Genomic DNA, 57,671 nt, shown 5'->3' with positions numbered 1-57,671 from the left:
GGTGTACCATACATCACTCACCGGATTGCCGAATGAAGGAACTAAATCTTTCTTTCTTATTGCAGGTGCTGGAGTATAAACATCTTTATAATCGTAATTTGCATCCCCAATTAACAATAGATATAAAGGTTTGATATCTGTCCAATTGTAGTTTGCGTTCATTAAAAATTCTTTGATTGACTCGGCGCTTTTAGTACCATAAGAGAATTCATCATAAATATCATCCATAAGAAATAAACCCGTTTTTATGTTATATGACGAACTAATAAATTTTTGATATTCCTGGGCAGATTGAATTAATGATCTATGCGTAATAACCACATATTGAGCACTGTTCTGTTTAGATGAGATATTTTTAAATAATTTATTTTCTATAAATTTTGGAATTTCATAGTTGCTTTTCCTTCCTAAGAAATATTTATCTCCCGCTTGGACCGTATCGATAAAAACAATTTCTCCTTTCGAAAGGTTGTAATTGTAATTCTCGAACATTTTAAAATTTGACTTTATTTTATATAGGACAATATTCGATTGAGTAAGCTTAACGTTACTGATTTTAATAGCACGTATATTTGTTTTTACTGGGTCCGGGATCGTAATCTGAATACTGTCATTTACCGCGATATTACTTTGGAAGTAGTCGATATCGATCCAATCGAGCAAGGATTGCTGAAATGATGCTTTGGTTGGAAGGCCAAATACTCGGAATATATTATTTCCTTCTTTCAGAACAGAAGAAGAATACTTGCTTTCAATATTTACAGTTGACCGGTAATCATAACTAAGAGTGTCTTGAAAAACTGTCGAGTTAATCGACACACCGTTTTTATGAGCTTTAATTTGAATATCAGATGCATTACTTATTAAGCGGGTATAACTTTTCACGATAGAATTTGGCAAAATATTTTTTGCGGAAAAATTAATCGATTGGCTCCCTGAACTTCCAAGCACCAACCAGGTCCAGACTTTATTTTCTTGCCAGTTCGGAAGTTGAACCCGCGGATCAACAGGATCATAAAACCACAATCTTTGATCACTCTCCAAATGTAGTTTTACTAATGAACTTTTAATTGTATCGAGTACTGCCGAAGTATTCAAGGAGCTTTTCGAAATCCTTAGTCCCTCTTCTTTGCCCCAATTTATCCACACGACTGCAGTATCAGAGTATCTGTTCATAAAATTTTTATAATCGTTTCCTTTGCTAACTATCATCCTATAATCTTTATCGCCATAATTCTTCTCCCCCCAGAATTCAATATAATCCCCTTTATCAAATGTAAGATCATCTTCCCCATTTACATAAATTGGGATTTGATTCCCTTTCAAGAAAAGTTTGAATGTTTTAGGATTTATGGCAGAAGGATTAACACCATAATTGGTAAAATCATCATAAGTGATTCTATATATTCCGTCCTTAGGAATAGCAAACTTTAAATATTCAGTTGAATAATCGATCCAGTCATTGGAGCTATTCTTCACAGGGGCAACTGCAGAAGGACGGGCTTCAGAGACCATATTATAATTAACTACCAACTTCGACAATATTTCGTTAGAACCTGATGGTGAAGTGGTGTTTACTTTTGACATTACTTTTTGGTCAAAATAAGTTTTTATCTCTAATGATTTTAAAACTCTGATTTCTCTATTCTTCCAACCGAATCTATGAGTATTAATTTTTAGAACAGCACAATAACGATTATTGACCCATGTATAGCCAAGTATCTCCAATTCTTCCGCGGGATAGTATTCTGTTAGAAAGAGCTTTTCTAAAAGTCGGGTGCTTTTATATATATAAGTTGAATCTGATGATTTTATAACTTCAGGATTTGATTCCGGTATAACATCGGCAATAATATCAATATCGGAGTTAATTATTTCTGCGTTCAATTTACTATTTGGAGGTATAGCTATGTAAACAACACTGGAGGGAAGTTTTGGATAACCTGGTTTTGAGGGATCGGTAGATTCGAAGTAATCTATAATCCTTTTAGCATCTGTTAATTTGATTTCATTCTTAGATTCAACAAAACTTATCGAAATATCTAAACCGGTAGGAGTATTTTTTACGGATTTAATCGTGTACTGTGCGACAGAAAAATTCAACGATAACGAGAGTATGGAAAAAATAAGAAAGAACCTTCTTAAAATACTCATAAACCGTTCTTTTATTTATCTGATATAATAGGAAATCTATTTTTAGTAAAATATGGTATTATCAAATCAAATGATAAAATTATTAATCCAAAATCAATTGGCGCGCGAAATCTGGAAGTACTAAAAAAAGCTAAATGAGGTATCATCCATAAAAACATGAAAAGGATTAATATTCCTTTTTCCCTTTTAATTTTATATTCCTTTTTCCAAAAGAATTTCAGGACTGAAAGAAATGAAAGAAAAAGTAAAGGGGTAAAGTAAATCATCATCACTATGGTTTTTACCGTGGATTCACTCCAGTGATCAGTTCGAACTCTCAATGGAGACCAAAATCCGATCATTTTCCAAAAGGAATTTTCTAATGTCTCAAGCGGATGTGATTTAATGAAATTCCAAGCCTGTTGTTTAAAGAATTCATCTTTTTGATATTCTGAATAGTTTTTGAGAAATGACCACTTCGTGTCAAAATAGGGAATAATTTTATCTTCGATCGTTGAACAATCGCCCAGATGGTTTTTTAAAAAATTATTTGTATAGAAATTATTTCCAAGCCACAAATTATAACCAACGCTGGAATTTGTAAAATCAAATTGATGGAATAATAAATAATTTCGATAACCCCAAGTTAGAATTCCGAATAATACTATTATCAAGGGTAAATGTATTTTGAATATTCTATACTCTTTCCAAGCATAAATAATATACACAACAACTAATGGGAATATTCCAATCGGACGTAAAAGAAAAAGCATAACAACAGCTAGACCGAAGGCAATATTTATTTTCAAACGTTTTTTAATTGTGCATAACAACAAATAAAAACATAAAAGAGTAATTAGTGTAATCATCCATGTATCGGTTATCCAGATTGAAGCAATTGAATAATATGGATTTAATAGAAACAATAGAGACGGGAAAGCTGCTCTAGAATAATTGTTTTGAAAATAAAAACTATTACTCAACAAAAAAATGAGCGGCGGAATAAATGAGTATAATAAAAGTTGAAGAATCATTAAAATTTTGGAATAATTGCTATCAATCAACATTGCAGAATATATAACAAGGGCATATCCAATTGGAAACCAGTTTTGATATATTCCTCTTTGTATTTGAAAAGGATTGATCATTATGCGATCAGGGTTTTTGTCGGTTCCCCACTTTATTTCGAAGGAATGATCTGTATTAAGATTATACGCTAATTGTTGAAAACGAGGGTCATAGATTCTCTTCTCATTTGGGAATGAATTGACTAAAACTATTGAACCAAGAAGTTGGACTATAACCGAGAGAATGAATAAAAGAGAAAAAACCTTTGTTAAAGTAAGGAATTTCATTTTTCAAATTTATTTATCAAAATATTTAGCAAAGTAATAAATATGAATCGGCATAATAGGTATTATATATCTTTCACCCCCTACGTAAAAAATGATTAATGATATAAAAACAAGAAAGCTGTAAATAATAATTCGTTTTTTAATAAAGATTAAGTCTCCAAATCCTTTATGATAAAAACCAGCGATACTAAGTGATATAATAGCATAAAAAATAAAATTTGTCATAAAGAATATGGAGCTAGTGAAAATTGGGGAAATAGTATTGCTGGTTTTCTTTAGCGACCATGTAATTGAACTATCTCCTCGCCAATAAGAATAGAATATTTTTTTAGGTAACCGCAAAATTGATTGTAATGGATTCTCTATAACATCATGAAAACTCGTTTGATATGCTTTTAATTCTTCTTGCGGTTCATTTGAATTCTCAACACTGTAATTAAAATCAAAATTTACACCGCCGTTAGAATTTTTATGATTCCCCATTAAAAAATTGAACCCACCATTTGTTGCGACAATAACCGGTGTTCCAAAAACCAGATAGTTTCTATAGATCCATGGAGATAAAAGGATAAATAATGTCAGAACAATTACAGAAGTCATTTTAACTGCATACCGCAGCTTGTTATTATTGAATAGAAGGATAAAAATTACAAAAGGCATAACTAATCCAAGAGGTCTGAGATATGTCATTGAGGCAGTCAATATTCCAATTAGAATAAAGTGAAATATTTTTAATTTCTTTTTCGAGATTAGATTAAGAATGATCCATAATAATGCCGCAAATGGAAAATCAGTTAGAATAACATTTACGCTAAAAAGGTGATTGGGATAAAGAACGAATAAAAGCAAAAATATAATTCTTTGTTTCTTAGATAAAGATTGCCTAAAAAATGAATCAACTGTATAAATATAAATTGAGCTCACAATGATATTGGAAAATCTGACTAACAAAATTGGATCTGAATTGATATGCTGGAACAATGAGATAAGAGCCGGTAACCCTATAGGCCAAAAAGCAGTAGGATGATTATACTCATTTAGATAGTAACCGGTAGTAAATAACCGATTCGCATGATCTAGATAAAATTTACTATCCGCTATCGGTTCAGTTTTTACATACAATGCAATAATAATTTGCAGTATAACACTGATCAGAATAAAAAACCATGCTAAGTATTCATCGGATATTTGATTTAGTGAATTAATTACTTCTTTCTTGAAAATAATTATAACCGTGATAAGTACGATTGTAATTGATATACTGAAATGCATATTAGTAAAAATGTTATTGTAATATATAACATCGAGTGGATCATTATTAAATGAAATATACTCAATGATTCTTTCTTTGATAAGAGTTATATAAGTAAGCAAGAACAAAACAAGGATCGATATAGCGAACAATCCATAAAAAGTTAATTTGTCTTCTCGCTTTTTGATCATAATTATTTCATATAATCTGTTAAGAATTATTTTTCTCACTCCTCTTTTTTATTAATTCACGGATTACTAACATGAAAAATTTTGGTATGCCAAGTAAATATCTTCGCCACAGTCTTTTCGGTTCATTGATCAGTCTGAAAACCCACTCCAATCCAAGTTTTTGAAATAATTTTGGACCTCGAATTTTTTGATTTGTAAAAAGAGCAAATAAATCTCCAACAGCCTGAATTATTCTGACATTAAGTTTGTCCTTATTCTCACTTATCCAATATTCTTGTTTTAAAGAACCTAAACCAACCCATAAAATATCAGGATTTACGTTATTTATTGATTGCAATAATTCTGAATTTTCTAGATCATTAAAACCATTTAATGAACCGACCAAGTTTATATTAGGATACTTTTTGTAGATGTTAGCTTTACCTCGTGCAAGAATTTCATCGGTTGAACCTAAAAAAAATATTTTCCAATTATTTTGTTCAACAATAGATAAAAAACTCCAAGCATAATCTGTCCAATTAAATTTAGTATTTTTTTTCCTCCCGAATAATCTAGATGCTAACCAAATACCAATCCCATCTGGGAAAACAATTTCGGCAGAATTTAAAATTTGAGAAATATTTATATTTTTCTTTGCCAGATTGATTAGTTGAATATTAGCATAAAGAATTACTAATCTGCTCCGATTCTCCAAAGCGCTCTTTATTCTATCACATATCAGATTGAAATCAGCATCATCTACTCTGATGCGATTCAAAACAAGTAATTTATCGATGGGTTTCATGAATTAAGCCAGAATATAGTTTTGTTATCTTATCCGAATATGATTCTGCATTTGTAAGATTATTGACCTTTGACGATAAATTTCGAGATAGTTTTTCAGATAAATCTGTATCGTTGAGTATTCGTTTAATAGATATAACCAAGTCATCAATGCATCCGGTTTTCACTAAAAGACCATCAATTCCATCCTCAATAAACTCTGCTGTCCCCCCAGTTCTTCCTCCAATAAAAGGCTTTTCAGTGAGACCAGCTTCGAGCATTACGTATGGAAAAGAATCGATAATTGAAGGAATCACAACAACATTGCAAATCGAATAATAATTCACAATGTCAGGCGTCGGATCGAGGTATATTATAGCTTTATTCCTTAGAACTGATTGCATCAATTCTTCAGATTCAAAACTGCCAATCATTATAAGCTTCAGGGATGGAAATTCATTTAATAAATTTTCAAAAGCGGATATCAGAACATCACACCCTTTCGTATAACTAATTCTACCAACAAATAATAAAACTCTGTCTGTTACTTTTATTCCTAATTCCTCTTTTAAGCGATCTTCTTCTTTGGCTTTATGATAATTAAACGGTTTTACAAAGTTATAGATTTGTGAAATCTTCCTACTATTTACTCTATACTTCTCGATTAATAAGTGCATTACTGCTTTACTAACTGCAATGATTCTATCAGATCTAAAACTTAGATATTTCCATCCGCTCACTAAACTGTGGACAGTCGTAATTGTTTTAATTCCTAAACGCTTACCTACCAGATATGAAACTAGTTCGGGATAACGGTGATGTGTATGAATAAGATCTATTTTGTTAGCTTTGCAATAATTTAGAAGATAAAAATAATTGACTAGAAATTTATATGGATTCCGGTTTCCTCTTTCGAAATTTAGAAAATCAACCTTCACATTTAGTCCGTCAAGTCTTTCAAGTGAATCTCCTTTATTGGTAATAAAGAATAAACGAAGGCTCTCTTTTTTACTTAATTCTTCCAATAAAAGAAAAACATATTTACTGACACCGCATGAGTAATTGAAGTCGGGAGAAATATGGAGCACATTCATTTTATACATAGTCAATTTCTATTGAATCATTAACTGATTATATAAATTTTCAAAAAATGTTTTAAATGCATGAAGATTATATTTGGATTGAGTTGCAAGTTTTCCATTTTCACCTAATTCTCTCCTAAACGTTTCATTTTTGATAACTAATTCAATGGCTTTTACTCCTCCTTCGATATCTCCTCTAGGATATACTATTCCGCAATTATTATCAATTAATATTTCTCTAGCTCCTCCAACATCTGTGGAGATAACCGGGACAGAATTAGCCATTGCCTCCCAATAAGTTAACGGTAAACCCTCCCAGTCCGAAGTAAACAGAATAGTATCCAAATATTTAAAATAATTTTTTGCGTTTTTAATAAATCCATAAAATTTACAATTATTATCTACATCTAAAGCTTTTGCATAAAGTTTTATGTCTTCTTCCAACGGACCGTCACCAAAATAAATGAAGAATACTGAGTTACCTTTTTGGACTAATTCTTTTAACATTAATAACGATAAATCTATTCTCTTTTGTACCTCAAGTCTGGCAATTATCCCGATCAGAAAAAATTTGGCTTTCATAGTTATTAGATCTTTAATGATTCCAGGATCGGGACTAACTTGTTTTTGGCAATCATAACCATTGTAGTAAACTTCAACCTTAGGAAATAATCTTGTTTCATCCTCCAATAATTGCATGCTTTTTCTTGATGGGACAACAACTATATCAACCGCTCTAAAAAGACAGATTAAGCGGTGCAATACTTTTAGGATCAATTTATCAAGCCTATTATGATAAACTGAATTGATAAATAAGCCATGATAATTAAATATAAATTTTTTCTTAAGAAAGATATTTATCAATCCTGCAAGTATGTAAGGCTTTATTAGGTGAGCATGAATTATATCAACATTTTCAGACCGAAGTATTTTATATATTTTGACTAAGGCATCAATAGATAATCTATTTCTTAACCCAGAAACAACAAATACTTTAATCCCCATTTTATTTAATTCTTGTTCAACAACCTCTCCCCCTTGGTAAATTACTATTTGCTCATATTTATTTTTATCAATATTATTTAGCAACATTAGAAGGTGACTGAACACTCCATCAGCTTTACCTGTTATTCGGTCGCAAATATGGCAGACTTTTATTTTTTCTTGTAAATCAGTCATGAGTTATATAGTTCCAAATACCGACTACTAATTGCATCCCAGTTTAATATATTATAGACAAATGTGGCTTGCTTTGAAATTGAATTTAAGTCATAATAATTAGCGAATAATTTTTTAAGCACTTTGTATAACGCTTCAGGAGAATCTTTATCATAAATAAATCCATTAATTCCATGTTGGATATAATCTTTGGCGCCCACATTGGAAGAAATTATTACAATCATGCCGGATGCCATGGCCTCAACCACCATGAAAGAAAATGAATCGAATTCGGTTGATTTGATGAAAATACTTGTTTCTTTCATAAGAATAAAAAGTTCGTTTGTAGACAGTTGTTCCAAAAAAGTAATTCCAAACAGCGGTTTAATTTTATTTTTTGCATTGTCCTCTCCTAGAACAATAAGTTCGAAAGGATAATAACTGCTAAGTTGATTCAACGTATCAATTACAAAGTTCAATCCCCGTGAGAAAACATTGTTGAATCCATTATAAAATAAAATTCTGAGTTTTTTTTCTACATCAATCGTCTTTCCTGCGAATGAGAATATTCCATCAACACCATTTGGAATAATAACCACTTTCTTTTTATCGAAAGAATAATGTTTAATGCTACTTTCTAGTAATAGTTCAGATACAAATACATGTCTATCAGCATATTTAAATGACAGTCTTTCGAAGAGAACATCCTTAAATCGTCCGTACTTTTTTAATTTTAGAATAGTATTATTTAGCTCTACTTTCACCACCGAATGGTGAGTTACTATAATTTTCCCTTTCAAAAATGATTTATAAATGAAAAGGGAGATAATAAATCTCTCATGAGTAACAATATGGATTATATCGGGTTGTTCTTTCATAAGAAATAAAAAAATTCTCAATATCCCAAGTTGAAATATATGCTGCTCGGTGTTCAATTCTTTTTTCCCTATCAATCTTTTCATGAAAGAACTTTGGCTTCCCTTAAAAAAATATCCAATAAAAAAACTATCCGCATTTTTTGCAGCAATTTCTCCGAATAAACGTTTGGCAAATTTCTCCGGGCCGTTTAGTTTTTCGGATTCGTTGTATCTACCGAGGAATACTATTTTCACTTAATACTCTTTTATAAAGTTTTTTGAAAGTGAATACCATAACACTACAGATAAAAATATATACTTGGATTCTATCGGGAATCATGAAAGTTTTATTTGATGATAGATTCATTATGGGAATTGTGACAGCTGTGAGTATAAACCAGTAAACCGAGATATTGTATTTTGTCGAGATATATTTTATTCCATTAACTCCCATTAATAAAACGGGCCAGAAACCAATTGTAAGCAAACGAGGTATATTAATTGCATAAAACAGCTGGAGTAGCGAGAAAATAATCAAAGGAAAATACATTAAAACTATTTTTTTATTTTTTTTTATACCAAGAACCGAAAATAACACCGGTATAAATCCATAAGCTGAGATTACAATAGCTATGATCTCGAAAAAAGAATATTGTATGTGGAATGATAAAACAAGTTTTACGAAATCGTAGTTGCTTGAGTTATAAGTAACATTTTGTAAACCGGGCGGTAGTGAAGCAATATAGGTTAAATCACCGTTTAATCCTGGGATTAGTAACCTGACTATAAGCAGAAGTGATAAAGACGGTAAAACCAGCAATATATTTTTTGAGAGCAACTTTAGATGGATGATTCTTTCTGAATTGAATGTGTAATAGAGAGGTGCAACAAATAATATCGTCTCTTTAACAAGAATACCAGCTGCTAAAAGTAATGCAAATGCGATTTCCTTTTTTCGCACTAATGAGACAAGTACCAATAGAACGAAAACATTCAACAGTGAATCCGTGAGCCAAAAATCGTAAACATTATATTTAATGATCCATCCCATACCTAAAAAAAAGATCAGTCCAGTCAGAGCATATTTTTTTTCATATTGTAGAATTCTCAGTAAATGATATACAAGTATGGATGAAACTAATAATGTCATCAAAGTTTGAATAAAAAAATTAATAGTTGTTCCGAAAGGTAATATATAAGCTATGAATGGGTTCAATATTCTCCAGCAAAAAGGTGCTAAATGGTATTGGAAGGGATGTTCAGCCATATACATGTATTTATGATGATCCCAGAAGAATTGAAATTCGTAGTGTCCCGGAAACATTATTTTTGAACATAAAACAGAAAAAAAAAGATAGAATGAAGAAATCAATAGAACAAGAATGTATTCATTGAGGGATAGGATGTTTTTAAAAACCTTGTTCAATTTTTTAGTATCCATTAATTCTTGGTTTATTTTTTGAACTCTTAATGAGAAATATCAATTGAAAAAGAAAAACGGAATATTCGGTAATAATGGTCGCAGTTACAGCTCCGTATATTCCAATAAGAGGAATCAGAATAAAGTTGCATGTTATCCCAATCAATACACCAGCTCCTGTAGTAATTAGCGGTATTTTTTCTTTTCGCGAAGAATTCGATATGACACCTGTTAAATTATTCATGAATGCTCCGGGCAAAGCAAAAGTTAGAATAAATAAAATCATTCCCGAAAAACTATAATTAACACCAAAAACTAATCTAATAATCAATTCTCCAAAAACTCCGGAAAAAAAAATGACAGCTAAACTAAACATAATTAACGAATAACATTCGAATTTAATATCCGAAAAATTTAGAAAGTTCTTCTTACTATAAAGAGCAGAATACTTTGTATAAGCGGGCATTAATACTGCAGTACCAAATATCTGGACCGAACGGAACAAAGAATACGCTACTGAATACGCGGCGACATTTTCATAACTCATTAACATTTGTATAATAAGAATATCCACCCGGTCATAAATTGTAACAAAAATAAGCCCGGCACCAATCTTTAGAGAAGATGGCAATATTTCACGCAGGCCTTCCAATTTGAAAACGAACTTATATTGTAAAGAAATTTTTGATAATAAAATTGTCCTTTGCTTATATAAAAGGTATATGTTACTTATTATCAAACAAGAAAGAAAAAAAACAACTCCACTATTCAGAAAAATCAATATCAAGACAAGTAAAAAATAAAATATTTTTGAAATTAAATTTACTGTGAGAGATTCCTTATAGCGTTCTTTACCGTAGAAAATTGAATTGTATATTTGATTCAGGCTTTGTAGATAATTAGCTGAACTGATTATCATAACCCAAACGGGATTCATATTTTGAATCAATGAAAGATAAATTAATTCGATACATATGATCATCGGCAATGAAAGATACTTTATGGTAAGAAGTGGATTCAACTTTGCGACGTAATCTCTACCGGAAGCAATTTCTCTTTGTAAATAGAATGGGATGCCAAAATCAAATAATATTTGAATGATATTGCTGAATGCAAAGATAGTGATAAGAGCGCCGTACTCGTTTTTTGATACTATGCGCGCAAGAATTATATAGAACACTAAATAAGTTACTCTTTCCAGAAACTGATTAAAAAAAACAAAATATCCGGACTTAACTTTGAACTCTGTCAACGCCATAAAGCAATTATAGTATTTTAATACATTAAGATATTGAAATATAAATGTAGATGTTACTTAGCTCAAGGACGAATTTCATTTTAATAAAACTAGAATTGTTGGAACCGGTTTAATACAAATAATTCGCTTTCACAGGTTCTGTATGCAAGATTAGTTTGGTTAAACTTTGTTTGAATCACATATAAATTACGCATGCCAAAAATAATGACTATTTCAAAAAGGCAATGAAGAATAGAAGGTGTTTAATTATTTCATTCAAGTGAGTCTCGAATCTCAACTAAATTTGAGTTTATACCAAGATTTTCATGATGAATTTTTATTTCGGAAAAATTATATAGAAGAATAGAATAAATTAGATTTTTGACGGAACAATTCAATTATAGATTTTTATATGCCTGCTAAAAATTCTATCTTAGCCCCGTTAAATTTTCGGGGTGTAGCGCAGCCCGGTTAGCGCGCTTCGTTCGGGACGAAGAGGTCGGGAGTTCGAATCTCCCCACCCCGACTTTGATCATTTCTATTTTTATTAAAAGGGACCGGAAACTGCTCCGCCCTGATCATGCGATATCCAATACCAGCCTGTCTTCGATGAATCGTTAATCCATTTCTCTTTTACGATCGTTAAGTTTCTAGTCCAACCGGTACCGCTTGCTGTGCCTGTCGTATTGGTACTTTGTTTCAGAACAAACCATCTATAAACCCAATTTCCTTTTCCGGCTACATTCGGATTTGCCTGCACTCCGTTTTGCTGGTAGTCCGGTGTGTTTGGTAATTGCGGCATATTTCCGCCGATTACCGTTGTGGTTGTCGAAAAATCAATACTTAGTTTCGAAGCTACTACATCCTTTAGCCAGGACTCACTTATCGTTCCGCTTCCACTTGATAAATATGTGTTCGTTGCCGTAAATGTTTTTGTGGCTGAACCTGAAGCCAATTCCAAATAATCTGATAAGCCGGTCGTTGGTGTCCCGTCTGTCAAATTGAGCGCTGCGTCTTCCGATAGAGCATAGATCGTAAAATGCGTTACCTGAGCCGAAGCTGTCGTTCCTCCTGCATTTACAGTAGCTGTAAATCCTGAATTTGTATATGTGCCGGTTTGTTCATTCAATTGTAAAAGGGGAAATGTTTTTCCAACCGGTTGTGTTGAAGGAAGTGGAAAACTTATTGTTACAGGCTGACTGAACTGTGTGCCGGAAGGTCCAAATTGACCTGCTGATTGAACTGCAGCAGAAGCGCTCGTAGTTGGAATAGGAATTTGACCTGCCGGTATTGATGCAGCAGTTATTGTCACCGGTGAAGATACCGCACTTGGCGGAACTGAAACAGTTAATGGTTGTGATGATACTGATTGTGTATTAGGAGTGCTAGCCTGACCTCCGGTTGCGGCAGTTATTGGGGCTGAGGCCACTTGTAATTTAGACAATAATATATCAGCGACAATTGCAAAGTTAGCGACTTTATTTATATCTGCTACTTTTGAATCATATCCATACCCTTCTTTATCGGCCACTACAACAAGCGATGGGTCAATATTAGAAGTAGCATCATAACTATATTTTCCTGAATTGTCGGAAAGGATAGTTGATAAAAGTGTTCCGTCGTTTTTTTTGATTTTCACAGTTGCCGCAGCAATTGTGCTTCCACTAGAAGCATCTTTAACATATCCACTTAAAATAAGAGGCTGTAGAGCAGCCGGCGGTGGATTTGGTGTGGGAAGATCCGGTTCAACTCTCGCACTCTCACAACTCAAAATTAATAATGAGCAGCCGAAAAGAAAAAGAAATGAACTAACGGTAAAAATCGAAGAAGATTTATATTTATTCATTTTGCACCTCTAGTGACTTATGATTTATCGAAAACAAATCTTTAAAAGACTTGAATTTAATTTTTCATATAAATTCTAATTCTATTATCGGGGATTCGTGCAATTAATTGAACCGGATTTGATTTAGATGTGCCGCTGAATGATAGTTTTTCATCAATTCCACTCTGTATAAACATCATTTCTTATTGATAAATGAAAAACCAGAAATGTAAAACAGATCCCTCTATTTGGAACCCCACTTCGGAGCGAGAAGCAAAAATCTTAATTTAATTTCAGCAACATCTCTCTCTACATCAAACAGAAAGCATGAATCTTGCGGTGAAACATACCAGTCTAATCAAGAGTAATTTTTACAAAAATTTTCGAGGATTTGATTGAATCCGTTGAGATTGAGGAGTGAATATACTGGAGTTGTGAGTACTGCAGAAAATATTTGAGGCATGATTAAATCAATACTTATAATTCATTCTCATGCTACTAATGGCATCTGTACTTACTATCAGAATTGAACTCCAGTTTTGAAATCGGGAGTAAATTAAATGCGTTTATTAAATTCCTCTATCTACTAAGCTGCGGCAAATTCCGAATTAAGATAATTCTGTATTTCAAATCGATCTGTAATATGCCGATCGGCATTATCAATAAACTGTTCCAATTCCATAAAGAGCCATTGTTTTGATAAATCGTTATCAATTGCGAAAGAAGAAAGCCAGTTTAGTTTATAAATATTTAAGACATTATCAATAAATGCAATTTTTAATGCGTCCTTTATAAACGCTTCGGCTAAAATATGATTTGTAAATTTCGGAGGATTCTCAGTAAGATATTCATTATCTAAAAGTTCATTAACGGCGTTCTCAACAAATCTTCCGTTGAAACCGAGCACTTTAGATAACTCTTTAATTCTTTCCTTCTCAATTTCATTTATAGTTCTGTCTCTCTTTATTAAAATGAGAAGACCTCTCAAATAATTGCTCTTATCAATTGGATTTAAGATCATAATACACCTCTTTTTAATATGAATAAAGTGTTTCAAAAAGTAGAAATGTAAATACGCTCTCGTCTCTGCTAATTTTTAGATCTGTTTGTTAAACTAACACTAAAGAATTAAATATTTTCCCAAAAGACTTTATAACTTCAGTTCATTACTTGGACAAAATCAAAATGAAAATGGTTTCATGGAAAAGAGATAAAATTTTTGGCACCATTTAAATAATAATTATCCATTATAAATTTTTCAATGTTAGACTTATTCCTGCTCAAGAACATTGCGCCAATCTGACGCATAAGACGGATTCGTTTTTTTTCTTTTTCTTCTATCGAACACCTAATGAATAATTTTAATATTTTATATAAGCAAGTTTTGATGTCGATTATAAAGAAGGAGATTTACAAATGTACATTGCATTGTTACTAATTTTATTGGGGTTGTCTCTATTTCTATTTGTTACAGGCGTCCGAAAGGGACAGAAATTAAAAAAATATTTTGGAGTTGTTCTCGCCGTATTAACTCTATTATTCTTTTGGTTTATGGATTTTTGGGGCGAGGCTCTCTGGTTCGAAAATCTCGGCTACGGTACTCCGTTCTGGACGGTTGTAAATTCAAATGGTTTACTTGCAATTGCCGGGGCTTTCATTGGGTTAATTGTAGTATTTCTATTAACGTTGCGAATTTCGAAAAATCATCGAATAATCAGCACACTCTCAAGATTATTAGGTATTGTAATAGGCGGTTATTGGGGCTATTCTCATTGGGAAATAATTCTAAAATATTGGTACGGGGTCAATACCGGTTTAAAAGATCCAATTCTTGGTAAAGATGTTGGTTTTTATCTTTTTTCGTTACCTTTTTATGACTCTCTCATAGAGCTTTTTTTCCTTTTATCTCTAATTTCACTCATTTCATTATTCATTGCTTCATTTGTTCGTTTAACTGAGAATAATATATTGTTTTACATTCCTAAGGAAGGTGAGATAACTTCAAAACGGTTTTACTTCCCTCTCTACTTAAATTCTTTTGTTTTTATTCTGATCATTGCTGCAGAGAGATTTTTAAGCAGATATCATTTAATGTATTCTACAACCGGTGTTGCTTCCGGTATGAGCTGGACCGATGAAAATATTCTTCTTCCCGCTATTACAGTTGTTATAATTATAATGATTTTATTCAGCATTGCTCTTATCGTCCCGAATATAAGAATGAGGCTACAAAAATATTTATTTAAAAAATTTCACATCGTACAGGATCGATCTCATATTGTAGTTCTCGTAGTTACCGGTATCTCGATTCTAATTATTTGGATCCTTGCCTTCGATATTTTACCAAGAGCATTCAATTGGCTTGTAGTTAAACCAAACGAAATAACTTATGAACGCCCTTATATTCAAAATAATATTGAATTTACCCGCTTCGGTTTCGGCTTAAATAAAGTTGAAGAAAAAGAATATCCCATGAACGGGACATTGAATCAAGGGACAATTAATGAAAACCCAAATTTGTTTTCAAATATACGATTGTGGGATTGGAAAGCGCTGGATGCTGTTTATAGACAATTCCAAACGATGCGTCTTTATTATGAATTTACCGATGTTGATGTTGACCGTTATAATATTGATGGAAAAGATAGACAGGTTATGGTTTCGGCACGAGAGATTAATCTTGATAACTTGCCCCAACAAAGTCAGACCTTTGTGAATAAACGGTTTCAATATACACATGGTTACGGTTTAACAATGGCAGGCGTAAGCGAATTTACTCCCGAAGGGTTGCCGCATCTACTAATAAAAGATATTCCCCCGGTAACGGAGTCTAAATCTCTGGAAGTTAAGCAACCGCAAATTTATTTTGGTGAAAGAACTATTACGCCGGTTATTACTAATTCAAAAGTAAAAGAATTTGATTACCCAAGCGGTGAAGAAAACGTTTATACAAATTATGCAGGAACCGGAGGCGTAGAACTTTCAAACTTCTGGAGAAAATTTTTGTACGGCTGGAAGTTTGACGGAACAAACTTTTTATTTTCCGATTACCCGACAAATAAAAGCCGATTTATGTTTCATAGACAAATTACGGAGCGAGTTAAATTGCTGGCACCTTTTCTCCAATTTGACAAAGATCCTTACCTAGTACTCTCAGAGGGAAAATTATATTGGATGATTGACGCTTATACCACTTCCGAATATTTTCCTTACAGCCAACCGTTCTCAACAACAGAAAATATTCAGTATAAAGAAGGAAATAATACACGGGTGCTCACGAATCAAATGAGTGAATACCTTGAAGGAGTGAATTACATTCGCAATTCAGTTAAAGCTGTTATAAATGCTTACGACGGTAAAGTTAATTTTTATATTATGGATACTGAAGACCCCATCATAAAAGTCTGGAACAATATTTTCCCGGATCTTTTTAAGACTAAAAATCAAATGCCGAAAGACCTTTTGACTCATCTAAGGTATCCAATTGATATGCTTCTAACACAGGGAATTGTCTACGAAAAATATCATATGACAGATCCAACTGTTTTCTATAATCAGGAAGACCTTTGGATTCGTGCGACGGATAAATATTACAGTCAAGTACAGCCTGTTGAACCGTATTATATAATGTGGCAGCAGCCTGGTACAACAAAGCAGCAATTTGTATTAATGTGCCCCTTTACTCCCAAGAACAGGCAGGTTCTTATAGGGTGGATTGCCGGTATGTGTGATGCGGAAAATTATGGAAAGTTTGTGGCTTACCAATTCTCAAAAGATAAAATGGTGCTCGGACCCCAGCAGGTTGAATCAAAAATTGATCAGGACAGTTTTCTATCCGGACAACTTACTTTGTGGGATCAGCATGGCTCTAAAGTAATTAGAGGAAATGTCCTTGCAATACCTGTTAATAATACACTTTTTTATGTCGAACCAATCTATCTTCAAGCGGAAACTGCCGCCTATCCCGAACTTCGAATTGTAGTCGTGATGCATGGAGATAATATGAGTTATGCAAAAACTTTTGATGAAGCGCTCAATGGTTTATTTTCTAAGTCACCGGTTATCAAAAATTTATCCCAAACGGAAAACAGTGCACCAATCACGGTGTCTCAACTTCCGGGACAGATTAAAGCGGCAAACGATGCTTTTAATAATTATTTAAAGCTGAATGCCGATAAAAAGTTTTCTGAAGCTGCAAAAGAACTTGAAAAATTACAGCAAGCTCTTCAAACTCTGTCAAATCAATCCGCGGAAAAGAAAAAATGATTCTCCATTAAAATAATCGGCGCGGTTCAAATGAACCGCGCCGATGCTTAATTCGGTTAATTTGATTACTCAGTTCCTCCTTTGATTGTATCCCATGATATTCCGGATTTATTCCCTACTTCATTTATCGTTTTCCGAATTTCTTTAATCGGAGGATATTAGAATCCTTTTACTCCATGAAGCATCAAATTGATGAAATAGAGCAGCTATTTGTATTCTATTGAAATGAGCTTTTATATAAGTGAAAGAGTGAATTTTTCATAAAAATAAAACGTGAGGCAGAGATGAGTAAAAAAACTTTAGGAAAAAAGAAATATTCTCCATCATTTTTCCAAAGAAATAGGAAATTTATTTACACCGTTTCAATTTTTGGAATTATAGTTTTTCTTCTTTTATTAAATAATAGCAAATCGTTATTTGGTCAAGGAGAAAGTGATGGTTCGCTCCCCTCTAATTACGCAGGCTCGATTGGGAATAAACCTGTTGCTTCACCTAATTTTAATTTAACGACAGTCGATGGTAAACATCTTAAACTCTCAGATTACAAAGGGAAAGTAGTTATAGTTGATTTTTGGGCTACCTGGTGCTCTCCGTGTAGAAGAGGTATTCCCGATTTAATTTCGCTAAAAAGAAAGTATGGGCCAAGAGGATTTGAAGTTGTCGGCGTTTCTGTTGATACAGATACAAAAGAAGATGTAATTCCATTCGTACAGCAGAATTGGATTAACTACCCCGTTGTTTATGCCGATACGGATGTTACTGAAAGGTACGGCGGTATCAACTCAATACCAACGTCATTCATTATTGATAAGAATGGAATGATTGTCGCAAGCTTTCAAGGACTAAATTCGATTTCAGTTTATGAGGACTACATTAATAAACTGTTATAGAGATAAATCCTACTGAATTTTGTTTCTTTTACTTTTTGAAAATATTATTGCAACAATTTTTACATTGAATTAAATAATTTTGGAAATACTCAGATAAAAATTAAAATTGTCGCACAGAGCTTTACAACAATTTCATTAACGTTAGAATATAAGATTTTATTCCTCACTAGTTACTTTTTCAATATTAACTTGGTGCTATGTTATGAAGAGTGAGAATTATTCTCACTCTTTCCATTTTACAAAGAGCTTCTTGAAAAATAAAACGATTTAATCAATGACTAATCACAAATAAATATGCCCCGATAACCGGTCCGCGAGGACGGCGTCCTCCTGCTCCTTGAGTTGTGTTTGCAGGTGCAGGTCCGTATTGCGGTTGGAATAAGTAAGCAATATGTTTTAAGGGATCCACAGAAATTGTTTTAGCTCCTGTCATTGTTGTCACCTTTGCAACAACAGTATATTTATCGGGTGAATCCTGATGAACAATCGTGACGCTGCTGTCTCGTCCAGCCGGAATATAAATTAATTTCTCGGATGGATCATATCCTAGTGCATCAACACCATCGCCGTTAGGAATGGTAGCAACTATTTTACCAGTTTCGGCATTAACTACAGCAGAATAATTTCCGCATCCAGAAAAAATCCGATTTGTTTTGCGATCATATGCAATTCCGGTCGGTCCTTCGCATGGAGAAAGGGACCAGGATGTAAGAACTTTCATTTTCTTTGCATCAATTACCTGGATTGTATTTTTGCTTTCGTTATTAACAAAAAGTTTTCCCTTACCGTTGCTCGCTGCTCCTTCCGGTGCATTATCTTCTAATTCTGCTTGTCCGGTAATCGCCCCGGTTTCCGGATCTAGAGCAGTCGCAGTTCCGGGTTTACTGTGATTGGTAAGAATTATCCGGTCTGAAAAATCATCGTACATTATCCCGTCTAACCCTCCGGCGGGAATTTTTATCTTTTTAATTACAGAAAGAGTTTTGAGATTGAACATTGAAACTGTTGAATCTCCGCTGTTAGTTGTAAAGCCGTGATTATATTTTTGTACGAGGGCTATTCCATGAGTGCGGGGGGTCTCGGGAATATCTCCTATCACAGTCCCGTTATTTCCATCTAGGACCATGACGTGAGTGCCGCGAGAAACAAATATTCTACCAGTTCCCGGTTCTGCAGTAAGATAATCAGTGCCCCCTTCACCCCCGATACTATATTTTTTTACCTTAAAGTTCTGTGCATCAATGCTGCCGGTAATAATCGTTCCGATCAGCAAAATAAAAATGAAAAATAAATAATTTTTCATTTTGGTCTCCTTAATTAATCAATTAAATATTATTGATAGTGTCTTTTGAATTATCAGATGTGATGAAAATAACCATAGATTTGATACAATTCCATAAACAGAATAGTTTTTTCAAAGTTAGAAAATTTTCCAAGTAACAATTTTCTCCCATGTTCACCGCTTTTTTATTTAGTTTGGTTTTTGTTGCCGTTTTCTATTGTTTATTACCTTGTAATCAAAAACATTTGAAAGTCCCGTTCTTAAAATATAATCATGTTACTACGATTTCATATTTAAACGCTGAAAGAGTTTTAAACAAGAACAAATAATTCTAACTTCCACTTTTATTTAGTTTCTCATCCATGATTCTCAAAAAATGTTCTATATCAATCGGCTTCATTAAATAATCTTTGGCTCCGTCAGTAAGTAATATTTCAATTTGCCGACTCATAGCATATGCGCTGATAATAATAATCGGTATTTCTGCTGTCTTTGGTTCTGAATGTAAAAGTTTGATTACTTCACTACCGTGCAGATCCTGTAGATTGAGATCGAGCAGTATTAAGTGAGGTGAATAATCAATCGCAAATTGAACCGCATTTTTACCAAATGTATTCGTTATCAATTTAATCGCCGGACGATGGGTTTCTAAAATCTGTACAACTAGTTCTATTTCCGAAAGATCATCTTCGATATACAAAATAGTTTTGACATTCCGCTTACTCTCAACATCAGCTTTTGTTGATCCACCTATTTGTTCGGGGTAATTAGTTTGATTTTCTTTCAGCGACATCGTACTAATTAATTCTGATTTCATTTTATCTGAGTGTTCGGCTTTTTCTTTAGCGACTTTCAATTCTATGTTTGCCTTTTCAAGTTCTTTAGTTCTTTCTTTTACCCTCTCTTCCACAATCTGTTTTTGATTTTCTAATTGCTGGTGAAGATATCGGGCTCTAAGTAAATTTTTTATTCGAAGATCAATTTCTATCAAATCAAACGGTTTTGAGATAAAATCACTTGCGCCTCCGGCAAGCGCTTTTTGTTTAGTCTCCGGTGTTATATCGGCTGTAAGTACTAATATTGGAAAGTAAGTATTGGCTGGAATAAGAGCTTTCAATTGCATCATTACTTCATAACCGCTAATGCTGGGCATCTTCAGATCAAGCAATAGTAAATCCGGTTTTAATTCATCGAATAATTTAAAAACTTGTCTGGGGTCACTTGTTGTAGTATAGTTTGTAAAACCTTTCACATCAAGCAGTCCGGTTAGAACATCAATATTATCCTGTTGATCGTCAACAATTAGTATGCTTGCATTCTTTAGCGTTGAATCAATCATATATTTATCTCCATTTTATTTTCGATAGGTATAAATTGTTTACCGTTACTTATTAACTACATTAAAGATTTCATCCACTGTTTTCAAAAACTCAATAACCTCTAATGGTTTTGTCAAATATTTTCTCGCTCCGGATTCTATCGACTTTTTAATTTCCCTGGGCATTGCATCTGCGCTCAGTATAATCACCGGTATCGCAGCAATATCCGGCTCGGCTTGCAAAAGTTTTAATACTTCACTTCCGTGAATATCTGGCAGATTCAGATCAAGAAGAATTAAATTCGGTTTATACTCCTTAGCCAATTGTACTGCATTTTTCCCATACATTTCTGTTATCAAACGGATAGCCGGGCGATGGGTGTCTATAATCTGCTCAACAAGTTCTATGTTTGAAATATTATCTTCTATATATAAAAGCGTTCCATCTAAAACAGCTTTCTCGGATTCCGGTTTAATTAGAGCCCCTGATTGTTCATACAGTTCAATCTGGCCTTCAATTTGCTTCAATTCAATCCAAAATGTACTTCCTTCCCCCACTATACTTTCAACTCCAATCTTTCCATGCATAGCTTCCATCAATTTTTTAGCAACTACTAATCCAAGTCCTGTCCCTTCAATTTCCGAAATCTCAGATCCAATTCTTTGGAATGGATTAAAAAGTTTATGAATCTCTTCGGGTAGAATACCTTTTCCGGTATCTATTATACTAATCCTAATTTCCTCTTTCCCGTTGATTTCCGCGCACTCTACTTTTACCGATCCTCCAACCCTGTTATACTTTACCGCGTTGTTAACTAAGTTAAGAAGTACCTGCCCTAACTTTTGACGGTCTGCTTTAACAAAGAGATCATTGCATTGTGAATTAATCAATTCAAGTTTAATATCAGTTTTTAAGACGAGCGGACGGATAATGTCCATTGTTTCGAGAATTATTCCGCGCAATTGAACTGGTTCTAATGAAACTGTAACCTTTCCCGCTTCAATTTTTGAGAGATCCAGTACTTCATTTATCAGATCGAGCAGATGCTTTCCGCTTTTCATTATGTGGTCAACCCCTTTTTTATTGGCGGCGTTGAGTTCACCCATATTCATCAATTGTGCAAAACCGAGAATCGAATTCATTGGTGTTCTAAGTTCGTGACTCATACGCGAAAGGAATTCACTCTTTGCAACATTTGCCCGTTCGGCTTCTGCTTTTGCCTTTGAAAGTTCGTTCTCATTTTTTTTCCGTTCTGTAATGTCTTCAATGGCAAGTAGGATTATTCTCGATTTTCCTCCAAGCCCTCTTTCAATTTGACGGGCATTCAATAACATGATGCGTTTACCGATTGTTGAAAAATCATGTTCAACTTCATAATTATCGAATGTTGTTTTTTCCGGAAGGATGGTCTCCAGAAGTTCTCTCAGTTTTGGAATATTCCATTGACGATTTCCAAGATCATAAATCAGTGTTCCAATTGTTTCATCTGCATCTACTTTGAAGAAATCATAGAATGAACGGCTGGCTTTAACTACTCTTAACTCATGATCCAATGCAAGTAAAGGTTCGCGTACAGTGTTGATTAAGTTTTCGGCAAATTCACTCACTTCATCAGCGGATATTTTAATCACCTCAAGTTCTTTGCGGGTTTTTTCTAATCCGGCTTCAATCCTTTTTCGCTCTGTTATATCCTCAATGGCAAGAAGAATAATCTGCTCCTTCTCCGATCCTCTATGAATTTTCCGGGCATTCAGAAGCATAATTCGTTTACCAATTGTAGAAAAATCATGTTCAACTTCATAGTTATCAAAAGTTGTTTTTTCAGGAAGGATGGTCTCCAGAAGTTCTCTCAGTTTAGGTATATTCCATTGCCGATTTCCAAGATCATATATTAGTGTACCGATTGTTTCATCAGTACTTACCTTGAAAAAATCAAAGAACGAGTGGCTGGCTTTTACTACTCTTAATTCTCTATCCAGCAAAAGCAAAGGTTCGCGGACTGTGTTGATTATGTTTTCTGCAAATTCACTCACTTCATCAGCAGTTATTTTAATCACCTCTAGTTCTTTGCGCGTCTTTTCCAGTCCGGATTCGATCCCCTTGCGTTCGGTGATATCTTCAATCGCAAGAAGAATTATTCTCGATTTTCCTCCAAGTCCCCTTTCAATTTGCCTGGCATTCAATAACATGATACGTTTGCCGATTGTTGAAAAATCATGCTCAACTTCATAATTATCGAATGTTGTTTTTTCGGGAAGAATAGTCTCCAGAAGTTCTCTCAGTTTCGGAATATTCCATTGTTGATTTCCCAGATCATATATAAGTGTTCCGATAGTTTCATCTGCATTTACTTTGAAGAAATCATAGAATGAACGGCTGGCTTTAACTACTCTTAATTCTTGATCCAATGCGAGTAAAGGTTCACGTACAGTATTGATTAAATTTTCGGCGAATTCACTTACTTCGTCAGCGGAATTCAAATTAATTTTTGAAAGAGCGGGCTTACTACCTGATTTAATTATTTTTTTATTATTAATCTTTTCCATTGTAACAACCTGTGCTTTTATTGACTCCTGAACTTGAGTGGTTCTCTAAGCACACTACGTTACCCAGAATTAAACAACTCTACAATACACCATAGGGATGAAAAAGGGACTACATCTTTTAGTGATTCAAAAGCACTGATCAAAAACTTCGTATACCTAAAAGGTGCAAAAAATATTTAGAAAAAAACCCAGCCGTAAAAACTGCTTAATTTGCAGCTGGGTTATTTATATTTTGTGTGTGTAATAATTATATAAATAAATCCATCTCAATTCAATCAAGCGAAGGGATGAAAAAAGGATTACTTCTTTGGTGTTAGCTACTATTAAGAAATTACTTTCCATTTACCGAAGTGAAGTGTTCAGCTAATTTGAGTTTTTAAGTTCATTCAAAAGTTCATTTACATTTATAGAAGCGTAAGTAGAAGCATAGTCTGACATGGCATAAGGAATTATCAGATTATCGAAGTGTAACATGGAACCGCAAGAGTAGACAACATTTGGAACGTATCCTTCCCTTTCTTCTTCATTAGGGGTTAACAAAGGTGCTTTGAGTCTGCCAATTTCTTTCGAAGGATTATCAAGTTCGTACAATGAAGCTCCCAATACGTATTCCCTCATTGGTCCCACTCCATGAGTAATTATCAACCATCCTTCATCCGTTTCGATCGGTGAGCCGCAATTTCCGACTTGAACCAATTCCCATGGATATTTTGGTTCTTGAATAATTTTTGCTTCACGCCAAACATTTATAGTATCCGAGAATGCTATAAAATTATTTATTCCATCAATCCTACAAAGCATAGCATATTTACCATTTATCTTTCTTGGAAAGAGTGCCATCCCTTTGTTCTGAGCAATTTCACCATGAATTGGTAATACTTTGAAATAATAGAAATCTTTGGTCTCCAGTAACTTCGGTAAAATGGAAATTCCATCATATGCGGTGTAGGTCGCATAGTAAATTACATCGCCGTTATCGTCTGTGAATTTAACAAAACGTGCATCTTCGATCCCTTTCTTTTCAGTTTCTGAGATCGGAAAAATAACTCTCTCCGAAATAGCTGAATCTACCGAGAATTCAAGTTCGTAATGAGATTTTGCTAACCAAATCATTTGAGTAATAATTAAATCTTTATCTGCCGAAAGCTGATGTGCAATTCTAATTTCTTCGACAGCTCTTTTCAATTCGTCGTAGGTAAAACTCTCTCCCAATTTTTCCAATACCAAAACCGCAAAAATATTATTTCTGAAATCCCCCATCTCAACGAGCTTATTTATAAAAAGCTCTTTGTCGTAATTATTATTTTTTATTTGATCCGCTTCCGATAACATTCTACCGACTGGTTCGATAACCAGATTATCATACCGGTCAATAATGGCAGAACGAAAAACAATAGAAGAAACATGTCCTTCGCCGGTTGCCCTGAAACTAAAAATAACTCTTTTCTCATGCTGTTCTAATCCGGACTGATCGGGAGCTTCAACAATGGACGGATTAAAAAAAGCAGCCGATTCAATTGAATATTCCATAGTGAAATAGGAACCAATAAGTAATTTTCTCGATTGATTAACATCGTCCGTTATTATTCCTAAATATTCCAACAAATGGTTCAGTCTGTTAAAATGTTTTTCAAATATCGCCGAAATATTTCTGTGTCGATTCGAATATCCTTTCAGCAGTTGACCTATTGCAAGGTCTACTTCGTATTCAGGCATAGCCAGAACTTTTCTGATTACATCTATTTTCCTTTCGTCACTAATATCAAGAAAGCGGGCAATCACCCGGCTTGGATCTGGAATAATTTTTATATTTTTTCTTGTTACTGAAATATTCATAATCTACAATCTATTATAGGAATGATTACTTGATCTTTCGAAACAGATCCACATGAGATGACTGGGTTATTTATTCGTCCTTTAATGTTTATAAGGTGTCTAACAAAATTTCCGAATCATTTGACCTTCTATCTGTTTTTATTATCGAGATACAAGACAGCTTGTTTAATCAATTTGATATGAGCGATGATGTTATTTCAGATGAGATTTAATTTTTAAGTTAAGAATTATCGTTGTATTTACTAATCGCACTTCATAAACAATTAGACTCAATACTCTATTTATTAAATCAATGGCGATAATATTGTGGATTGATATTTGATGGGAAGAGAATTTTTAACCTCTCCCATTACTTGATTTTGTAACTGCGTGTCGCGGATGCGGTAACACTTGATAACGGATCTGTTTGGAAATCATTTGCCTCGGCTTTAAGAGAATCATTGACGTACAATTTTAAATTTATTGCTGCCGACGCATTTAAATTTGCCGGGTTGTAACTTCCGGTACAACTTGCCGATAATGTCGCGCTTAATCCTACTTCCACCTGCACCGAGGCATCAAGATTCATCCCCTGTAATTGTGAAGTTCCTCCATTTGCATTTGTATAACTGATTATTGGATTTGCAAAAGTTGAGGAACTTATCATATTGACTACGTAACGGACATTTTTAAAATTTGTTGGTGCGGCTGGATTATTTTTACTATCTGTTAATTTACATGATAGGCATAATAACGCGATTCCAACAATGCAAATAAAATTGATCGGTTTTTTTCCTATTAATTTACGTCTTAAATTTTTTGTTTTCATAGTTCTTGGCTTGAACTGTTATACCGATTAAAATTCCGAAGTAAATTATAAAACTAAATCAATAAACCGCAACTTTACTCTGCCATTATTAAATGGAAAAAATTTTGATGATCAAATTTTTTCAAATATTCCGTGAATAAATAAAAATAGAGAAGATCGGCCAAAGTTTTTTTAAGGGAAGTTCGATCTGATTGAGAGAATGGCGGTCAATTCATATCAGACCGAAAATGATAAGGCTACAAAAATCAGTTAGTCTTTCTATCTCCTTTACTCAACAAAAGATGTAGTTCTTTTTTCGTTCTTTTGCTCTATTAAAAGTGAGATCATTTATTCGTACTATTTCTCAATAAAAATGCGGTTTTCTTCATAAAGTTTTTGCTGCAATTATTAAACGAGCGTTTTATTAGAAAAGTATTATAAATATTTTGAAAATGTATTACATAACTAAAAAAAGATTGATTTAGTTGCGCAGTGAGCATGATGTAAAAACAAAAGATTGGAACGGAGGATCAAAATGAAAAAGATAACGATATTAATCGCGGTATTTTCTCTTCTTCTTATTTTAAATACCGGTTGCGGGACAATGATGTATTCGGTTTCCAATTACGATGAGCCGAGAAATTCATTTTCGGAATTGGACATATACGGTCAATGGATCAATGTACCGGAACTGGGGAATGTTTGGCGACCAAATGTGGGAAACGACTGGAGTCCATACGATAACGGTCAGTGGGAATTAACCGATAGAGGTTGGATGTGGTTTTCGGATGAACCTTACGGCTGGATAGTATATCATTACGGATCGTGGGCATTCACCGATTTCGACGGCTGGGTTTGGTCACCAGGATATGAATGGTCCCCTTCGCGAGTGAACTGGATTACTCAGGACGATTACATTGGATGGGCACCGATTCCGCCGAATGGCTGGAATCTTCCCACAGCATACGATAATAACGGAAGCAGGGTTTGGAGGATTGTTCATACTAAGGATTTTGATAATCGTGAGATAAATAAATACCGTGTTTCAAACAGCACACTCAAGAATAGACGTGATTGGAAAATGAACAACTCACCTAATCCGGATAATATTAGACATGCAACCGGAAGAAATATTGCTCCGGTTAATACCCAGACCGAAAATGTTCGGGGAGGCAAGCGAGATTTAACTAGAGTGAAAATAATAGAACGTAATCACCAGAACGACACTCCTACAAAACCAAGGGATAATCAAATTAATGTTCCTCCTCCGTCTGTAGAGAAGAATTATCCGCAACAACCCGTACCACCATCCAACAGGTCTAATGATGGCGAAAGAAATAGGAATAACCCGCCTCAAAATGTTCCTCCAACCAAATCAAAAGACGATAAGGTTGAACCAAAACACCAGGACGAAAAACCAATATTAAATCCGAATGAACAGGAGAGAAAACCGGTAGACCGTAAAAAAGTAGTGATTCCGGAATCGCGTCCACCCGTGATTATAAATAACGATGCCGTACGAACCAAGACACGGGTTATTTTGAAAGAGGATACGGTGAGAACCACAAGACCGGTTATGATAAATGACGAGGCAAGAAAAATTAAAGAGCCTGTTATAAAGACGGAGAAGAAACAGATTGAGAAAAATGATTTGAAAAAGCAAAAACAAGATGAAAATAAGTTGAACCGGAGAGATGATAAAAAGATAATTCGTGAAGGAAAAGAAAAGAAAACAGATGAATCTGAAAAAAAATAATAATCAGACTTACTAAATTCTTATCGATTTTTCTGCATCTGTTAATTAAGGCTTGAGTTTTGAAAATGGAGAAGAATTTGCACTAAAATTTTTTCATCTTTGGCATGATTTGATTACACATTTCTAAATACTCATCTTCAGCTTTTTCAATATTGCTGAAAGTCTTCTTGGTGTGTATGACTTGATAATTAAATAGAAAATACTTTTTATATACACAGAAACAATTACGTTCTTTATTTTGCCTCAGACTGAGTGATGTTTTTCTGAATTTACGTTTTTTAATCCGCTCACATTCACCACAAATTTTTATTTTATCCGATAACTCTATACCGAATATTTTTATAATTTTCATAACAAATCTTGAATATTATTAATTAACCGCCAAATGGAATCTACTTACTAATATATGAATTCACAATAGCTAACATATTCAATAAGAGGATTTTCTAAACCTCATCCAATACCAAGGAGTAGACTAAAAATGTAGAACTCTTTATTCATCCATTAGGACTTTCAATCACTCGTAGTTTGAGATGGGGTTCTGAAGATGGGCAAGGTTCCATTTAATTCGATGTAAAACAATAGTTAGTATGACAGGTTTAATCATTCTAATACCCTCTCACAGCGACCTTCTCCAAATCCGCCTTGATCATTATCTAATCAATTCTTCAAATTGATTTTTAGACTCTCGTCCTAATTCTCTTTTTGCTTTTGAAGCATCTCCGATCAATAAATCAATCTCTGCAGTTTACAGTAATTCAGATTAATCTCTATTATAATATCGCCGAGTTTAACTTTACATTTTTCCATCGGTATTGTATGAGTTTCGCCCATAGCTTAGAAATAACCTTCGGAATTACCTTGCTTAGAACTAAGTTTTACTACTCCTTATAAATGATTAGTCCCTCTTCAAACTTGAGGAACCCCACAATAATTCGTACATACAAACTGCACTTAAATACTGTAGATCGTGAAATATAATTCATTCGCTAATACCGATTTTTTTCTACAGTGAGAATCAAGGATTCGTTGCAGTCGGTTTTTTTATTAGCTAATGAATCAAGATCGAAACTTTTTGAACGAGACGTCCTAGAAAAGTCGTAGATTTTCTAATAATGTGAAACCTTGTTAACAACTCATTCGATATCCTCATTTTATATCGTCTAGCTTGATATTTTATAAATTATTATGTATTGTAGTTAAGAATGATTCCTATTTAATAATAATTATCTATGAATAAAGAAAAACACAAAATTGACTTAAAAAATAGCCAACTAAAGGTTACGCCTCAGAGAATGGCAGTACTTGATGCTCTGAACGATTTACAGAATCATCCTGCTGCAGATAAAATCACAGAGTACGTGCTTAAACATCATCCTAATATCGCTGTTGGAACAATCTATAAAACATTGGAAACATTTGTTGAGAAAGGATTGGTCAAAAAAGTAAAGACTGAAAAAGATGTAATGCGTTATGATGCGGTACTTGAAAAACATCATCATTTATATTGCGAAAACACAGAACGTATCGAAGATTTTTTTGATGATGAGCTGATTAGTTTGCTTGAAAAATATTTTTCGAAGAAGAAGATACCCAACTTCAAAGTAAAGGATATAAAGCTTCAGATCATTGGCACTTTTAAGAACAATAAAATGTAATCGAACAAGTTTTTTGAATTCGTAGGTATTGTGTAAATATATTAAAGTCATTAATAAATGTGTGATTGAGAAAGTTGATCCTACAAAACTATTCGCTGAAATTAAACCAACGCGCCGTCCGCAATCAATGGGCGGTGATAACAAAAAAACATTAGATCAATAAACGAATAAGTTAGAGGAGAACAAATATGAATGAAGAAAGCAAATGCCCCGTAACGGGCAAGTCCGGTACGACTTCTGCCGGTAGAGGGACATCGAATAGTGATTGGTGGCCCAACCGATTAAATCTGGGAATACTTCATCAGCATGCGCCAGCTTCCAATCCGATGGGTCCCGGCTTTAATTACGCAGCGGAATTTAAAAAACTTGATCTGGCCGCATTGAAGAAAGATCTTTATGCTTTAATGACAGACTCGCAAGATTGGTGGCCCGCCGATTGGGGACATTACGGCGGTCTTTTTATCCGCATGGCATGGCATAGTGCTGGTACCTACCGCACAGCCGACGGACGCGGCGGAGGCGGTAACGGCAATCAGCGTTTTGCACCTGTTAACAGCTGGCCCGATAACATCAATTTGGACAAAGCACGTCGCCTGCTATGGCCTGTTAAACAAAAGTATGGTAATAAAATTTCATGGGCTGACCTGATGATCATGGCAGGGAACTGCGCATTAGAGTCGATGGGATTTAAGACCTTCGGCTTCGGCGGTGGCCGGGAAGATATATGGCAGCCCCAAGAGGACATTTACTGGGGCAACGAAAATACTTGGCTGGGTGATAAACGATATAGCGGTGACCGCGAACTTGAAAATCCTTTAGCCGCTGTGCAGATGGGACTTATCTATGTGAACCCCGAAGGCCCGAACGGTAATCCCGACCCTGTCGCTTCCGGACGCGATGTACGTGAAACATTCGCCCGTATGGCTATGAATGACGAAGAAACTGTTGCTCTCACAGCAGGGGGACATACATTTGGAAAAACGCACGGCGCGGGCGACCCGAAATTCGTGGGACCAGAACCGGAAGCTGCACCTATCGAACAGCAGGGATTAGGCTGGATAAATAAATTTGAGACTGGTAAGGGAGTACATACAACATCCAGTGGTATAGAAGGAGCATGGAAACCGAATCCTACAAAATGGGATATGGGCTATTTCGACATCCTTTTCGGATATGAGTGGGAGCTGGTTAAAAGTCCTGCTGGTGCATGGCAATGGATGGCTAAAGATGTAAAGGAAGAACACATGATTCCTGATGCTCACGATCCCGCGAAAAAAAACAGACCGATGATGACTACTGCAGATTTATCATTGCGATTCGATCCGATCTACGAACCAATTTCACGCCGCTACCACAAAGATCCTAAAGCATTCGCAGATGCATTCGCGAGAGCATGGTTTAAATTGACTCACCGTGACATGGGACCTAAAGCACGTTATCTCGGTCCAGAAGTTCCGGCAGAAGATTTAATTTGGCAGGACCCGGTTCCTACTATCGATCATCCAGTGATAGATGCAAAAGATATCGCAGATCTCAAAATCAAGATTTTGTCTTCCGGATTATCAATCGCAGAACTGGTATCTACGGCATGGTCTTCGGCTTCTACTTTCCGTGGCTCGGACAAGCGCGGTGGCGCTAACGGTGCACGGATTCGATTAGTACCGCAAAAGGATTGGAAAGCTAACCAGCCTGCACAACTTGCCAAAGTTCTTGGAATCCTCGAAAGCATTCAGAAAACTTTCAATAATTCTAAGAAGGACGGCAAGAAAGTCTCAATTGCTGATCTGATTGTTTTAGCTGGTTGTGCGGCAGTTGAAGCAGCAGCTAAGGATGCCGGGCAAGTTGTCGTCGTTCCATTCACTCCGGGACGCACGGATGCCTCGCAAGACCAGACTGATATCGAGTCATTTTCTGTTCTGGAACCTGAGGCCGACGGTTTCCGCAATTACCAAAAAACGGCATACACCGTTCCGGCTGAAGAAATGCTGGTGGACAAAGCACAACTACTTACATTGAGTGCACCGGAGATGACTGTGCTAGTTGGCGGAATGAGGGTATTAGGCACCAATGCTGATCAATCGAAACTCGGTGTGTTTACAAAACAAATTGGGAAACTAACCAACGACTTTTTTGTTAACCTGCTCGATATGAACATTGTGTGGAAACCATCGTCAGATCTAGGCGAAACTTTTGAAGGACGCGATCGTAAGACGGGCGAACTCAAATGGTCTGGAACCCGAGTGGATCTTGTTTTCGGATCGAATTCGCAGCTGCGTGCTCTGGCGGAGGTTTATGCTCAGGATGATGCAAAAGAGAAGTTTGTGCGTGACTTCGTCGGTGCCTGGAATAAAGTAATGAACCTTGACCGCTTCGACGTCATCTGAGTGTAACAAACATGTCAATATCAATTTTTGGCTTGACTTAAAAAAACATTGAACTAACAACCGGTATCAGCGGACTGTAAAACACCGCCGCTGAACCGGTACGTTCGATCTTTATAAATTTTATTTAAATCAATTATATATATTGATTAAGATGATGAAGCGTCCTAAAAATGACGGGATCTTCACTTGGACGGAATTGAGAACCGTAAAACATTCTGCTTAGGAACTAAATAGATAAATTCTGATAGTCGATCTATTTTAAGTATTGCGGAAAATAATGAGAAACTAAAAGAACTGAATCCTTTTATAAAGAAAAAAGGTCACCGGAACGGGTGACCTTTTTAGATTTATTCAACATGTATTAAGCTGATTTGATCTATACAAAATATGCTTGATGACATGCGTAAAGAGCAAGACCAATAACCGCCAATATGAAGAACAAAAAGATTGATGCGCTTATCTTTTTCATTTTATCATCTCTTCCCTTTGAGTTATCTAATATTTTGAATTATTTAACTAGTATCATTTTCTTTATCGCGACAAAATTGCCCGCGGTTATTCTATAAATATAAGTTCCGCTTGATACTTTGCTTCCAGCATTATCTATCCCACTCCATTCCACCGAATGATTACCTGACAACATTTCTGTATTTACTAATGATCTTACCTCACGTCCAAGCATATCGTAAACTTTTATGCTCACGAATGAATTTTGTGGAAGTGAATAGGTAATTCTTGTTGATGGATTAAACGGATTCGGATAATTCTGAGATAACTCAAATTGAGTTGGGATAACTTCTTGATCCTCTACAGCCGTAGCACCGCTTGTCTTAAATGACCCCGGTGTAGAATAACTGGAAATTGAACCGTTATCTGTCTTCGATAATACTCTCCAATAATATGTAGCGTTTGATTCTAATCCGGTTATCTGTATAGCGGTCTCATTTAAATTTGTTTTACTGACTGTACTGCTAAAATCCGCATTCTTGGAATATTGCAGATCGTATTTCAAATGTGATTCGCTCTGAACAGGAATATTCCATGTTAAAAATGCAGTGGTTTTATTAATCGGCTGTAAGTAGTTAGGACTGATAACAAGAGGAACTACTGATGAAGATCCGGCGGCGGTTGAAAAATTGGCGACCATTGACCAGGGTGATTCAACTGAAATATTTCCAGTTAATCTCGATTTAACTTGCCAGTAATAAGTAGCACCGGCTGTCAATGTTTTAATATTATTTGCTATCGCTGAAGTAGTTGCCGAGACCCAGCTTCCTTCCGCATGTGAACCATGATTCAACATACCGGTTCCATCCACGCTTGAGCTGGTTGCTATTTTAACCATAAAGTCTAATGGCTGATTTGAATAAGCTGTCCAGTTTAAAGTAATAGCCGCCATTGTCCCATCAACAATAGCGCCGCCAACCGGCCATGAAGGTATTGGTGTTGTTGCGGCTCCACTTGCAGTCGATGCAATTATAAAACTTCCGTTTGAAGACCAACCCGATGGTGAAGCCCCATCAGAATTTACGCTTGACCGAACATTCCAAGTATAACTTTCACCAGGAATTAATGAAGCAGGCAATTCCTTAAATAAATCTTGAGACCAATCGGTAAGCGTTGTTGTAGTGTTGGTGCTTACCCGGGTTATTTTTACATTAAAGAATAATCCGGTTTTATCTTCACCTAAATACCAATATAAAGTCGGTGGATTTGAATATACAGTTGCATTATTAACGGGCCACGATGGAGTAGGTATTATAGCTACAGTTGCTGTTCTGGTATACATTTCAAAAGTAGCGGCAGTTGACCAATTTGAGTATGAGGAACCTGATACTGATCTCACCCTCCAATGATATGTAGATCCAGCCGTTAAAGAAGATCCAAGTTTTTTAAATGTTTTTCCTGCTGCTACTGCTACGAGATTTGATTCGTCAAAAGATACAGCTGATGGTTTCACTTCTATTTCATAAGTTATTGTTGGTTCGTTTCCTTCAATGAACCAAAAGAGTGTTGGAGGATTTGCATAAACTAATCCGTCTTCAGCCGGGTCTGTTGGATAAGATGGAGTAGGAGTTGGTGGACCCACTGCAGTAAAACCAGCAGATCTTGCGGAGTAAGAAATTATTACACTGCCATTAGAATTAGTGGATCTAACCTGAACTTTATAAGTCTTACCCTGAACTAACGGTAAAGTGTAATACGTTTTATCCGTGTTAATTGGACTAGCCCAAGAAGTTCCGTTATCATCAGATATATAAAGATCATATTTCAAACCTGAAGAATAAGGTAAAGGATACCATGAGATATATGCTGAAGTTGCACCCGGAGTTATTGCATTTAGTGTCGGCACAACCTTATTAACAGTAGTAAATATATAATATTTTTCGAGAGGTGGTGTCGGATAGATAACAGACCCGTTTTTAGTCCTCCAATAATATTGAGTACCATTTGCAAGTTGGTCTTTCCCCGATAGAGTTCCTGTCAAATCAGCAATTGAAAAATTGTAGCTTGTAACTGCAGTCAAAGATTTACTCAAAATAATGTCCGAAAAACTAGCATCGGTTGAAATTTCTATATTCCCGGTGACACTCGATGTAAATGTAAAATTAGGAAGAACACTTACCCCAACTGCGTAAATCCCCGGAATTAAATTTTTACCAAACCATGGGTCAAAATCTACTTTTGAAGGATCATTAATTTTTGCTTGAATTTGAATTAAAGTAACAGTACCCCAGTAATTATCTTCAGCGTTCACACCAGTGGTGGTACCCTGGATTTCAAGTGCAAGAGTAGCAAGTAGATCACATGAATGGATAGCAATATTCGAAAGACCTGTAAGAATTCTTATAGCGTAAAAGCTCCCGAAAACATCATTAAATGTAAATCCCGTAATCGTTACGTTACTAGAGCTAATTATTATTCCCGGAGAACCAGGATTAACAATTGCCCCGTTTCCATTTATAGTTAACGGTTTATCAATGGTAAAGTTCGAAAAACTTCCACCGCTAAGATTAACTGTTCCACCGATTGGTGCTGCGTCTAGAGCATCTGAAAGCGAACCTCCGCTGTTAAGTTCAATAATTGTTGCAGCATTAAATCCGGTTATCGTAACGGGGTTAGCTATTAAGATAAATTTAGTTACAGTAGGGGTTCCAGTACCTGTGATGGTTAGAGGTGATTTATTTACAGTTACTGTTTCGGTATATGTTCCTGCAGCAACGTTAACTGCGCCAGAGGTTGAAGCTAATAATATTCCATCCTGAATTTTTGAACCGGCGGAAGTAGTTTGATTAACATAGGTTGTTGGAGCTGTTATTCCGCCTGATGTAACACCAAGTACCGCCCCGTTTGTAAGAGTAAAACTTGTTGCTGTAGGATTGCCGGTACCAATGAGTGTTAGAGATTTGTTTATTGTTACTGCTTCAGCGTAAGCTCCTGTAGCAACTTGTATCACATCACCAGAATTGGCCGCATTAATAGCCGCTTGTATGGTATTATAATCGTAGATTGGACCTGTCCCAACCGTCCTGATGCCCGGAAAAGTTCGCCTTACAAGTAAAGTTGAACTTGTAGATCCAACAACACGATTGAACCAAATATCCAAAAGGTTATTGGTGAAAGTTCCATTCACGGTAGCCGTATTTTCTACACTATATTCGTTTTTTAATCTTACTGCCCAATAGTGATCTGAAAAACTACAGCCAGTTACAGTCAGAAGCTCATTTGCACTTTTCAAATTATATGCTGTGTACATTGAGAGTCCGGTACGTTCAATATTGGAGGCACCGGATCCGTTATTGGTGAAAGTGGAGTTTGTAACCTGTACATATGGTACGGTGGCATCATCAAAATTCACAAATTGCAATCCGACTTTTTGCCAAGCGTCCGGTGATTCGTTTGAATAACCATTATCTGTGAAGGTTGAATTTATCACTGTTCCTGAAAGAACTGTTTTTCCGATGTAAGCACCAATAAATTTGTTGTTTGTCAGAGTAACATTATCCAAATTTAAGTTGTTAACAGTTGTGGTTAATGGATCAGCACCAGGCCAATTTTCAGATAAATAAAGAGCCACTTGACAGTTTCTAGCGATGACATTCTGCATTGAAAGTGAATTGATATTAATTGCACTTCCTGCATAGATACCGTTATTTGCGTCGTTACCCTCAATTATCAAGTCCTGAAAGCTGAAACTTTTTCCAGTCGCTGATAAGGTTATTATCCTTGATGCAGTTGATGTAATAATTGTTGTTGGGTTTGAAGATGGTCCCGCTCCAATAAAGGTAAGTGATTTGTCAACAGTCAGCGTCGAAGCGCCATTGTTGTATGTTCCAGCCGCGATCTGGATGATATCACCATCCACAGCTGCAGTAATTGCAGCTTGAATTGTTGCGTAACTGCTAGGTACGTTTCTAGTAGTTTGCGCAAAACTCACACTCGTTATTACGAACATGAGAAATGCTAAAACAGTTAATTTGTTTTTCATTAAGCACCCTCTTATGCTGTTAAGAAATATTTAAAGCTCGGCTGTTTTGTTACTTGATGGCTGGAAATAAATGGCTGGTCGTGATGAAAACAAATGCCTGGAAATAACTTTTCAGTTTTCCGATCATTTGTTAAAAAGATAAAATTAAGTTAGTTCGGCTGGAACCGATGTGAACATATAAATCTAAATTTGAATAGTCAAGAAAATATTATTAAAAGATTAATCATTCACACCTTATGTCTGAATATATCTCTGCAAAATTATTTGAGATTTGGTTATTATTTGGGCAATATTATCCATCATTTAAAAGTGTCCGATAAAGTGAAGTTTTTAACTTTATTTATTACAATAGCTTTATTTTTTCCCAGATTTTTAATAACCCAGATTTACTTAATCGGTCAATAATAAAAGCGAAGTCAATTATATCCTTTGAATTCTTTATCATCGCCGCAATATCATACAAATGTTTTTGGCTCTTACCTTCATCATAAAATTCAATCTTCTTAATTATAACATATTCGGGTGGGGCAATAAATAATTTTTTACCTAATAATATTATTTCTTTTTTATTATTCATCGCCCAAATCTGGAACTCATCATTCCCAATTAAATAAATATCTGCCTTAAAACCGGTTTCATGATGAATTAAATTAAAATGTCCATTTGCAGGACGTACCAACTCAGCTTTGATTACGGTAACTGGTGGGCAATAGAATTCGCCGATAGGAAATGCTTTAATAAAGTTATCTACTTGCGCTTGGCTCAATGATATTACTAAATCAATATCATGTGTTAATCTTGGATCACCATAAACAATAGATGCCACTGATCCCGTAATGAAAAAATCTATATTATTGTCCAGTAATTTTTCAGTAAAGAGACCGAATAGATTAAGATCTTGCATTTAAAAATATTTCCTTTACTTTCTCTTGAATTTGTTGCTCAGTCAGATTGGGATTTACCATTTTTAAACCGATGATTTTTAATTCTCTAGCGAGAAAATATAATTTTAAAGACTCGATTAATTTTTGTTCGGAGTTGGTGTTAAAATTATTTTCTGTTTTCATGAAAGCAGTTTTCATATAATCCTATAGAAAAAATAGATAATCACATTACATTTTTAATTATTCTAATACCCTGTTTACGACAATGTATATTTTTTATTCTTTCCCATGAGTAAGTATAAAATAATAAGTGAAAAGTAAAAAAATACTTAATCATATATACGGAATGATAAAGACTCCGTCATTCTGCATTCAGAAACAACCACTTAGAATCTAGTTCATTTTTTTTATTCAAATGGAATATATCGAAAAATGATTTTATAAATCATGCCAAATTTGAAAAAATCAGTAGAATAAGAATTAGCGTATATATTTTACCGATATTTATCCTCATCTAATATCTTTTGGAACAACAGTGATTGTATTTATGTATTTCACTTTTTTATCCGATAATGAAATAATCTTCAGATTATATTCACCCGGAATTTCATTGATATTAAAATTCGATTCAATAATTCCTTTTTCATCAGAAATAATTTTTTCAAGAATAGATAGGAAATTAGTTTTATAAATCTTGTTGATCCATAAAATTTGGACGGAAGAATAAAGCAGAAAATGTAATGTACTTTATGAAGCTAAAATAATTCTATTGAAAAATTCTCGAAACAATTAGTACTGAAAGTTCTGCTGTAATTCCCATAATAATTGTTGCAGTCGAAAATACTTTCAAACTAACATCAACTTCTAGATCGGAAAATTTTGTAACAACCCAGAAATAGCTATCATTAGCGTGAGACGCTATCATAGACCCAGCTCCCATTGATAGAACGGTATATAACGGGCTATTACCGGCAGATAAATTTAATTCCATTAATAACGGTGAAATTAATGAAGCCGCTGTTACAATCGCGACTGTAGAAGAGCCTTGTGCAGTCTTTAATGCCGCTGCAACAAAAAATGGTAATAGCAATCCTAGTCCCGCCGATGAAAGTGAACTGCCGATTACATTTCCGATTCCGGAGGCTTTAAGAACAGCGCCAAATGTTCCACCCGCTGCAGTTATTAGCAATATGACACCGGCATTTTTAATTCCTTCATTAAAAATGTGATCAAGGGTTTCCCGTGTAAACTTTGGGAATAAAATTAAGCTTGAGATCAATCCTAAAAGTAAGGCAATTACCGGATCACCAATAAATGAAATTAGGTCAAAAAATATTCCGCTTGGGACCATGCCTGGGAAAAGAACTAAAATTGATTTAGCGGAGATTAGTAAAATCGGAAGAAATATTGGTATAAATGAAATCAAAGGACTTGGTAGATTTACAATTATATCCTCTTGAAAAGTGTCCTCCATTGTGTCAACAGAACGTGACTGATATTTTTTACCAATAAATTTTACCCAAAAATAGCCGGATGCTGCTGAAACTAATGCTATCAATAATCCAAATAGAATAACTTTTCCAAGATTAACTCCAATTATCCCGGATGCTGCTGTTGCACCGGGATGCGGAGGAATTAAACAATGAACTGAGAACAAGCTAACTCCAAGAACAGCACCCATTACCGACATTGGTGAAAATGTTCGCTTGGCAATAGATTTATTTAATGGGCTTAAAACTACAAATCCGGAATCGCAAAAAATCGGTATGCCGAAAATAAATCCGGTTATCGCCATAGCAAGAGGAGCTCTTTTATCACCTACAATCTTTAGGATGTATCCTGCAAGGCTATAAGCCGCACCGTTTTTCTCTAACACAGCGCCAAGTGTTGTACCAAAAACTATTACTAATCCAATTGAAGCCAGAGTGTTTCCAAATCCTTCTTTCATTATTACAACAATTTTATCAAGCGGAATACTTGCAACAATTCCAACGCCGATACTTGCTGCAATCAAAACATAGAATGCATTGAGTTTAACTTTTGCCGTAAAGTAAATGATAAAAACAATACTCATTAGAAATGCAAAAAGAAGGATCGATTCGTGAGACATAAAGAGAAATCCTATTTGGTTTCTAATTTGGAATGAACGACTTGTTTAATATCCTTCTTAATTGTATAAATTGATTTTGGATCGGATCTATCCCAAGCTATTCCTTGTCCGGTGTTATTAATCGGGACAGTATCAACCAATTCCAAAACAGACCCAACTTCCGGAAGTTTTAACACATAGAGTTCCGGTGCATCATGGCCTGTACAGTATAGATAACCATCCGGTCCCCATGAACCACCAGAGTTACTCATCACACCGAATTTTTTCAGCACTTCATCTGGGAAAACCCATGACTCCAATGGTTGCCAATTATCATCAAATTTAATAAGTGTTGTCCATCTTACATCTGTCTTTGTTTCTTCTTTCCATTTGTTGTAATGAGAGAAAACTACCCACCAATAATTTTGATATCTATCTATCCAGGTACATGAACCCCAATTAATTCCAAAGCTGTGTGAATTAATATGTTTAAGAGTTTTCGCATCCCAAATTTCCACCGAGCTTGTCATTGGAATTGCCGGATAATTAGAATGAGCACAATATAATTTGTCCTTATAGATCACACCGCTATCAAGATGAATAATCTTACCCTTTTCATTTTGCTGCCATTTATTAATATTCTTTCCGGTTTTCTTATCATACTTTGCAATTTCTTGAGTACCGATCACATAAATATTATTATGATCAACTGCCACGGCCTGCCGTGCTTCGGCAAAATCAAATTTCCTTACCTCTGTAAATTTTCTTCCTTCACTTAGCAATAAGTACCCAGTAAATAGACCAAATGATATAATTACAAATGAAATAAAAACTATTTTCTTCATGGTTTTTCCTCAATGATTCATTTTTTGTTCAATTCAATTCCAAAAATGGCCGCCTCTTGAAGCATGTCTTTTACATCGTTAACTAGAGGGAAATCTACACCTGCTTCCAGTAATGTTTTCAATTCATCTTTAGATTTCGCGTAATAATAATTTACACTTATTCCGTGTTTTTTTAATGTACTAACATAATTAGTGATATCAGAAAATGCTTCAGCAGTAAGCTGAATAGAATTGGCTTTTACTTCAATCGCCCCTTTCACATAATCATCCGTAGAGTTTCCTCTTTCCATATAACATATTTTTATCTTCGGATTAATCATTTTTACGGCTTTCATTTCTTCATCGCCACAAGCAATAATAGAATTGAAGATGCAACCTGATTCCGTAATAATGCGTGCAACTTTCTCTGCCGCTAAGACACCCCCCTTTATATGAATATTCATCCAAATATTTTTAGGGATGATTTGTAATACTTCTTCGAAAGTAGGAATTTTTTCACCTTTAAATTTAACGTCTTTCCAACCTCCGGCATCGAGCAATTTAATTTCTGCCAATGTTAGCTGATCAATTTTCCCCTTTCCATTTGTTGTTCTATCAACTGTCGCATCGTGGATAATTACTAATTCATTGTCTTTAGTTGCTCGTACATCGAATTCAATCATATGCGCACCTAGATTTACAGCTTCAGTAATTGCGGCAAGCGTATTTTCAGGATGAGTTTCGGAAGCACCGCGGTGCGCACAAATTCCTCTTAAGGGTAATTCTTGCGATTTAACAATTGAGGTAAAAAGTATAAAGCAAATAAAGAACTGGATAATCTTTTTCATTTACATTCCTTTATTCTTGAGGTTTTACATTCCATACAAATAAAGCCAGTATCATAGATACAACAGAGGCGCCAATCCAAAAGTAAAAAGCATTATCAAAACTGTAAACGGCTTTGTTATTCACCATTACTTTAGTGCTGTCAATTAGAAAACCACTAATCCAATCTTGGGTAGCTGCCCCGATGTAGCTGAACATTCCGATAAGACCTTTTACTGTTCCGGCAGTAGCTTTTGGAGTAATATCGATAGCTATTAACCCGGAAAGAAATACAATTAATCCGCCGACACCAAAGCCAAACATTCCCATAGCTATTGTATCGAGCCAGACATGTCCGGGTGGAACCATAAAAAGCATCACCACACCGCTGGTTTGAATAATTCCATAAAATAGCGTAGGGATATTTCTTCTAGAGTTAAATAGCTTATCAGAAAGAAAACCAGAAAATGATGCACCTATAAAACCCATGATTGGGTATGCACCCATGATAAAGCTAGAATTCATTAGCTCATAATTTTTTGATTCTTGTAAATATAATATTGCCCAGTTATTTATCGCATATCTTGTAACATACATGAGTGCGCTGCTTAATCCGAGAATCCATACATAAGGATTTTTCAGCACCATCCTCTGAAGTTTTCCGACATTTTCTTGTATCGGCTTTCCCGCAGAATAATCTTGTTTATAATCCGCAACATGGGGCAAGCCGTATGTCTGAGGTCTATCTGCCAAGGTATGATAAAGAACAAAAGCAACAAAAAGACATATGATGCCGGGACCAACGAACCCGGCTCTCCATCCAAAAGTACTGACCAAAAACGCGGTACCAACAAACGTCAAGCCCTCGCCGATATTGTGAGCACCCGCCCATATACCATATCTTGTGCCTCTCTCTTTATTACTATACCATTGACAAATTGAAACAACACTTGGCGCCGAGCCGATTGACTGAAACCATCCATTTATGCCCCATAGTATTACGAACCCGACAAAAAGATTTGTAAAACCAAAAACTATATTCACAATTGCCGAAATAAAAAGAGAGAAAGACATAAAACGTTTTATATTCGCCCGATCAGACAGCATTCCATTAGCAAACTTTCCAACTGCATAGACATATAATAGCACTGAACCTATAATACCCATCTCAGAAATATTAAGAACACCAGCATCTAAAATCGGTTTTTTTGCTACTGAAAGACCAAGCCTGCATGTATAGAAGAATCCATAACCAAGTATTAATGAAATGAAAACACTCCATCGCTTTGATTCATATATCTTTTTTATCTGATTTTCATCATCAAGTAAAGGTTTATCTTGACCAGTTTTAAAGAACGAAATGATTCTATTCAACATCACGAACCTCTGCATAATTACAATATAATTGTTGAACACTTTATTTAGAGATAAAATGACTCTCGTAGTTCTGTTTGTACCCGTTCACTCACACACTTAAATATGCAAGAGGCATTTCTGCCTCTTGCATTGGAGTAGAGTACGAGGAGAGGAAAATTATAATTCAAAACGGAAGCCAGCAATTCCACTTATACCAAATTCATATGTCTGTTCCAATCTGGAGAAATCCTTTGTCGGGTCTCCATATCTTTCTACTTCTTTTTGGTTTGTAAGATTATTTAGCTGAACAAAGAAATTGAGGTTGGAGAAAATTCTCTGACTTGCAGAAATATCTAACCTGAACTCTTCAGCAAACCAAAAATCGTTTAATTCATTAGTCCCAACAGAATTGAGAAGAGGAGCGCGGGCAATAGTTGTAACAGTAACCGATAGACCGATTTCCGGATTATCGTAAAAAAGCGCAAGATTTGTTATGTATTTCGGATTTCCGGTTAAAGGCATTTCTCTTGATTCAAAATTAGCCTTTGAGTGTGTGTATGTAAAATTGAAATAAATACCGAATGGTTTTAAAAAATCGATATCAATGAAGCTGAACCTTTGGTTGAATGCAACCTCAAAACCGTACACATCAGCATTACCGCCGTTCATCGGCTGGGTTACTTTATACAGGTCAGCATTATAAGTTTCCGACGTAGTTGAACTAGTCAATAAGTCCTCAATCCTCTTATAGAAAATACCGGCACTTAACAATCCAAGATTATTTGTATAACTTTCAAATAATAAATCCACACTTTTTGAGTGAGCCGGTTTTAATTCAGGGTTACTTTTGGAAATCGTTTTTGCGTTGTCATCAACAATGAATTGCGGAACAAGATTGGTATAATTCGGTCGGCTTAATCCCGTTGTTAGGGCTAACCGTAAATTCATATTATCGGTAAAACGATAAGTAAAATGTAATGACGGTAAAACATCAGAATAGGAACTTTCTTGATTTAGTTTTGAATATGAAGTGTAGCCCGTATTTGTATTCTCAAATCTGAAACCAATCAACGATGATAATTGATCCGTCCATTTAACATTCGACATAGCGAAACCGGCAATTATTGTTTCAGTTGCATCATAATCATTAGCCGGGTATGTTGGATCCTCGACAGCCGGTTTAAAAGGTAAAGTGCTTACAATGGGATCATTCCACTTTATATTTACGTATGGGAATGTCCCGCCGACAACTGGAATTGTTTGTCCTGATAAAACTGAAAAATTAGCTCTGTGTCTCTCCATACTTCTTGTCTTGGCGGTTACTTTGCCACCCAATTTTAGAATATTGGATTTATCAAGAAATGTATATGGAATTTGAACATTAAATTTTCCACCTTTATCTCCGTCAACTGTTAGAAAATCATCATGACGTAATCTTGTTACCTTCGCAGGAGCTAAACCCGGATATGATTCCAAGCCGGTGATAAACATCAATTGATCATTCGACCAACCGGTATATGGATTAGTTCTATTATAAGTCCAATATGTTCTATCGGGAAGTCTTTCTCTTGATTGTATCCAGAATCCCGTATAATCAAGTTTAATATTACCAATATTATGCTCTCCTCCGAGTTGAACAGAGGCAAGCCTCTGATCTTCAGTCCTGTTTCTTGTTTCTCTTTCTTCTGATTTTGTAGGAATATTGTTTACGTTTTGTCTGCGGACTTCTTGATCAACGTACCCGTTATAATTAAATGATAATCTCAGTCTGTTATCTTGGTCAAACTGGTAATCTGTTGCAACATTAACACCATATCTGTCTCTCTTTACATCATAATCAGTCCATTTACTATATTGTAAAAGAGTCGTTTGATCGTTTAGAAACCGATACTCTCTTAGTATAGAACCTATATTGGTGACATAGTAGTTTGCAGCAGCTAAAAGACCAAATTTGTTATCAAAAAATCTTTGGCCATATATGGCAGAATAATTTTGAATATCTTTTCGCCCCCAAGCATTGAATTCTGATTTTTGCTGGTTTAGACCCCCGCTTAAAACAAATTTATAGAATGGTTTTTCAGGAGCATCTTTTAGAATAAAATCAATAGATCCGCCAATGGCATCACCATCGATTTCGGGCGTTAATGCTTTAGTAACTACTATTTGTTCCATCATATTTGCAGAGACAAGATCGAGACCAACCCCACGTCCGGCTCCATCACTCGCAGCACCCGTCGGTGCCGGAATTCTAACACCATTGAGTGTAACAGAATTGTATTGCTGTGGAATTCCACGTATCTGGACCATTTCTCCTTCGCCCTGATCATGGGTTATTGAAATACTCGGTATTCTCTGCAATGCTTCGGCTGCGTTTCTATCCGGAAACTTGCTGATCTGCTCGGATGACACAACATTTTTAATATTCACCGATTCTTTTTGTTCATTAAGTGATTTTGCCTGTCCGCGGGTCAAAGTCCCATATACTGAAATTTCCTGCATTTCTTGCATACTCTCTTTCAATTCAAATTCTACGGTCACACTCTTGGCAGAAATCACATTAACACTTATTATTTGTTTCTCATAGCCTAAAAACGACGCAATAATTTTGTATTGACCTACGGGGACACCAGAAATAACAAATCTACCCTCTTTGTCCGCAGCTGTTCCAATTTGAGTTCCTTCAATACGAATATTTGCACTGGGCAATGAAGATTTTGAAGTAGATTCAATTACACGGCCCATAATCTTTCCCGTTCCTTGTGCGAATTGATTTTCAGGAATTATTATTAGGACCAGTAGAAATGCTATCCACAATCCCTTCAAATAATTCCACTTCTTGTTAAAAGTAAAATTTGAATACATCCGTTCCTCCTCGTTTGTGTTAATTATTTAATTACACCATTGATTATTAATTGCTATAGTATTTAGAATCTATTAATGCACAATAATTACTTTATCAGCGTCAGCTGATCAAGAATATTATCATCAATATCAAACGCTGTAAATGTGAGCTTATTGCCATTGACGGAAACAAAACAATAATTATAGTCTTTCAGAAGACCGTCTATTTTTTTGGGTACAGTTTTTTCCTTTTTGCTCATCACACCTCCGCCGCCCGCGGTAACAATGTAATTGACATCATTCACAAGACCTCTTTCGTAACCATGAGTATGACCGGCAAAATTGAAATCCACATTATATTTCTCAAACAGCGGAACAAGATTTTCTTTACAATCAATAGATCTATCTTGAGAGCCTAACACATAACTGGGTACATGAGCAACCACGAATAACCAGGTTGCTTCTTGTGCTTCTTTTGAAGCGAGTTGTTCTTCAATCCATTTTAATTGTCCGCTCCCCTCTTTAAAATCGGTATATACTGTTTTATCAGGATAGGCGGCACGCGGATTATCAATAAAAATGAAAAAGCAATTTGAATATTTGAATGAGTAGTAGTTTTCGTGATCAGAATTCGGGTATGAGAAATTTTCATAAAAATACGGTGAATTCATTTCATGATTACCAATAGCGGAATAAAATGATTTCTCTTTTAATATTCCCGAAAGGGGTTCAAAAAATTCTGTGTCCCAATCTTTACGCAGACCTCGTTGAACAACATCTCCGCAGCTTACGATAAAATCAAAGTCGTGCTTCGTAAATTGATTAATTATTTCTTTGTGGCGTAAGAAATTTAGTTGATTATCTCCATAAACAATAAAGTTGAATGGTGTGTTTTTAAGCGGAGCTGTTTTGAAAGAATACCAATCCGTACTGGAATTACCTGATAAAACTCGATAGTAGTACTTAGCCCCCGAATTCAAATTCTTTAGAGTTAATTCATGAATACTTCTTAACACGGTGTCTTTAACCGTCCATTGTGCTTCTTGATTTATTCCATATTCCACTTTCGAAATATTGTTGGAACTAGTATTCCATCTTATAACCGCACTATCAGCGAGAACACTCTGTAAATAAGGTCCACGAATAATTGCCGGTTCATTTTTTTGCGGTTCGATATTATAACGATTAAATACAATTATATCATCGAAAAATGCACTAAGATTGGCAATAGTAGTGAAGCCGATTTTCCCTTTCTCAAACTGGTTATCTTTTACCTGGAACACTAACTGATCATTTAAATAAACTTTTATAGAGTCTTCTTCTGCACAGATTATTACAGAATATTTACAGGATTGTAATTCATACCCCGTTATTTTTTCTATCTCAATATTTTTCCCAGATACTCGTTTATCAAGTAGTAACGATTGCTGTTTGAACGACAAAATGAAGCGGTAATAATTTTCTGCGTTTTGATACCGGAAGAGAATTCCTACATAATCGTCATCTGTATTAATGAAGTTTGTTCTAACTATATAGTCTTTCCAATTACTATCACCGTTTACTATATGAGTACCCAATAATTCATTTTTCGATCCTATTTCAGTTGTTTGACTTAGAAATCCTTTTTCAATACGCCAATTTGAATTAGCCCCTGGAATATCATCTACAATTTCCCATTCTGAAAGGTTATTAGAGTCGAATCTATCTTGCCAAACTATTTGATTGGAGATTGAGTCACTTTGAACTTGTTGTTGATTATCTCTTTGTAAAACGTAAGCGGCAGATTGTGAATAACATGTAAAAATAATGCTGACCAATAGTAAAGTTCTCAACACTTTCAGATACATCATTAATCCCATAAATTGAGCTTCCCTTAGGTCTTTGACGAGATCCTGTTCGAAAAATTATTTTTCTAAGCAGCCGAAAACTTTTAATAGTAACAACTGCATAGCCGTATTTCTTCAGAAAATGTAGAGTAATTATCTTCATATGTAACAAATACTATACCCAAAAAGATTTTAAGTATTTCTTTGAAATCGTTTATTTTTCAAGCTATTCATTTTTTACAATGCCCACATTATGGGGAATCCCACGGCGTTGTGGGAGTTGAGTGGGAATAATTGATGCTCACCTAGTAGTGTTTTTGAAATGGAGTGCGGTTTCTTTTATATACGAATGGTATTCCTTAGGTAGATTTTTTTGGAGTGCGGCTTCATTTTCCGTTTGAAATTTTTCTCGTACGTTTAAGATATATCCTTCGATCTTCTGAATTATTGCAGGTTTCTGCTTATTATTATTATTGGGTCCAATAATAAGTTGTGCTGCATTACCTACATCGAATGTTGCGGAACATAATGCTTTAAGGCACATTCCTTTCAAATGATGAGATAAAGTGTGAGAACCTTTTTTAAATCCCAGTTCTTCTTCGCTTATGTCCATTCTGAAAAAATTATTTCGCAAAATTTCCAATTTCCTCAACTCATCTTGATTGAATAGTCCATTGTTAATCTGTTGTACCCGATCGATCTGAACTTTTTTTTCTTCCTTCTTAAGTATCGGAAAATATTTTTCTGTAATAAATTCATTACCTTCAACACGGGCATTTTCATATGAGACTTCAATCAGAATTTTTAATTCCCCAATATTGCCTTCCTTATAATCAAGGTCCAAAAGATGGTTTTTAACAACTTGTGTAAGATTTATTGCTGTATTATTCTTTTGATTAAATCTATTTAGAAAATATTCGGCAATCATCAATATATCACTCTTTCGATCCCTCAAAGGAGGAATCTCAATTCTATTGAAACTACCGCCAATTCTTCTAAAAAGATCTTTTCTGAATAATCCTTCCTTTACATATTGTTCCAAATTAATATGTGTCGCAAACAAAAATCGTAAATCTGAATGGATTTCTCTTGACTTTCCAGCTGCTGGATGAAAACTTAATCCGTCAACAACTCGAAGGATTTGAGCTTGTGTTTCAAGCGGCAAAGCCTCAACGTCATCAATTAACAATGTTCCGCCTTCACAAGACTCTAAAATCCCATTTTGACCTTCTTTATCTATTCCAGCGATTCCATGCCCAAATCCATAACCGAATAATTTTCCCATTACAATCATAGGGTCGGCAGCAGAAAATTCAGCAGCTTCAAATGTCAGAAATGGTTTTTCAGAACGAGAACTGAGAGAATGCAAAACGAAAGCTAAAGCACTTTTACCAACTCCCGATTCTCCATAAATACAAATCGGAAGGTTCATCTGACTTTGTGGGACAATCTGTCTAAGAACTCTTAAAAACTGAGGACTATTTCCTATTAATTTTTCGTTTCGAATCTTCTTCAGGATTGGATATTCTTTTTCATACGATTTTATTTTCTCTTCTAATATCACATCAGTTTCAATTTCAAACTCGTGGTGCAAATATGCTGAAAGTTCTTTTTTTGTTTCGGCCAACTTTGCATTGACAGATTCTAATTCTATTACAGTTTGGTTTATTTTTTTATCTTTTACATCCAATTCATCGGCAAGATTTTTAACACCATACGATAGAATGTTTATTTCTTCTATGGAACTATTAATATTGCCAACAGAATAATCAGCCTTGCCAATTTTTAAAAGTGCAACACTCAAGGCTGTCAATGGTTTAGCTATCCATCTTGCTATAAAAAAGGAAAAAAATACAACCCCAATAGAAATACCGATTGCGATGAAGATCATCTCCTTTTTTGTTTTGGTATTTATTTCATCTAAATTCTTAGCGAGGGTTTGAGAGTTATCAAGAAATTTTTTAAGAGATGTTCCGACAGAAACTGCTCCAAAAATTCCATATTTTGAATATGGGCCGCTTGAATAAAATATTGGTGCGTACGTCCGTGTTCGGATTATCCCCTCGTTCTCATTATAAACCCCCATGGACTTCATTGTTGTGATTGCAGTTTCCCCTCTTCGAACCCGCTCAAGTATTGAACTCATCGGTTCATTATTATTAATATCTCTTAATTTCCAATCCATATGCAATAGATTTATCGGAATAATTCCCATTTCATATTTCCAACTTGGCGTAGACTGCGATAATTTTTCTACTTCCTGGCCATCTTTATTAAGCCCTTTAATATCCCATAATTTTTGATGTGCAATAATCCAACCTTCATCATCAACAAGATAATTGTAACTGCCAATTTTATATCTTTTTACTAAAGAATCTTCAGAAATTGCGTTGTAATCAACAAAGTCTAGCATATGAACATAGTTCAATGCCAGCATTAGGATTCCCTTAAATTTTCCGTCTTTATCTTTTAATTTTTTACAAAATCTAATAACTCCATCAAATGATTTTTTTTGCACAAGTTGTTCGTATCTGCTTATATACCAACTTGTCAGATGAGTTACATAAATATCACCGGCGAAATTTTTAGCATCATCGAAATATGTCTCAGATAAATAAGTTGTGTTATTTTTATCTCGTACATTTTTTAGCAAATAATCCGGCACAATTTCATTTTGGGAAATCTTAATTTTTTCATTCCCGTTTTGATCAATCAGCACAATTTCTTTATAAAGAGGTATGCTCTTGTCCAAATGATTAACCCATCGTAAATTATTATTATCGAAGAGTTGAAAAGATCTAGGGGTAAAGGCTACACTTGAAAGATCTTGCAGATCCGATTCACATGAGTATAAAAAGTCTGAGACTCTTTTAGATAAATTTTGTGCATAGGACTTATAAATTTGAGTTGTTTGCTCTTTAAAAGTAGATTCAATTGATTTATTAGATAGTTCTTTTGATGTATTTAGACTGGAGATCGACTGAAATATTAGGATTATTATCGGTATTAATGAAAATGAGGCAAGAACTACAAGCATTACTTTAAAAATACTGAAGCCTGAATTGAATGGTTTCATTAAAATATTGGTGAGAAATCTATTTTTCTTCGATGAATTAAGATTCAATTTGAATTCCAGGAATACAATACAAACCTAATTATTCTACTAACTAATACCAAAGGCAGATCATATAATAAATTCCGAGTAAAGAATCGAGGTCGTATTGATTTTGTAATTCTAAAAACATCTTAACCAATTGGAAATAAAATTTAATTATTATTAGTTCAGAAGCAATAATTAAATGGCATCACAAAGGATTCTGATTATACTCAAGTTGAAAGTGTAAAAGTTGAAGAGGAAGACCGTTCATACTGAAGGAACCGACAACTAAGGATGAACGGATAAGTAAAAAAAAAGTCGCTCCGAAAAGCGACTTGTGAAATTTTGGATAAAACAAAAAAGTAGAGTATATACTTTGTTGATATTTATCTTTATCTAATATCTTTTGGGACGACAGTTATTGTATTTATGTATTTCACTTTTTTATCCGATAATGAAATAATCTTCAGATTATATTCACCCGGAATTTCATTGATATTAAAATTCGATTCAATAATTCCTTTTTCATTAGGAATAATTTTTTCAAGAACTACTTTGTCATTCAACAGCACTTGAAAACTTTGATCACTTTTAAATCCTCTCCCCTCAACATTAATTTTTCCACCATTAAATAGATATGTTAGACCGGAGGAGGAAGATTGATGTGAAATTCTGAAATAGGGTTCTTTTAAACTATTGTAATATACTGGTTTGATCTTTTTCAATGAACTACTAATATCTTTTCCATAACAAATGATGTCAGTAATTTTTTTATTTTTGAGTACGATTCCCTCAATCGTTTTTTTCTCTGCAATCAAGCGGGTAATCAGAGTATTCTTATTAAAATCGCCGTAGCCCTTATCAATTGAAACGATAACGTTCGGTTTCTCACGGTCTTTTTTCAGATTACGATAAACTATTTCTCCACCCGATATTTTTAGACTTTTAAGATTATTCTCCTCATCATAGTCAATATTAGTTATGACACCACCTTTAACAGTTAATGTCCAGCAATCATCACATTTGTTTAAAGAATCAATTGACTTCCGATCTAAAGATTTTTGTTTTCCGGTTGAAAGCGAATACATCTCCGGTAAATCAATTGGACCGGCAAATCTTGTAGGAAGAGTATCAATTGCCCGCGGCGGATTCCAGAATTTCATTTTCCACAAACCTCTTCCATATGAAGAAACATACGCCTCATGTTCATTTCTAAAAAAGATAGAAGTAATATTTGGAATTCTTTCGCTTCCAGGAAACCTTTGCCAGTTTAACCCGTTATCAATCGTGTAAATTATTCCGTTCTGTTCTGTACCAACAAATATCTTTTGCGGATTGAAAGGGTTGAATTCAATTATCCTGGCCTGAGTACTTCCATTCGTTTTTCTAAAGACAAATTTATCAGCATCCGTAATTGCAGTTGTCAAATTTTCATCAACCAGCCAATTGAGTCCGCCGTCAGAAGTATACTTCATTTTATTATCACTTATATCAGCCATAATAAGATGATACGGATCAGCCGGATTAACCCCAAGAGTATTTAAGCCGCAGACAAAACCTTCACCATAGTAACCCAAAGATCCAAAACCATTTACATCCGCGTCAACTATAGCAGGGTTTTCGGTATTTACTCCATCAATTTTAATTAGTCCCCTTTTCGTCTCTCCATCAGGGAGGATATCAGATTTTTTTATCCCCTGGTAAACAACAAACGCATCGCCGCTCTTCGCAATTTTAGGAATACCATTTAAATCATTTTCAATACGCGCTATGTTGCTCCATGTAGTTAGGTATTGCCTTGAGTAATTATTGGTGAAGAAAAGATTTCTATCTCCATACTGTATGTATTTATAATTATCACACAAAAAAGGAGCTCCGAGTGTTTCAGCAGGGCAATTATAAAATTCGTAAGAATTTTGAAGATGTCTTTCACTTTCTATATTGAAACATTCTCCACATGCTACATAGGTTACGATAGTACCCTCTTCATTATCAATATATCTTGATACATTCATTAAAAATCCTTCGCAACAATCATGGAACGGCCACGTTCTGCCTGAATCGGCTGATGCCCAAATATAATTGTCCTGTGTGCCGAAATATAAATCCATATGCGGGTAAGGTTCTTGCTGAACAAACTGCCCGGTAAGATCGTAGATTTGAAGTGCGTTTAAACCATTGACAAAACTACCGGTGGAATTTTTGGTAAATGTGCTGGCGAGTTTCCATGATACACCATTATTAGTTGTGAGATGAACACCTCCGTCCGATGCCAACATCAATGGGAATCCTAATTGAGGATCGGTAATTAATTCACTTGGATCGGGATGATCAACAGAAACCGGCTGCCATGGCGAAGAAAAATTAAACGAATCCTGGTTGTAAACAAAACACATTTTTGAGTATAGACTTGTACCATTACTATAGTATAAGTTAAAAACTTCATTATTCTCATACGATTCTATTGCTGATTTAATAAAAGATGGCCGGCATGCTCGCGGGATTTCCGGAATCTCCATTTGAGACCAATCTATTCCACTATTCAAAGAGTAATGTAAACGACCTACGTACTCCGTATAAAATATATATTCCGGATTGTAAGGAGAATGAGTAAATCCATGTGTTACCCATACATTACGACTATGGCTGCAAGACACTTTACGCTCCCAATTACGACCGCCATCACTAGAACGAATAATCCATACATCTGAAGCAGCAAGTAATCGATTATTCGGCAATGGTAGAACCGACCAGATACGATCCTGGGATCTTTCGACATTCATTACATCAAATCTGGGAATAATTAATTCCCAAGATTCTCCCTTATCAATACTTTTGGCTATTCCGCAAAATGTTCCCACGTAAATATTATTACTTGAATCAAAAGAGATCCCATAAGCGCTATATTTCTCGTAGGGATTGGGAGAATTAAACCGTACATCATTTATTGGAATATTCAAAGTTGACTTGCGCCAAGAATTACCACCGTTGTTACTAATCCAAATTCCTCCTCCATTTTCAATCTTTGTATCAGCTCGTGCAGTTGCAATTACTATAGTTGAATCATATGGTAAATATTTAACATCCATCACGTAAATTGTCGGTAATCCATCTAAGTGCCACCAACTTATACCTCCGTCATTTGTCTTAAATAATCCTCCCGATTCCGACGCGGCGATTATTTTTTTGTTATTAAAAGTACTAACAGTTAGAGAAGTAACTCGTCCGTGACAATCAATTCCCGGCTGTATCTCAGTCACTCTATCGAGAGAGTAAGTGCTTCTTTGAATTGTTTCATGAACCGGTGAACATGCTATGAGAGTCAAAACAAAAAGCGGGATTAAAAAGATTTGATAGTTTTTCATATAACTCCTTTTATATAGAAATGAATAAATTTTCTAAAAAGGATTATCGAAAAATTGAAACGCAGTAAGAGTCTTAGCATATCATGCTAATAACCATCAAGTAAAATAGAACAAGAAATTATTCTGTATTAATAAAGGTAAAAAAGTGGATTTTTATTTGATTACAATATACCGAAAATGATTTAATAAATCTTGGTTGATCCGTAAAATATGGACGGGATAATAAAGCAGAAAATGCAATTTAATTTCTTAATTATTTTTGATTGGAGTTAATAGAAAATTATTCTTGGAATTGTTAGTAGCACTTTCCATATAATCTTTTTTTATAATAAATAGTTCTCACAACAAGTTTAGATATTCTAATACCCTCTCACAGCAACCTTTTCCAAATCCGCCTTGATCATTAATTTTACCAATTCTTCAAATTTAACTTTGGACTCCCATCCCAATTCTTTCTTTGCTTTCGAAGCATCACCTATCAGCAGATCAACTTCTGTAGGTCTGTAATACTTCGGATCAATCTCAATGATAACATCCCCGGTTTTCACTTTACATTGTTCCATCTTTACTTTACTGCTTATATTACTTTCACTAATTGATCCAATAATTCCGGATTCTTTTTCTCCGCTCCCTTTCCATACTATCTCAATCCCAATTTCTCTGAATGTCAACTCGCAGAATTCACGTATTGTATGAGTCTCTCCGGTTGCGAGAACAAAATCTTCAGCGATGTTTTGCTGTAGAATTCTCCACATCCCCTCACAATATTCCGGAGCGTAACCCCAATCTCTTTTTGAGTCCAAATTTCCCAAACTTACACTTTTCTGATAACCAAGAAATATTCTTGAAGCGGCACGTGTAATTTTCCGAGTTACAAATGTCTCGCCCCGGCGCGGTGATTCATGATTAAATAAAATACCGTTGCATGCGAATAAATTATATGCCTCTCTATAATTCTTAACTATCCAGTAGCCGTATAACTTTGCGACACCATATGGAGAACGCGGATAAAATGGAGTTGTTTCCTTTTGGGGAATCTCCTGTACTTTACCGTATAACTCGGAGGTTGAAGCCTGGTAAAATTTTGTCTGCTTTCCTAAACCGACCTCCCGGATTGCGTCTAAAAATCTTAATGTACCAAGGGCGTCAACCTGGGCTGTATAGTCCGGAATCTCAAACGAAACTTTTACATGACTTTGCGCGGCAAGGTTATAGATCTCATCCGGTTCGACAAAATTTAGGAGGCGGTTCAAATTGCTGGTGTCAACCAGATCTCCATGGTGAAGAAATAGTTTTTTATCGAGTATCTCTGGATTATTATAGAGATGATCAATTCTTCCAGTATTAAAAGAACTGCTTCTTCTAATAATACCATGGACCTCGTAACCCTTTTCAAGCAGAATTTCAGTCAAATAACTTCCGTCCTGTCCCGTAATACCTGTGATTAATGCTTTTTTCATAGTTCAATGAGAAATGTTAAATGATAAATTATAAATTAATTTTGAATGGTATAAATTATTTATTTTGGGAAGATTTTGAATATATCGATCCCAATATTTTTTTTAATTCTTCAGATTCCAGTAATATTACTTTTGATTCACTTGAATTATAACCAATTTTTTCAATAATTCTTATCCAGTAATTTGTTTCTCTGATCTCTTTTAATGCAATATTTATTTTATTGATGAAATCCGGTTTTGAAACGGCTCCCTGAGCTTCTTCATAGTTGGCGCTAGTCGATGTAGCTGATTTTATAAGTTGGTATTTTATAATCTCATATTCTTTTGCTTTTGGTAATTTTCTACAATATTCTATAACGTTCACAGCAAAATCAAATAATCTTTGACCTAATCCTGTATCCATGAGTCAATGGTAAATTTACAATGATAAATGATAAATTATTTTTTATATTTTTAATAGGACCACACAATTTCCAATTAACAATTTATAATTTATAATTATTTACAAACCATTCGTATGTTTTTTTCAAGCCCTCTTCGAGTGAGGTCGAATGTTTCCATCCGAAGTTATGCAGACGCGTTACATCGAGAAGTTTTTTTGGAGTCCCATCCGGTTTAGAGGAGTCATATTTTATCTCGCCTTTATACCCGACTATTTTTTGGATCAGTCCGGCGAGATCAGAAATGGTCAGGTCTTCACCGGTACCTACGTTTATATGTGTTAGATTATTGTCATACAAATCGCTAGCGTTAATTTTATCCATAAGAAATAACACCGCACAGGCGAGATCATCCACAAATAGAAATTCACGGTAAGGTTTCCCGGTTCCCCAGATCTCAACTGAATCTGAATTATTCAATTTCGCCTCATGAAACTTCCGCATCAGCGCGGGAAGTACGTGAGAGGTCTCTAAATTAAAATTATCGTAATAACCGTAAAGATTTGTCGGCATGACGGAGATAAAATTGGAGCCGTATTGTTTATAATAACTTTCACAAAGTTTAATTCCGGCAATCTTGGCAATGGCGTATGGTTCGTTTGTGTATTCAAGATAATCGGAAAGAAGATATTCCTCTTTTAACGGCTGCGGAGCTAACTTAGGGTAAATACAGGAACTGCCGAGAAAAATTAATTTCTCAACCCCGTTTTGATACGCTGAATTAATAATATTCGACTCGATCATCAAATTGTCGTAAAGAAATTCAGCGCGGTATTTATTATTTGCTAATATGCCTCCGACCTTTGCCGCGGCGAGAATAACGTAATCCGGTTTTTCTTTTTGAAATAAATCTTCAACCTTCGATTGATTTTTGAGATCCAGTTCATCGATTGTACGCATGAGAAAATTTTTATGTCCGGTACTTTGCAAGCGCCTGTGAATTGAAGAACCAACCATCCCTTTGTGACCCGCAATGTAGATCTTTTTATTATTATCCATGAGCAATTATAAAGTAATAAGTGAAAAGTAAAAAATGAAAAAAATCTTAATCATCGATACGGAATGATAAAACTTCGTCAATCAGTATTCAGAATCAACCACTAAGAATATAGTTCATTCATTTATTCAAATGGAATATATTGAAAATTGATTTTATAAATCAGATTTGCTCAAAATAAATGAATAAAATTGAGGAGGACAGATTTAAGTATGGGTTACGAGGGATGACTAAATTGCATCTTCAGGTAGAACGGTAATAGGAATGCATCCTGAAAGTTGCGGCTTTATAATCCGGAAACGGGAAACGGCTGGTCAATTCTCCTTATGCCGCTTTTTTCTCCTCAGGTTCACCGTTTAGCTTATTTCCGTAATGAAAACCTAAATCGTTCTCAAAACCGACCGGCGCCGACTTCATCAGTATTGCCATTAATACAATAAACAAACTGACGTAAATAAATAATCCCGATAGAAACATGATATCTCTCACTATTGTTGCCTCTATACTATTATCAATTTTCAAGCCAGAGAGTTTTTTTACGATCTGCCAGCCAGATCATTAAAATTACAAGGGATATAGCTTGACAAGTCAATTATCGAAAGGAAAAGGAAATAGTTTAATCCATTGATTCTCCTTCAAAAATGTAACAAATACATGTAATTACTGTTATCCGCGGGATTCGAAGGGCGGGATACAAGTATAAAATTAGAGCTGACTCCGTCTATTTTATTAATAGTTAATGCAAGGGATCGACAATAAAAAATATTTTTTTGGTCAATATTGTGCAAGTGGGGAGAAAAATCAATTGAGAATTAAGAATTGAGAATGGCAAATTAAGAATTAAGTGGGCTTCCCCAAATGGTAGAAACAGAATTGAAGTAAAAAAAAATGATGGAAAGAAGAAAAGATGTCAGACCGGGCGGAGTCGAGGTCAAGTAGGCTGCTCACATGCCGGAGATAAAGATGCGGGATAACTTTGAGAATAAAAACTAAAGTCGTAATATTATTATAGATGAGTAAATAACATGTGAACGTGAATCGTGAAAAGTGAAACGGAAGTTAAGTGGGCTTCCCCCAAATGGTAGAAACAGAATTGAAGTAAAAAAAAATGATGGAAAGAAGAAAAGATGTCAGACCGAGCGGAGTCGAGGTCAAGAAAGAATTGAGATAATTATGAGAATA

At 35.0% G+C, this 57,671-nt stretch carries 38 protein-coding genes and 1 tRNA gene (1 of these 39 running past the window's edge); 7 read left to right on the top strand and 32 right to left on the bottom strand.

Annotated features, from left to right (window positions below):
- The 8 genes in view from NTX65_00195 to NTX65_00160 are tightly spaced (at most 19 nt apart) and all read right to left on the bottom strand, a layout consistent with a single transcriptional unit that may run on beyond the window.
- Positions 1–2,154, bottom strand: the 5' portion of a protein-coding gene (locus NTX65_00195; protein ID MCX6167732.1) for a C25 family cysteine peptidase. The gene continues 3,249 nt to the left of window position 1, outside the view; 2,154 of the gene's 5,403 nt are visible here — the first part of the coding sequence; it begins with the start codon at positions 2,152–2,154; its stop codon lies off the left edge, out of view.
- Between the two features lie 11 nt (positions 2,155–2,165).
- Entirely contained in the window at positions 2,166–3,488 is a 1,323-nt protein-coding gene (locus NTX65_00190) for a hypothetical protein (protein MCX6167731.1), read from the bottom strand.
- A 9-nt stretch (positions 3,489–3,497) separates the two neighbouring features.
- Positions 3,498–4,931, bottom strand: coding sequence for a hypothetical protein (locus tag NTX65_00185; GenBank protein MCX6167730.1), 1,434 nt, complete (start codon positions 4,929–4,931; stop codon positions 3,498–3,500).
- Positions 4,932–4,950: 19 nt separating this feature from the next.
- Complete coding sequence (locus NTX65_00180) at positions 4,951–5,715, bottom strand: WecB/TagA/CpsF family glycosyltransferase (GenBank protein MCX6167729.1); 765 nt, start codon at positions 5,713–5,715, stop codon at positions 4,951–4,953.
- Entirely contained in the window at positions 5,699–6,796 is a 1,098-nt protein-coding gene (locus NTX65_00175) for a glycosyltransferase family 4 protein (protein MCX6167728.1), read from the bottom strand. The genes NTX65_00180 and NTX65_00175 overlap by 17 nt, the downstream gene beginning before the upstream one ends.
- Before the next feature lie 9 nt (positions 6,797–6,805).
- A complete protein-coding gene (locus NTX65_00170; protein MCX6167727.1) occupies positions 6,806–7,954 on the bottom strand; it encodes a glycosyltransferase in 1,149 nt (382 codons plus the stop codon).
- A complete protein-coding gene (locus tag NTX65_00165; protein MCX6167726.1) occupies positions 7,951–9,045 on the bottom strand; it encodes a glycosyltransferase family 4 protein in 1,095 nt (364 codons plus the stop codon). Before NTX65_00165 ends, NTX65_00170 begins: the two co-directional genes overlap by 4 nt.
- The gene (locus NTX65_00160; GenBank protein MCX6167725.1) at positions 9,023–10,006 is read right to left on the bottom strand and encodes a hypothetical protein; all 984 of its coding nucleotides are present in this window, start codon (positions 10,004–10,006) and stop codon (positions 9,023–9,025) included. The genes NTX65_00165 and NTX65_00160 overlap by 23 nt, the downstream gene beginning before the upstream one ends.
- Between NTX65_00160 and NTX65_00155 the strand changes: the two genes are divergently transcribed.
- Entirely contained in the window at positions 9,997–10,185 is a 189-nt protein-coding gene (locus NTX65_00155) for a hypothetical protein (GenBank protein ID MCX6167724.1), read from the top strand. The two genes, NTX65_00160 and NTX65_00155, sit on opposite strands and share 10 nt — an antisense overlap.
- A 35-nt stretch (positions 10,186–10,220) precedes the next feature.
- On the opposite strand, the gene NTX65_00150 is transcribed toward NTX65_00155, so the two are convergent.
- Complete coding sequence (locus tag NTX65_00150) at positions 10,221–11,468, bottom strand: oligosaccharide flippase family protein (GenBank protein MCX6167723.1); 1,248 nt, start codon at positions 11,466–11,468, stop codon at positions 10,221–10,223.
- Between the two features lie 430 nt (positions 11,469–11,898).
- Here NTX65_00150 and NTX65_00145 point away from each other — a divergent pair.
- A tRNA-Pro gene (locus NTX65_00145) sits at positions 11,899–11,973 on the top strand.
- 21 nt (positions 11,974–11,994) lie between these two features.
- Here NTX65_00145 and NTX65_00140 read toward each other — a convergent pair.
- Positions 11,995–13,293 carry a hypothetical protein gene (locus NTX65_00140; GenBank protein ID MCX6167722.1) on the bottom strand — a complete coding sequence of 433 codons (1,299 nt, stop codon included), beginning with the start codon at positions 13,291–13,293 and terminating at the stop codon, positions 11,995–11,997.
- Positions 13,294–13,858: 565 nt separating this feature from the next.
- A complete protein-coding gene (locus NTX65_00135; GenBank protein MCX6167721.1) occupies positions 13,859–14,293 on the bottom strand; it encodes a hypothetical protein in 435 nt (144 codons plus the stop codon).
- Positions 14,294–14,688: 395 nt separating this feature from the next.
- Here NTX65_00135 and NTX65_00130 point away from each other — a divergent pair, with 395 nt between their 5' ends.
- Positions 14,689–17,538: a UPF0182 family protein gene (locus tag NTX65_00130; protein MCX6167720.1), complete on the top strand. Its 2,850-nt coding sequence runs from the start codon at positions 14,689–14,691 to the stop codon at positions 17,536–17,538.
- 284 nt (positions 17,539–17,822) lie between these two features.
- The gene (locus NTX65_00125; protein ID MCX6167719.1) at positions 17,823–18,428 is read left to right on the top strand and encodes a TlpA disulfide reductase family protein; all 606 of its coding nucleotides are present in this window, start codon (positions 17,823–17,825) and stop codon (positions 18,426–18,428) included.
- Positions 18,429–18,699: 271 nt separating this feature from the next.
- Here the strand turns inward: NTX65_00125 and NTX65_00120 are convergent, their stop codons facing one another.
- From NTX65_00120 to NTX65_00100, 5 genes are all read right to left on the bottom strand, one after another.
- Positions 18,700–19,731, bottom strand: a complete 1,032-nt coding sequence (locus NTX65_00120; GenBank protein MCX6167718.1) for a hypothetical protein — start codon at positions 19,729–19,731, stop codon at positions 18,700–18,702.
- 310 nt (positions 19,732–20,041) lie between these two features.
- The gene (locus NTX65_00115; protein ID MCX6167717.1) at positions 20,042–21,049 is read right to left on the bottom strand and encodes a response regulator; all 1,008 of its coding nucleotides are present in this window, start codon (positions 21,047–21,049) and stop codon (positions 20,042–20,044) included.
- 45 nt (positions 21,050–21,094) lie between these two features.
- The gene (locus NTX65_00110; protein MCX6167716.1) at positions 21,095–23,575 is read right to left on the bottom strand and encodes an ATP-binding protein; all 2,481 of its coding nucleotides are present in this window, start codon (positions 23,573–23,575) and stop codon (positions 21,095–21,097) included.
- Between the two features lie 363 nt (positions 23,576–23,938).
- Entirely contained in the window at positions 23,939–25,411 is a 1,473-nt protein-coding gene (locus tag NTX65_00105; GenBank protein MCX6167715.1) for a glycoside hydrolase family 130 protein, read from the bottom strand.
- 349 nt (positions 25,412–25,760) lie between these two features.
- Positions 25,761–26,219, bottom strand: coding sequence for a hypothetical protein (locus tag NTX65_00100; GenBank protein ID MCX6167714.1), 459 nt, complete (start codon positions 26,217–26,219; stop codon positions 25,761–25,763).
- 514 nt (positions 26,220–26,733) lie between these two features.
- Between NTX65_00100 and NTX65_00095 the strand changes: the two genes are divergently transcribed.
- Positions 26,734–27,954, top strand: coding sequence for a hypothetical protein (locus NTX65_00095; protein ID MCX6167713.1), 1,221 nt, complete (start codon positions 26,734–26,736; stop codon positions 27,952–27,954).
- 82 nt (positions 27,955–28,036) lie between these two features.
- On the opposite strand, the gene NTX65_00090 is transcribed toward NTX65_00095, so the two are convergent.
- Positions 28,037–28,306, bottom strand: a complete 270-nt coding sequence (locus NTX65_00090; protein ID MCX6167712.1) for a hypothetical protein — start codon at positions 28,304–28,306, stop codon at positions 28,037–28,039.
- An 880-nt stretch (positions 28,307–29,186) separates the two neighbouring features.
- Here NTX65_00090 and NTX65_00085 point away from each other — a divergent pair.
- The gene (locus tag NTX65_00085; GenBank protein MCX6167711.1) at positions 29,187–29,612 is read left to right on the top strand and encodes a transcriptional repressor; all 426 of its coding nucleotides are present in this window, start codon (positions 29,187–29,189) and stop codon (positions 29,610–29,612) included.
- A 188-nt stretch (positions 29,613–29,800) separates the two neighbouring features.
- Complete coding sequence (gene katG / locus NTX65_00080; protein ID MCX6167710.1) at positions 29,801–31,996, top strand: catalase/peroxidase HPI; 2,196 nt, start codon at positions 29,801–29,803, stop codon at positions 31,994–31,996.
- A 508-nt stretch (positions 31,997–32,504) separates the two neighbouring features.
- Here katG and NTX65_00075 read toward each other — a convergent pair.
- The 15 genes from NTX65_00075 to NTX65_00005 all read right to left on the bottom strand — a co-directional run bounded on the left by NTX65_00075 (position 32,505) and on the right by NTX65_00005 (position 56,978).
- Entirely contained in the window at positions 32,505–36,485 is a 3,981-nt protein-coding gene (locus tag NTX65_00075) for a T9SS type A sorting domain-containing protein (GenBank protein MCX6167709.1), read from the bottom strand.
- Between the two features lie 343 nt (positions 36,486–36,828).
- Positions 36,829–37,389, bottom strand: a complete 561-nt coding sequence (locus NTX65_00070) for a hypothetical protein (GenBank protein MCX6167708.1) — start codon at positions 37,387–37,389, stop codon at positions 36,829–36,831.
- The gene (locus tag NTX65_00065; GenBank protein MCX6167707.1) at positions 37,376–37,552 is read right to left on the bottom strand and encodes a hypothetical protein; all 177 of its coding nucleotides are present in this window, start codon (positions 37,550–37,552) and stop codon (positions 37,376–37,378) included. Before NTX65_00065 ends, NTX65_00070 begins: the two co-directional genes overlap by 14 nt.
- 583 nt (positions 37,553–38,135) lie before the next feature.
- Positions 38,136–39,479: a GntP family permease gene (locus tag NTX65_00060; GenBank protein ID MCX6167706.1), complete on the bottom strand. Its 1,344-nt coding sequence runs from the start codon at positions 39,477–39,479 to the stop codon at positions 38,136–38,138.
- Between the two features lie 11 nt (positions 39,480–39,490).
- A complete protein-coding gene (locus NTX65_00055; protein ID MCX6167705.1) occupies positions 39,491–40,303 on the bottom strand; it encodes a hypothetical protein in 813 nt (270 codons plus the stop codon).
- A gap of 17 nt (positions 40,304–40,320) precedes the next feature.
- Entirely contained in the window at positions 40,321–41,130 is an 810-nt protein-coding gene (locus NTX65_00050; protein MCX6167704.1) for a glycerophosphodiester phosphodiesterase family protein, read from the bottom strand.
- Positions 41,131–41,140: 10 nt separating this feature from the next.
- Positions 41,141–42,484, bottom strand: coding sequence for an MFS transporter (locus NTX65_00045; GenBank protein ID MCX6167703.1), 1,344 nt, complete (start codon positions 42,482–42,484; stop codon positions 41,141–41,143).
- Positions 42,485–42,640: 156 nt separating this feature from the next.
- A complete protein-coding gene (locus NTX65_00040) occupies positions 42,641–45,325 on the bottom strand; it encodes a TonB-dependent receptor (protein ID MCX6167702.1) in 2,685 nt (894 codons plus the stop codon).
- Between the two features lie 86 nt (positions 45,326–45,411).
- On the bottom strand, positions 45,412–47,163 hold the full coding sequence (locus NTX65_00035; GenBank protein MCX6167701.1) for a metallophosphoesterase: 1,752 nt from the start codon (positions 47,161–47,163) through the stop codon (positions 45,412–45,414).
- A 268-nt stretch (positions 47,164–47,431) separates the two neighbouring features.
- A complete protein-coding gene (locus NTX65_00030; protein ID MCX6167700.1) occupies positions 47,432–50,254 on the bottom strand; it encodes a sigma 54-interacting transcriptional regulator in 2,823 nt (940 codons plus the stop codon).
- A gap of 365 nt (positions 50,255–50,619) precedes the next feature.
- Positions 50,620–53,592, bottom strand: coding sequence for a hypothetical protein (locus tag NTX65_00025; protein ID MCX6167699.1), 2,973 nt, complete (start codon positions 53,590–53,592; stop codon positions 50,620–50,622).
- Between the two features lie 359 nt (positions 53,593–53,951).
- Entirely contained in the window at positions 53,952–55,052 is a 1,101-nt protein-coding gene (gene gmd, locus NTX65_00020) for a GDP-mannose 4,6-dehydratase (GenBank protein MCX6167698.1), read from the bottom strand.
- A gap of 55 nt (positions 55,053–55,107) precedes the next feature.
- A complete protein-coding gene (locus tag NTX65_00015) occupies positions 55,108–55,455 on the bottom strand; it encodes a four helix bundle protein (protein ID MCX6167697.1) in 348 nt (115 codons plus the stop codon).
- 82 nt (positions 55,456–55,537) lie between these two features.
- Positions 55,538–56,491: a GDP-L-fucose synthase gene (locus NTX65_00010; protein MCX6167696.1), complete on the bottom strand. Its 954-nt coding sequence runs from the start codon at positions 56,489–56,491 to the stop codon at positions 55,538–55,540.
- 322 nt (positions 56,492–56,813) lie between these two features.
- Positions 56,814–56,978: a hypothetical protein gene (locus NTX65_00005; GenBank protein MCX6167695.1), complete on the bottom strand. Its 165-nt coding sequence runs from the start codon at positions 56,976–56,978 to the stop codon at positions 56,814–56,816.
- Positions 56,979–57,671 lie beyond the last annotated feature (693 nt).

Source organism: Ignavibacteriales bacterium, assembly GCA_026390795.1.
Lineage (GTDB): Bacteria > Bacteroidota > Ignavibacteria > Ignavibacteriales > Melioribacteraceae > Fen-1258.
This window is presented reverse-complemented; position numbering and strand designations above follow the sequence as displayed.

Excerpts from the sequence above, each read along its gene's own strand:
- NTX65_00115 (MCX6167717.1), bottom strand. The coding sequence starts at position 21,049 with ATGATTGATTCAACGCTAAAGAATGCAAGCATACTAATTGTTGACGAT.
- NTX65_00185 (MCX6167730.1), bottom strand. The coding sequence starts at position 4,931 with ATGATCAAAAAGCGAGAAGACAAATTAACTTTTTATGGATTGTTCGCT.
- NTX65_00120 (MCX6167718.1), bottom strand. The coding sequence starts at position 19,731 with ATGAAAAATTATTTATTTTTCATTTTTATTTTGCTGATCGGAACGATT.
- NTX65_00125 (MCX6167719.1), top strand. The coding sequence starts at position 17,823 with ATGAGTAAAAAAACTTTAGGAAAAAAGAAATATTCTCCATCATTTTTC.
- NTX65_00130 (MCX6167720.1), top strand. The coding sequence starts at position 14,689 with ATGTACATTGCATTGTTACTAATTTTATTGGGGTTGTCTCTATTTCTA.
- NTX65_00060 (MCX6167706.1), bottom strand. The coding sequence starts at position 39,479 with ATGTCTCACGAATCGATCCTTCTTTTTGCATTTCTAATGAGTATTGTT.
- NTX65_00170 (MCX6167727.1), bottom strand. The coding sequence starts at position 7,954 with ATGACTGATTTACAAGAAAAAATAAAAGTCTGCCATATTTGCGACCGA.
- NTX65_00190 (MCX6167731.1), bottom strand. The coding sequence starts at position 3,488 with ATGAAATTCCTTACTTTAACAAAGGTTTTTTCTCTTTTATTCATTCTC.
- NTX65_00055 (MCX6167705.1), bottom strand. The coding sequence starts at position 40,303 with ATGAAGAAAATAGTTTTTATTTCATTTGTAATTATATCATTTGGTCTA.
- NTX65_00015 (MCX6167697.1), bottom strand. The coding sequence starts at position 55,455 with ATGGATACAGGATTAGGTCAAAGATTATTTGATTTTGCTGTGAACGTT.
- NTX65_00150 (MCX6167723.1), bottom strand. The coding sequence starts at position 11,468 with ATGGCGTTGACAGAGTTCAAAGTTAAGTCCGGATATTTTGTTTTTTTT.
- NTX65_00045 (MCX6167703.1), bottom strand. The coding sequence starts at position 42,484 with ATGTTGAATAGAATCATTTCGTTCTTTAAAACTGGTCAAGATAAACCT.
- NTX65_00010 (MCX6167696.1), bottom strand. The coding sequence starts at position 56,491 with ATGGATAATAATAAAAAGATCTACATTGCGGGTCACAAAGGGATGGTT.
- katG (MCX6167710.1), top strand. The coding sequence starts at position 29,801 with ATGAATGAAGAAAGCAAATGCCCCGTAACGGGCAAGTCCGGTACGACT.
- NTX65_00090 (MCX6167712.1), bottom strand. The coding sequence starts at position 28,306 with ATGAAAATTATAAAAATATTCGGTATAGAGTTATCGGATAAAATAAAA.
- NTX65_00065 (MCX6167707.1), bottom strand. The coding sequence starts at position 37,552 with ATGAAAACAGAAAATAATTTTAACACCAACTCCGAACAAAAATTAATC.
- NTX65_00180 (MCX6167729.1), bottom strand. The coding sequence starts at position 5,715 with ATGAAACCCATCGATAAATTACTTGTTTTGAATCGCATCAGAGTAGAT.
- NTX65_00095 (MCX6167713.1), top strand. The coding sequence starts at position 26,734 with ATGAAAAAGATAACGATATTAATCGCGGTATTTTCTCTTCTTCTTATT.
- NTX65_00135 (MCX6167721.1), bottom strand. The coding sequence starts at position 14,293 with ATGATCTTAAATCCAATTGATAAGAGCAATTATTTGAGAGGTCTTCTC.
- NTX65_00050 (MCX6167704.1), bottom strand. The coding sequence starts at position 41,130 with ATGAAAAAGATTATCCAGTTCTTTATTTGCTTTATACTTTTTACCTCA.
- NTX65_00155 (MCX6167724.1), top strand. The coding sequence starts at position 9,997 with ATGGGTTCAATATTCTCCAGCAAAAAGGTGCTAAATGGTATTGGAAGG.
- NTX65_00100 (MCX6167714.1), bottom strand. The coding sequence starts at position 26,219 with ATGAAAACAAAAAATTTAAGACGTAAATTAATAGGAAAAAAACCGATC.
- NTX65_00070 (MCX6167708.1), bottom strand. The coding sequence starts at position 37,389 with ATGCAAGATCTTAATCTATTCGGTCTCTTTACTGAAAAATTACTGGAC.
- NTX65_00175 (MCX6167728.1), bottom strand. The coding sequence starts at position 6,796 with ATGTATAAAATGAATGTGCTCCATATTTCTCCCGACTTCAATTACTCA.
- NTX65_00110 (MCX6167716.1), bottom strand. The coding sequence starts at position 23,575 with ATGGAAAAGATTAATAATAAAAAAATAATTAAATCAGGTAGTAAGCCC.
- gmd (MCX6167698.1), bottom strand. The coding sequence starts at position 55,052 with ATGAAAAAAGCATTAATCACAGGTATTACGGGACAGGACGGAAGTTAT.
- NTX65_00105 (MCX6167715.1), bottom strand. The coding sequence starts at position 25,411 with ATGAATATTTCAGTAACAAGAAAAAATATAAAAATTATTCCAGATCCA.
- NTX65_00035 (MCX6167701.1), bottom strand. The coding sequence starts at position 47,163 with ATGGGATTAATGATGTATCTGAAAGTGTTGAGAACTTTACTATTGGTC.
- NTX65_00085 (MCX6167711.1), top strand. The coding sequence starts at position 29,187 with ATGAATAAAGAAAAACACAAAATTGACTTAAAAAATAGCCAACTAAAG.
- NTX65_00040 (MCX6167702.1), bottom strand. The coding sequence starts at position 45,325 with ATGTATTCAAATTTTACTTTTAACAAGAAGTGGAATTATTTGAAGGGA.
- NTX65_00140 (MCX6167722.1), bottom strand. The coding sequence starts at position 13,293 with ATGAATAAATATAAATCTTCTTCGATTTTTACCGTTAGTTCATTTCTT.
- NTX65_00025 (MCX6167699.1), bottom strand. The coding sequence starts at position 53,592 with ATGAAAAACTATCAAATCTTTTTAATCCCGCTTTTTGTTTTGACTCTC.
- NTX65_00075 (MCX6167709.1), bottom strand. The coding sequence starts at position 36,485 with ATGAAAAACAAATTAACTGTTTTAGCATTTCTCATGTTCGTAATAACG.